At 68.3% G+C, this 56,498-nt stretch carries 56 protein-coding genes and 1 pseudogene (1 of these 57 running past the window's edge); 27 read left to right on the top strand and 30 right to left on the bottom strand.

All coding sequences use genetic code 11. The features are described 5' to 3' along the window. From ON43_RS04200 to ON43_RS04185, 5 genes are all read left to right on the top strand, one after another. Nucleotides 1-887, top strand: partial view of an MFS transporter gene (locus ON43_RS04200; protein WP_040803702.1) — the 3' portion only. It extends 346 nt beyond the left edge of the window; the window shows 887 of its 1,233 coding nt (coding positions 347-1,233); the start codon falls outside the window, past its left edge; the stop codon is at nt 885-887. After that, the gene (locus tag ON43_RS04195) at nt 809-1,615 is read left to right on the top strand and encodes an alpha/beta fold hydrolase (RefSeq protein ID WP_040803700.1); all 807 of its coding nucleotides are present in this window, start codon (nt 809-811) and stop codon (nt 1,613-1,615) included. The genes ON43_RS04200 and ON43_RS04195 overlap by 79 nt, the downstream gene beginning before the upstream one ends. Nucleotides 1,616-1,756: 141 nt before the next feature. Then, nucleotides 1,757-2,413, top strand: coding sequence for a hypothetical protein (locus ON43_RS04190; protein WP_040803699.1), 657 nt, complete (start codon nt 1,757-1,759; stop codon nt 2,411-2,413). 237 nt (nt 2,414-2,650) lie between these two features. Further along, nucleotides 2,651-2,827: a hypothetical protein gene (locus tag ON43_RS45465; RefSeq protein ID WP_167333407.1), complete on the top strand. Its 177-nt coding sequence runs from the start codon at nt 2,651-2,653 to the stop codon at nt 2,825-2,827. A 62-nt stretch (nt 2,828-2,889) separates the two neighbouring features. Beyond that, the gene (locus ON43_RS04185) at nt 2,890-3,903 is read left to right on the top strand and encodes a cation diffusion facilitator family transporter (RefSeq protein ID WP_040803698.1); all 1,014 of its coding nucleotides are present in this window, start codon (nt 2,890-2,892) and stop codon (nt 3,901-3,903) included. A 24-nt stretch (nt 3,904-3,927) separates the two neighbouring features. Here the strand turns inward: ON43_RS04185 and ON43_RS04180 are convergent, their stop codons facing one another. Next, nucleotides 3,928-4,770 carry a helix-turn-helix transcriptional regulator gene (locus tag ON43_RS04180; protein WP_040803696.1) on the bottom strand — a complete coding sequence of 281 codons (843 nt, stop codon included), beginning with the start codon at nt 4,768-4,770 and terminating at the stop codon, nt 3,928-3,930. Nucleotides 4,771-4,890: 120 nt separating this feature from the next. Between ON43_RS04180 and ON43_RS04175 the strand changes: the two genes are divergently transcribed. Then, a complete protein-coding gene (locus ON43_RS04175; protein ID WP_040803695.1) occupies nt 4,891-5,652 on the top strand; it encodes an SDR family oxidoreductase in 762 nt (253 codons plus the stop codon). On the opposite strand, the gene ON43_RS04170 is transcribed toward ON43_RS04175, so the two are convergent. Next, on the bottom strand, nt 5,619-6,077 hold the full coding sequence (locus tag ON43_RS04170) for a hypothetical protein (RefSeq protein ID WP_040803694.1): 459 nt from the start codon (nt 6,075-6,077) through the stop codon (nt 5,619-5,621). The two genes, ON43_RS04175 and ON43_RS04170, sit on opposite strands and share 34 nt — an antisense overlap. A gap of 26 nt (nt 6,078-6,103) precedes the next feature. On the opposite strand from ON43_RS04170, the pseudogene ON43_RS04165 reads away from it, so the two are divergent. After that, a pseudogene (locus ON43_RS04165) lies at nt 6,104-7,954 on the top strand (M28 family peptidase); the annotation flags it as partial. Here ON43_RS04165 and ON43_RS04160 read toward each other — a convergent pair. The 3 genes from ON43_RS04160 to ctaD form a co-directional block, all read right to left on the bottom strand. Further along, nucleotides 7,909-9,450, bottom strand: a complete 1,542-nt coding sequence (locus ON43_RS04160) for an AMP-binding protein (RefSeq protein ID WP_157513893.1) — start codon at nt 9,448-9,450, stop codon at nt 7,909-7,911. The pseudogene ON43_RS04165 and the gene ON43_RS04160 sit on opposite strands and share 46 nt — an antisense overlap. Nucleotides 9,451-9,614: 164 nt before the next feature. Then, nucleotides 9,615-10,514, bottom strand: coding sequence for a quinone oxidoreductase family protein (locus ON43_RS04155; protein WP_040803690.1), 900 nt, complete (start codon nt 10,512-10,514; stop codon nt 9,615-9,617). A gap of 148 nt (nt 10,515-10,662) precedes the next feature. Further along, entirely contained in the window at nt 10,663-12,399 is a 1,737-nt protein-coding gene (gene ctaD / locus ON43_RS04150; protein ID WP_040803771.1) for an aa3-type cytochrome oxidase subunit I, read from the bottom strand. 271 nt (nt 12,400-12,670) lie between these two features. Here ctaD and ON43_RS04145 point away from each other — a divergent pair, with 271 nt between their 5' ends. After that, nucleotides 12,671-13,072 carry a hypothetical protein gene (locus ON43_RS04145; protein WP_157513892.1) on the top strand — a complete coding sequence of 134 codons (402 nt, stop codon included), beginning with the start codon at nt 12,671-12,673 and terminating at the stop codon, nt 13,070-13,072. Here ON43_RS04145 and ON43_RS04140 read toward each other — a convergent pair whose 3' ends face one another. After that, nucleotides 13,073-13,927 (bottom strand): LLM class flavin-dependent oxidoreductase, encoded by an 855-nt coding sequence (locus ON43_RS04140; protein ID WP_040803688.1) that lies wholly within the window; start codon nt 13,925-13,927, stop codon nt 13,073-13,075. Between the two features lie 252 nt (nt 13,928-14,179). On the opposite strand from ON43_RS04140, the gene ON43_RS42110 reads away from it, so the two are divergent. The 4 genes from ON43_RS42110 to ON43_RS04120 all read left to right on the top strand — a co-directional run bounded on the left by ON43_RS42110 (nt 14,180) and on the right by ON43_RS04120 (nt 18,078). After that, on the top strand, nt 14,180-14,863 hold the full coding sequence (locus ON43_RS42110; RefSeq protein WP_051177867.1) for a HalD/BesD family halogenase: 684 nt from the start codon (nt 14,180-14,182) through the stop codon (nt 14,861-14,863). 135 nt (nt 14,864-14,998) lie between these two features. Beyond that, nucleotides 14,999-16,354, top strand: a complete 1,356-nt coding sequence (locus ON43_RS04130; RefSeq protein WP_040803685.1) for a WS/DGAT/MGAT family O-acyltransferase — start codon at nt 14,999-15,001, stop codon at nt 16,352-16,354. A gap of 21 nt (nt 16,355-16,375) precedes the next feature. Continuing rightward, a complete protein-coding gene (locus tag ON43_RS04125; RefSeq protein WP_040803682.1) occupies nt 16,376-17,164 on the top strand; it encodes an RluA family pseudouridine synthase in 789 nt (262 codons plus the stop codon). A gap of 134 nt (nt 17,165-17,298) precedes the next feature. After that, complete coding sequence (locus tag ON43_RS04120; RefSeq protein WP_040803678.1) at nt 17,299-18,078, top strand: phosphodiesterase; 780 nt, start codon at nt 17,299-17,301, stop codon at nt 18,076-18,078. Here the strand turns inward: ON43_RS04120 and ON43_RS04115 are convergent. Beyond that, on the bottom strand, nt 18,059-19,126 hold the full coding sequence (locus ON43_RS04115; protein WP_040803767.1) for an AraC family transcriptional regulator: 1,068 nt from the start codon (nt 19,124-19,126) through the stop codon (nt 18,059-18,061). The genes ON43_RS04120 and ON43_RS04115 overlap by 20 nt on opposite strands. Nucleotides 19,127-19,222: 96 nt before the next feature. Between ON43_RS04115 and ON43_RS04110 the strand changes: the two genes are divergently transcribed. Then, the gene (locus ON43_RS04110) at nt 19,223-20,674 is read left to right on the top strand and encodes a flavin-containing monooxygenase (RefSeq protein ID WP_040803675.1); all 1,452 of its coding nucleotides are present in this window, start codon (nt 19,223-19,225) and stop codon (nt 20,672-20,674) included. Here the strand turns inward: ON43_RS04110 and ON43_RS04105 are convergent. Continuing rightward, a complete protein-coding gene (locus ON43_RS04105; protein WP_157513891.1) occupies nt 20,671-21,141 on the bottom strand; it encodes a hypothetical protein in 471 nt (156 codons plus the stop codon). The two genes, ON43_RS04110 and ON43_RS04105, sit on opposite strands and share 4 nt — an antisense overlap. 449 nt (nt 21,142-21,590) lie before the next feature. Between ON43_RS04105 and ON43_RS04095 the strand changes: the two genes are divergently transcribed. Further along, nucleotides 21,591-21,800 (top strand): hypothetical protein, encoded by a 210-nt coding sequence (locus ON43_RS04095; RefSeq protein WP_040803666.1) that lies wholly within the window; start codon nt 21,591-21,593, stop codon nt 21,798-21,800. A 49-nt stretch (nt 21,801-21,849) separates the two neighbouring features. Here ON43_RS04095 and ON43_RS04090 read toward each other — a convergent pair whose 3' ends face one another. The 5 genes from ON43_RS04090 to yczE form a co-directional block, all read right to left on the bottom strand. Next, nucleotides 21,850-22,128 carry a hypothetical protein gene (locus tag ON43_RS04090; protein WP_040803663.1) on the bottom strand — a complete coding sequence of 93 codons (279 nt, stop codon included), beginning with the start codon at nt 22,126-22,128 and terminating at the stop codon, nt 21,850-21,852. Between the two features lie 9 nt (nt 22,129-22,137). Beyond that, nucleotides 22,138-22,689, bottom strand: a complete 552-nt coding sequence (locus tag ON43_RS04085) for a carboxymuconolactone decarboxylase family protein (RefSeq protein WP_083913153.1) — start codon at nt 22,687-22,689, stop codon at nt 22,138-22,140. A gap of 88 nt (nt 22,690-22,777) precedes the next feature. After that, a complete protein-coding gene (locus ON43_RS04080; protein WP_040803660.1) occupies nt 22,778-23,299 on the bottom strand; it encodes a TetR/AcrR family transcriptional regulator in 522 nt (173 codons plus the stop codon). Then, nucleotides 23,292-23,717 (bottom strand): DUF4260 family protein, encoded by a 426-nt coding sequence (locus ON43_RS04075; RefSeq protein WP_051177865.1) that lies wholly within the window; start codon nt 23,715-23,717, stop codon nt 23,292-23,294. The genes ON43_RS04080 and ON43_RS04075 overlap by 8 nt, the downstream gene beginning before the upstream one ends. A gap of 87 nt (nt 23,718-23,804) precedes the next feature. Then, complete coding sequence (gene yczE / locus ON43_RS04070; protein ID WP_040803657.1) at nt 23,805-24,446, bottom strand: membrane protein YczE; 642 nt, start codon at nt 24,444-24,446, stop codon at nt 23,805-23,807. A gap of 241 nt (nt 24,447-24,687) precedes the next feature. Between yczE and ON43_RS04065 the strand changes: the two genes are divergently transcribed. Continuing rightward, complete coding sequence (locus ON43_RS04065) at nt 24,688-25,965, top strand: lipase family protein (RefSeq protein WP_083913152.1); 1,278 nt, start codon at nt 24,688-24,690, stop codon at nt 25,963-25,965. Between the two features lie 30 nt (nt 25,966-25,995). On the opposite strand, the gene ON43_RS04060 is transcribed toward ON43_RS04065, so the two are convergent. The 4 genes from ON43_RS04060 to ON43_RS04045 form a co-directional block, all read right to left on the bottom strand. Further along, nucleotides 25,996-26,628 (bottom strand): DUF8020 domain-containing protein, encoded by a 633-nt coding sequence (locus tag ON43_RS04060; protein WP_040803654.1) that lies wholly within the window; start codon nt 26,626-26,628, stop codon nt 25,996-25,998. 164 nt (nt 26,629-26,792) lie between these two features. Beyond that, a complete protein-coding gene (locus ON43_RS04055; RefSeq protein WP_040803652.1) occupies nt 26,793-27,557 on the bottom strand; it encodes an energy-coupling factor transporter transmembrane component T family protein in 765 nt (254 codons plus the stop codon). Continuing rightward, complete coding sequence (locus ON43_RS04050; RefSeq protein WP_040803759.1) at nt 27,554-29,593, bottom strand: ABC transporter ATP-binding protein; 2,040 nt, start codon at nt 29,591-29,593, stop codon at nt 27,554-27,556. The genes ON43_RS04055 and ON43_RS04050 overlap by 4 nt, the downstream gene beginning before the upstream one ends. A 180-nt stretch (nt 29,594-29,773) precedes the next feature. Next, entirely contained in the window at nt 29,774-30,400 is a 627-nt protein-coding gene (locus tag ON43_RS04045; RefSeq protein WP_040803649.1) for a TetR/AcrR family transcriptional regulator, read from the bottom strand. Between the two features lie 88 nt (nt 30,401-30,488). On the opposite strand from ON43_RS04045, the gene ON43_RS04040 reads away from it, so the two are divergent. Further along, entirely contained in the window at nt 30,489-31,490 is a 1,002-nt protein-coding gene (locus tag ON43_RS04040; RefSeq protein WP_040803647.1) for an SDR family oxidoreductase, read from the top strand. A 62-nt stretch (nt 31,491-31,552) separates the two neighbouring features. Further along, nucleotides 31,553-32,200, top strand: coding sequence for a cysteine hydrolase family protein (locus tag ON43_RS04035; protein WP_040803645.1), 648 nt, complete (start codon nt 31,553-31,555; stop codon nt 32,198-32,200). A 1-nt stretch (nt 32,201) separates the two neighbouring features. Here ON43_RS04035 and ON43_RS04030 read toward each other — a convergent pair whose 3' ends face one another. From ON43_RS04030 to ON43_RS04010, 4 genes are all read right to left on the bottom strand, one after another. Continuing rightward, nucleotides 32,202-34,517 carry an ATP-dependent DNA ligase gene (locus ON43_RS04030; protein WP_040803644.1) on the bottom strand — a complete coding sequence of 772 codons (2,316 nt, stop codon included), beginning with the start codon at nt 34,515-34,517 and terminating at the stop codon, nt 32,202-32,204. 138 nt (nt 34,518-34,655) lie between these two features. Then, the gene (locus ON43_RS47010; protein ID WP_063712480.1) at nt 34,656-34,964 is read right to left on the bottom strand and encodes an antitoxin; all 309 of its coding nucleotides are present in this window, start codon (nt 34,962-34,964) and stop codon (nt 34,656-34,658) included. A 36-nt stretch (nt 34,965-35,000) separates the two neighbouring features. After that, a complete protein-coding gene (locus ON43_RS04015; protein WP_040803753.1) occupies nt 35,001-36,122 on the bottom strand; it encodes an MBL fold metallo-hydrolase in 1,122 nt (373 codons plus the stop codon). Between the two features lie 41 nt (nt 36,123-36,163). Beyond that, nucleotides 36,164-36,889 (bottom strand): enoyl-CoA hydratase, encoded by a 726-nt coding sequence (locus ON43_RS04010; RefSeq protein ID WP_040803642.1) that lies wholly within the window; start codon nt 36,887-36,889, stop codon nt 36,164-36,166. An 83-nt stretch (nt 36,890-36,972) separates the two neighbouring features. Between ON43_RS04010 and ON43_RS04005 the strand changes: the two genes are divergently transcribed. Then, nucleotides 36,973-38,103, top strand: a complete 1,131-nt coding sequence (locus ON43_RS04005; RefSeq protein WP_373283389.1) for an NAD(P)-binding domain-containing protein — start codon at nt 36,973-36,975, stop codon at nt 38,101-38,103. A gap of 13 nt (nt 38,104-38,116) precedes the next feature. Here the strand turns inward: ON43_RS04005 and ON43_RS04000 are convergent, their stop codons facing one another. From ON43_RS04000 to ON43_RS03975, 6 genes are all read right to left on the bottom strand, one after another. Continuing rightward, nucleotides 38,117-38,974 (bottom strand): aldo/keto reductase, encoded by an 858-nt coding sequence (locus ON43_RS04000; RefSeq protein WP_218003201.1) that lies wholly within the window; start codon nt 38,972-38,974, stop codon nt 38,117-38,119. 90 nt (nt 38,975-39,064) lie between these two features. Beyond that, nucleotides 39,065-40,648: an acetyl-coenzyme A carboxylase carboxyl transferase subunits beta/alpha gene (locus ON43_RS03995; protein ID WP_040803639.1), complete on the bottom strand. Its 1,584-nt coding sequence runs from the start codon at nt 40,646-40,648 to the stop codon at nt 39,065-39,067. 106 nt (nt 40,649-40,754) lie between these two features. After that, nucleotides 40,755-41,357, bottom strand: a complete 603-nt coding sequence (locus ON43_RS03990) for a GTP-binding protein (protein WP_174391578.1) — start codon at nt 41,355-41,357, stop codon at nt 40,755-40,757. Continuing rightward, on the bottom strand, nt 41,338-41,712 hold the full coding sequence (locus ON43_RS03985; protein ID WP_033085504.1) for a DUF742 domain-containing protein: 375 nt from the start codon (nt 41,710-41,712) through the stop codon (nt 41,338-41,340). Before ON43_RS03985 ends, ON43_RS03990 begins: the two co-directional genes overlap by 20 nt. A 7-nt stretch (nt 41,713-41,719) precedes the next feature. Continuing rightward, complete coding sequence (locus ON43_RS03980) at nt 41,720-42,133, bottom strand: roadblock/LC7 domain-containing protein (RefSeq protein WP_029930951.1); 414 nt, start codon at nt 42,131-42,133, stop codon at nt 41,720-41,722. After that, on the bottom strand, nt 42,130-46,110 hold the full coding sequence (locus tag ON43_RS03975) for a HAMP domain-containing sensor histidine kinase (RefSeq protein WP_083913150.1): 3,981 nt from the start codon (nt 46,108-46,110) through the stop codon (nt 42,130-42,132). Before ON43_RS03975 ends, ON43_RS03980 begins: the two co-directional genes overlap by 4 nt. 339 nt (nt 46,111-46,449) lie before the next feature. Between ON43_RS03975 and ON43_RS03970 the strand changes: the two genes are divergently transcribed. From ON43_RS03970 to ON43_RS03940, 7 genes are all read left to right on the top strand, one after another. Continuing rightward, entirely contained in the window at nt 46,450-48,585 is a 2,136-nt protein-coding gene (locus ON43_RS03970) for an AMP-binding protein (RefSeq protein ID WP_083913149.1), read from the top strand. A 113-nt stretch (nt 48,586-48,698) separates the two neighbouring features. Continuing rightward, nucleotides 48,699-49,085, top strand: a complete 387-nt coding sequence (locus tag ON43_RS03965; protein ID WP_040803739.1) for a hemophore-related protein — start codon at nt 48,699-48,701, stop codon at nt 49,083-49,085. Between the two features lie 25 nt (nt 49,086-49,110). Further along, on the top strand, nt 49,111-49,818 hold the full coding sequence (locus tag ON43_RS03960; RefSeq protein ID WP_245568461.1) for a response regulator transcription factor: 708 nt from the start codon (nt 49,111-49,113) through the stop codon (nt 49,816-49,818). A gap of 11 nt (nt 49,819-49,829) precedes the next feature. Next, complete coding sequence (locus ON43_RS03955) at nt 49,830-51,236, top strand: sensor histidine kinase (RefSeq protein ID WP_083913148.1); 1,407 nt, start codon at nt 49,830-49,832, stop codon at nt 51,234-51,236. Between the two features lie 29 nt (nt 51,237-51,265). After that, nucleotides 51,266-52,423: a YhgE/Pip domain-containing protein gene (locus ON43_RS03950; protein ID WP_040803637.1), complete on the top strand. Its 1,158-nt coding sequence runs from the start codon at nt 51,266-51,268 to the stop codon at nt 52,421-52,423. A gap of 149 nt (nt 52,424-52,572) precedes the next feature. Further along, the gene (locus tag ON43_RS03945; protein WP_174416445.1) at nt 52,573-52,857 is read left to right on the top strand and encodes a hypothetical protein; all 285 of its coding nucleotides are present in this window, start codon (nt 52,573-52,575) and stop codon (nt 52,855-52,857) included. A gap of 73 nt (nt 52,858-52,930) precedes the next feature. Continuing rightward, entirely contained in the window at nt 52,931-53,608 is a 678-nt protein-coding gene (locus ON43_RS03940; RefSeq protein WP_040803634.1) for an RDD family protein, read from the top strand. A gap of 76 nt (nt 53,609-53,684) precedes the next feature. Here the strand turns inward: ON43_RS03940 and ON43_RS03935 are convergent, their stop codons facing one another. Beyond that, entirely contained in the window at nt 53,685-54,047 is a 363-nt protein-coding gene (locus ON43_RS03935; RefSeq protein ID WP_040803633.1) for an FKBP-type peptidyl-prolyl cis-trans isomerase, read from the bottom strand. Between the two features lie 90 nt (nt 54,048-54,137). Here ON43_RS03935 and ON43_RS03930 point away from each other — a divergent pair, with 90 nt between their 5' ends. Beyond that, on the top strand, nt 54,138-54,941 hold the full coding sequence (locus ON43_RS03930; protein WP_040803631.1) for a TrmH family RNA methyltransferase: 804 nt from the start codon (nt 54,138-54,140) through the stop codon (nt 54,939-54,941). Continuing rightward, nucleotides 54,938-55,231 carry a DUF2537 domain-containing protein gene (locus ON43_RS03925; RefSeq protein WP_051177863.1) on the top strand — a complete coding sequence of 98 codons (294 nt, stop codon included), beginning with the start codon at nt 54,938-54,940 and terminating at the stop codon, nt 55,229-55,231. Before ON43_RS03930 ends, ON43_RS03925 begins: the two co-directional genes overlap by 4 nt. 61 nt (nt 55,232-55,292) lie before the next feature. Here the strand turns inward: ON43_RS03925 and ON43_RS03920 are convergent, their stop codons facing one another. Together ON43_RS03920 and sepH are read right to left on the bottom strand one after the other, a co-directional pair. Further along, nucleotides 55,293-56,027 carry a DUF6928 family protein gene (locus ON43_RS03920; RefSeq protein WP_040803733.1) on the bottom strand — a complete coding sequence of 245 codons (735 nt, stop codon included), beginning with the start codon at nt 56,025-56,027 and terminating at the stop codon, nt 55,293-55,295. A gap of 255 nt (nt 56,028-56,282) precedes the next feature. Next, a partial coding sequence (sepH, locus tag ON43_RS03915) for a septation protein SepH (protein WP_040803630.1) occupies nt 56,283-56,498 on the bottom strand: 216 nt, incomplete at its 5' end.

The following is a 56,498-nucleotide window of genomic DNA, read 5'->3' as shown; positions in this document are numbered from 1 at the left end:
CCGCGGAGATGGTGGCGGAGTCCAGACGGGGGCGGGCGGTATCCCTGGTGATCAGCGGCGCGACCCTGGCCACTGTGCTCGGCGTGCCGATGGGCACGCTGGTCGGCCAGCACCTCGGCTGGCGCGCCACCTTCTGGGCGGTCACCGTGTGCGCGGCGATCGGCCTGGCCGGAGTGGCCACCCTGGTGCCCCGCGCCGACCGCAGCGCCGCGGGGGATCTGCGCACCGAGATGACCACGCTGCGGCAGCGACCGGTGGCGCTCGCCCTGCTGACCACCGTGCTCGGATTCGGCGGCGTCATGACCTCCTACACCTACATCGCCGAAATGGCCACGCGGGTAGGCAGTTTCGCGAGCGGCTCGGTCATCTGGATCACCATGTTGTTCGGTCTGGGCACCTTCGTCGGCAACCTGCTCAGCGGCCGATTCACCGACCGCTACCCGCGCGCCGCCGCCCCGGGCTCCCTGGCGCTGCTGGCCCTGGTGCTGGCCGCCTTCACCCTCACCATTCACGACAAGACGGCCGCCTGCGTCACCGTATTCCTGTTCGGCGCCGCCGCTTTCGGCACGCTCGCACCGCTTCAGACGCAGATCATGGCCAAGGCCGGGGCCGCCCCGACCCTCGCGTCGGCCACCAATGTCGCGGCCTTCAATCTGGCCAACACCCTCGGACCGTTGCTGGGCGGCGGGCTGCTCAGCGCCGGATTCGGCTACGCCACATTGAATCTCGCCGGCGCCCTGTTCACCCTCCTCGGCCTGGGCGTCTCCTTGCGCGGCCTCGCCACCGATTCTTCGAGAAAGGAAATCCCATGCCCTTCGCACCCGCAACCCTCTCCCACGGTGCCAGCTCCGTCGAATATCTCGTCGCCGGAACCGGTCCGGGCGTAGTCCTGGTGCACGGCACCTTCGCGCACGCCGAGGCCAACTGGGCCGAATCGATTGCGCTGCTGAGCGACCGCTTCACCGTCGTCGCCCCCAATCTCGCGGGATCGGGCGCCACCACCGGACCCGACGAGGTCAGCGTCGAGGATCTCGCCGACCAGGTCCTGGCCGCCGCCGACCATGCCGGTCTGACCACCTTCCACCTGGCCGGGCACTCCCTGGGCGCGGTGGCCGCGGCCGCGCTGGCGGCCCGGCATCCGGATCGTGTGAACGCGCTTGTCCTGCACGCCCCCTGGGCGGCCACCGGGACCCGCGCCGCCGCGCAGTTCGATCTGTGGCAGCACCTGCTGCGCACCGATCCGGACGCGCTGGCCCGGCTGCTGCCGTTGACGGTATTGAAGCCGGAGACCCTCGCGCTGTGGGGCGCGGACGAATTCGAGCAGACCGTCGCCGCGTTCGCCGGTCTGATCAGGCCGGCACATGCCGCTCAGATCGCCGCCGATCGCTCGGCCGATATCCGAGACCTGCTGCCGCGCATCGGCTCTGCCACACTGGTGCTCGCCAGCGCCCAGGATCAGATCGTGCCGATCGCCGAGCAACGCGAGGTCGCCCATGCCATTCCCGCCGCCGAATGCCTCGAATTCGACGCCGGACACGCCCTGCCGCTCGAGGACGGGCCGGGTTTCACCAAGGCGATCGCCGAGTTCTTCGATCGCCACACTCGCGCCGCCTGACCATCCCCGCGAATATCGCGCGACCGACACCTCCGGCCCCGGACCGACCATCCGGTACCGCGAGGTGTCAAGGTCGTCCCAACTACATATCGACTACACATCTCCGCAGGTAGGCCGCATATTCAGTGATAAACCGGCATCATGAGTGAGCAAGTCGGCACCGCCGTCGGCCCGACAACGGCCGGACGCTCGGTGGAATTCTGGGGCTATTGCATGTGGGGCCTCGCGGGTCTGGCAATCGCCGTGTCCGAACTGGCATCGGTGTTCTCGCTGGCGAGCTGGCCGACCATTTCGAACACGATCGGGCATCTCGAGACCCAGCACGCCTGGGTCCGGCTGGTCGTGGTCGCGGTGATCGTGCTGCTGGCGTATTACGCCGTCCCGCAACTGGCCACGCCGCCCGAACCGGTGGTACAGGAGGTCGGCGGGCGCACCCTCACCGCGAACGGCCGTGTCACCAAATCGGATTCGCCGATCACCCTGCTGGGCGCGGGCTACCTGCTGACGGCCGTCGGCACCTACGTGTTCGGCGTCCTGTTCGCCGCCGCCGACCGCGGCATGCACGGGAACTCCTACCTGGGTGCGTACGTGCTGTACGGCCTCATCGCCCTGATGTGGGTCATCGTCCCCAGCATCCTGGCCATGTTCTTCAGCCGAGATGTCCCGTTCCCCACGCTGTTTCGCACCGTCGGGTATCTGGAGCGCCGCGCCCACCCGGTCGCCGCCATCCTGCTCGCCGGACTCGTGGTGCTGCTGATCCACCTGGCCTTCTACCCGTGGCCCGTGGTCGCGAACTGAGCGGTCGACCGAAAACCGTTGCCTGTCAGCTCATTTGCGCCCGCGTAGCACCAGGAAGGCCGCGTAGGCCGCCCCCGCCACGCCGACCGCCACGACCACACCGATGGTTGTCAGGATTGCGTCCACGCCCCGATTCTAGGCGCGGACGTGCGGCGACGGGGCGGGCTCGGCCACTCCTCGCGCTTTCGCGGGCGTGCCGCGCATGACCGATCACGCGAACAGGCGTATGCAGGAGATATGGGTCGCCATCCGCAGCGAACGCCGTTCTACGGAGTGCTGATGCTGGGCGGGGCCATGCTCACCGGGCTGTGGGTCCGGGACTGGCCCTGGATATGGCTGCGGGCGCTCGGATTCATCGCGCTCTTCCTGATCGCAGCGGCCGGGTTCCTCATGACGTTCCGCGATTACTCATAGCAAATATTGCATACATAGCGATTCGTGCATATGGTATCTCGGGGCACCACCGAAGGAGGGTTATGAGCGAGCACGGGCATTCACACGGCCATGGCAGTGACGTCAAAGGGCACGGGCACGACGGGCATTCCCACGGCGCGACCGCCGACAGCGACAAGCGCTGGCTGGCCGGCGCGCTCGCGGTGATCGTCGCGTTCCTGCTCGGCGAGGTCGTGGTCGGCCTGCTCGCGCAATCGCTGGCCCTGCTCTCCGACGCCGCGCACATGCTCACCGACGCGGCCTCGATCGTGCTGGCACTGTGGGCGATCCGCCTGGCCGCCAAGCCCGCCGCGGGCCGCATGACCTACGGCTGGAAGCGCGCCGAGATCCTATCCGCCCAGGCCAACGGCCTGACCCTGCTCGGCCTGGCGGCCTGGCTGACCTACGAGGCCATCCGCCGGCTCATCGATCCGCCCGACGTCACCGGCGGCCTGGTGCTGGTCACCGCCCTGGTCGGCATCGTGGTGAACGTGCTGGCCAGCTGGATGATCAGCCGCGCCAACCGGACCAGCCTCAATGTCGAGGGCGCCTACCAGCACATCCTCAACGACCTGTTCGCGTTCATCGCCACGGCCGTCGCCGGTCTGATCATCATGCTCACCGGCTTCACCCGCGCCGACGGCATCGCCACCCTGATCGTGGTGGTGCTCATGGTCAAGGCCGGTGTCGGGCTGGTCCGCGCGTCGGGCCGCATCTTCCTCGAGGCCGCGCCGAGCTATCTGGACCCGGTCGAGATCGGCCGCGAGATGGCCGCGGTGGATTCCGTGGTCGAGGTGCACGACCTGCACATCTGGGAGATCACCTCCGGCGTCCCCTCACTGTCGGCGCACATCCTGGTCGCACCGGGGGCGGACAGTCAGTCGGTGCGCGCGGCGGTTGCCCACATGCTGGCCGAGAAGCATCACATCGATCACGCCGTGCTGCAGGTCGACTTCACCGATCACGACGAGTGCCCGGACGATATCGACCACGATCACGAGCCGCACTGCGCCGAGCCGCACGGGCCGGTGCATCGGAAGACCATCTCCACCAACTGATCCGCTGCCACGGACCAATCGCCGTCAGGCCGTGACGGGGTGCCGTTCGGCCAGCCGGGCCAGCGCCGCCGCGGCCGGGGTGCCCGGCGCCGCGGTGTAGACGACCAGTAGCTGATCGGGATCGCCCGGCAGCGCGAAGGTTTCGTAGCCGAGCTCCAGCGGCCCCACCTCGGGATGCTGGATCAGCTTGGCGCCGCGAGTCTTCTCCTTGATCGGATGCGCTGCCCACAGGCGCGCGAAGTCCGGGCTGCGGTCCGACAGCTCCTCGACCAGTGTGGCCAAACGCGGATCGTCGGGATGCAGGCCCGCATCCCGGCGCAGGAACGCGACGGTCTCGGCGGCGACCCGCTCCCAGTCGGGGTAGTAGACCGGCGCGGCGGGATCGAGGAACAGGTAGCGGGCCTGATTACGCTCTTCGTCCGGGACGCGCGAGAATCCGGATACCAAGTCCCCCAGGGTATTCCAGGCCAGCACATCCATGCGCCGCCCCAGCACGAACGCGGGTGCCGCGAGGGCGTCGAGTACCAGCCGGACACCCGGTGCGACGGTGTCCTGGTAGACGCCGGAGGCCGTGGTGGGCCGGGCGTCGACCGTGCCGCCCGGGCGCGCCAGCGCGTACAGGTGCAGGCGCTCGGATTCGCTGAGGCGCAGCGCGCGGGCCACCGAATCGAGCACGGCGTCCGAAACATGTTTGCCGCGACCCTGTTCCAGCCGGATGTAGTAGTCGACGCTGACCCCGGCCAGCTGCGCCACCTCCTCGCGGCGCAGCCCGGCCACCCGGCGGCGGCCGTATTCGCGCAGGCCCGCGTCGGCGGGCTGAATGCGGGAGCGGCGGGAGCGCAGGAAATCGCCCAGGTCGTTCTGCATGGGATCCAGCGTACGAACTCATCCTGGTACCGGCAGACCCAGGAAAGGTTGAACCCTCGCTGGCCTGGTTGCGCGCTCGCAGGATGAGTGCACAACGCAGAACGCGAAGGAGCACGGAAAATGAGCTACGAGAACCTGTCCGGCCGCACCGCCGTCATCGCCGGAGCCGCCAGCGGCATGGGCGAGGCCACCGCACTGCTGCTGGCCCGCAACGGGGCCCGGGTGGCGCTGCTGGCACGGCGCGCGGACCGGCTGGAGACCCTGGCCGCCAAGATCGAGGCCGAGGGCGGGACCGCGCTGGCGGTGGCGGTGGACGTCACCGATTCGGCCAGCGTCACCGCGGCGGCCGAGGCGGTGCGCGCGGCCTTCGGACCGGTCGATCTGGTGGTGAACTCGGCGGGCGTGATGCTGCCCAACCCGATCGCCGACGGCCGCGAGGACGAGTGGACCCGCATGCTGGAGACCAATGTGGCCGGGCGGCTGCGCATGATCCGGGCCTTCCTGCCCGACCTGCTGGCCGCCGGGGACGCGGGCCGGTCCGCCGACCTGGTGAACATCTCCTCCATCGGCGCGCACGTGGCCTTCCCCAGCTACGCGGTGTACGGGGCCACCCAGGCCGCCATCACCCAGCTGTCGGCGGGGCTGCGCACGGAGTTGGGGGCGCGCAAGGTGCGCGTCACCAATATCGAGCCCGGCCTCACCGATACCGAACTGGGCAACCACATCGACAATGCCGAACTCAGCGGCCAACTGGACGGGATGTTCCAGTTCATGGAGTCGCTGCGCGCCGACGACATCGCCGACCTGATCGCCTACACCACCAGCCGCCCGGCGCACGTCAACCTGCGTCAGGTCATCGTCCTGCCGACCCAGCAGGCCTGAGAAAGACCGGCTCTCGGACTCTCCTGCCTACTATCGAGATCATGCGGGTGGGTCGAGGAGTTCAGGGATTTCTGGCATTCGCTCTGCTCCTCGCGGTGGTGGTGGCCACCGCGTGGGCGCAGCAGCCGCACGGGTATCGGGCCGCGGACGGGCCGGTCGATGTGTTCAGCGCCCCACGGGCATTGCGCACCATCGACGAGATCGCCCGGCAGGCCCATCCGGTCGGGACCGCCGAACACGCGAGGGTCCGTGACGTGCTCGTGGAGAAGTTGCGGAAGCTGGGAGCGCAGACCGAGGTTCGCACCGGTATCGGGCGCTTCCCCGGCAGCCTGCGCCAGGACGATCCCAATATCGGACTGGTCCACAACATCGTCGGCCGGATCCCGGGCAGCGATTCCACCGGCACCGTTTACCTTGTCGCCCATTACGATTCCGTCCCCTCGGCCCCGGCGCGAACGATGACGGCGCGGGTGTCGCCGCCATTCTGGAGGCCGTCCGGGCGGTGCGCGAGAGCCGCACCAACGTGCTGCGCAACGACCTGGTCGTATTGTTCACCGACGGTGAGGAACCCGGCCTGCTCGGCGCGGAAGCCTTTGTCGCGGAGGGCGGTTACGACCGGGAGCACGGTGTCGTCATCAATCACGATGCCCGCGGGGCGGGCGGCCCGGCGCTGCTGTGGCGGCTGACCCGGCCCGAGGGCGCGCTCATCGAGGCGGTCGCGAAGTCGGTTCCGCATCCGAACAGTGATTCGGCGACCACGTCCGTGGCGGGCGACGCCACCTCGAGCAATACCGATTTCACCTCGTTCAAACCCGGCGGGCTGCGGGTCCTCGACTGGGCCTTCGTGGGCAAGAGCGCCTACTACCACTCGCGGCTGGACGATCCGGCGCACGTGAATCTGGCGACGCTGCAGCAGCTGGGCGACAACACCCTCGCTCAGACAAGGGAATTCGGCGGCAAGGACCTCCGCGATATCGGCGACTCGTCGAATCCCGCGTTCTTCCCACTGCCCTTCGGGCTGCTGGTGGTCGTGCCGGTCTGGGTGATCATCGCACTGGCCGTGATGATGGTGCTCGCGGTGGCGTGGACGATCCGGCAGGTGCGCCGCACCGGTGAGGCGTCGATCAAACGCGTTGCCCTGGCGGCGATTACCTCGGTGCTGACCGTCCCGCTCGCCTGCGCCGCCGTCGTCGGCCTGTTGCTGTTGCTGCGCGAGATCCAGCCGCGGTTCGCGAGCGCCCCGGTCGATCCCTTCCGGCCCGAGTTCTACCACCTCGCGGTGCTGGCGCTGTCGATCACGGTCCTGCTGGCCTGGTATGCCTTCGCGCACAAGGTTTTCGGACCCACCGCCGCTCCCGTCGGCCTGCTGACCGGGACGGCGCTGATCGGCGCGGTGTTCACCGCGTTCGCGCCCGCCGCGGCCCAGATGATCGTCGTGCCCGCGTCGGCGGCCGCGCTCGGCGTCGCCCTCACCTTCCTGGTTCCCGACCGGTGGCGGCTGCCGCTGCTCACCGTATTCCTGCTTCCCACAGCCATTTTCACCGGTCTCACCGTCTGGTCCGGCATTCAAGCCGGGCTCGGCACCGCACCGTTCCTGGTCGCGCCGGTGACGGTGCTGTTCGGTGGACTGCTCCTGCTGGTGCTGGTCCCGTCGTGGCCGAAGCGGCGCGGCTGGCCGGTGCCGCTCACCGCCGTGCTGATCGTCGCCGCCCTGACCGCGGCCGGGCTGGCCGTCGACCGGGTGGACGATCAACATCCGCGCCGCACCCAGCTCGGCTACGCGCTGGACGCGGATCACGGTGAGGCCCGGTGGATCTCGACGCTCGCGCCCGACGACTGGACTCGCGCCTTCGTCACCCATACCGCGCCCGGACCCCGCTACGACGGACTGTGGGAAAAGATGGTGTCGAGCGGACCGGCACCGGTGCAACAGCTTCCGGCCCCGGTCGCCGAGGTCCTCGCCGACACCACCGACGCCGGAGCCCGCACGGTGCGGCTGCGGCTGACCTCACCGCGCGCCGCGACCCGCATCGACCTGAAGTGGGACAGCGCCTTCCGCTCGCTGCGCGTCGCCGGTCGCGAGATCACGCCGGCGCCCGCCGACGGATTCCACTTCTACGCCATCCCGGCCGAGGGCATCGAGGTGGAGCTGGTGGCCCCGGCCGGACCGCTCACGCTGCGGCTGGCCGACTACTCCTGGCTCCCGGACTCACACCTCGATGCCCTGCCGAAACCGCCGGGCGACATCGACTTCCGTCAGGACTGCGCCGCCACCGTGTTCAGGACGGTGGCACTGCCGTAACCGACGAGCTGCCCGATGGGCAGTGCCCCGAGCCGCCCGTGATGGTCGAGTTCGCCGTCACCGCGCCAGCAGCCCAGCTCGCCGGTGCGGTACATGCGCTCGCCCGGGGCTCCGAACGGATCGGCCACGAATCGGGAGCCGGAGACCCCGGACCGGCGGTGGTAGCCGCGCGCCAATCCCTGTCCGGCGACATAGATCTCGCCGACGACTCCGGGCGGCATCTCGTTCAGCTTCTCGTCCAGGACATAGCAGCGGGTGCCGACCACCGGGCCGCCGATCGACACCGCCGCATGCGGGGCGACCGGCTCGTGCGGGCGGCTCATGGTGGCGCACATGCCCGCCTCGGCCCAGCCGTAACCGCTCACGAACGACCGCCCGTGCGACCAGATCCCGGTCAGCTTGGCCGGGCAGGCCGCGCCCGCGGTGGCCAGCAGCCGCAGCTGCGGCAGCGGCTCCGCGCCCGGCAGGGTGGCCAGGATGTGCGGGGTGAGCACGGCGTGGGTGACGCCGGCCTCGGCCATCAGCTCGTAGAGGTCCGCGCCCGCGTACGGTCCGGCCGGGGCCACCACCAGCGTCGCGCCGGAGGCCAAGGCCAGCAACAGTTCCCACACCGCGGTGTCACGCCCCGGCGCGGCGGCGGCCAGCACCCGGGCGTCCGGGTCGGAGTCGCAACGCTGGGCCTGGGTGACCACGAGATTCGCGAGCCCGGCGTGGGTGACGGTGGCGCCCCGCACGATGCCGCTCGACTCGTGCGGGTAGACCACGTAGGCCGGATGCGTCAGCCGCAGCGGCCGCACCCGTTCCGCATCGGTGATCGATGCCGCGAGCGGAGCCGACCACACCCCCGCCGCACCGGGCGCGCTCTCACCGCTGGTCCGGCGCAGCGGCGCCTGCGCGCCCTCCGCCACCAGCTCTCGGGCGCGCGCGTCGAGCACCTGCGGGTCGTCACCGTCGCCCCCGAACCGCTCGATGGGTCCGACGACGGGCACCGGCAGCCACTCCCCGGCGGCCAGGGCGGGCAGCTGATCGCGGCGATAGTCGCTCGTAATCCCGGCGACCGCACCGGAATCCAGCAGGATCGGCGCTATCCGGGCGGGCGGGGCGTCCGGGTCGACGGCCAGGAAGGCGGCCCCGGCCTGCGCGACCGCGCACACCGCCACCACCCACTCCGGCGAGCGCGGCAGCGCCACGGCCACCACGTCCTCCGGGCCGACGCCCGCGCCGATCAACCTGCGCGCCAGACCGTTCGAATGCTCGGTCAACTCGCGATAGGTGAGGGTGCTCCCCCCGCACACCACGGCCGCGGCGTCCGGATCATAGGACGCGGCGCGGGTGAGCAGCTGGGGTAGCGTCAGGGCGACGGCGGTGCTGGTGTCGTTCCATTTCCGTAGCTGCCGTTGCCATTCGAAGACGGAGTCGCCGGAACGGGCGGACTCGGCGGTGTGGCCGGTGCCTGCCGAGGCGGTATCGCAAACATCCGGAGAATCGGCGAGCATTGTCCCTCCCGGAGTCGAGACCTGCGGATTGCGCGCGAGCGCGGCGGTTTCGCGCTCCGACTGCGGACAGTACAGCACCGGGGCAGCAATCCACTGCTATTCCAATCGTGCCGCAGCGGACGATGATCAGGCGTTATGTGGACATGCGATCAAAACCGACGGCGTCACGACGTGTGGACCACGACGCGCCCCAGATTGCGCCGGGTCTCGATGAGTTCGAGCGCGGCATCCATCTCCGCCAGCGGCAGCAGGGTGTGGCGCGGGCGAATCCGGCCGTCGGCCAGCAGCTTCCACAATTCCGCGCGCCAGGCGTCGAGCAGGTCGGTACGGGTGCGGCTGAGCAAACCCATGGAGAAGCCGGTGACCGTCTTGAGCTCGCCGAGCAGAGTGTTGGCGTCGAGGCTGCCGCCGAAGGCGCTGAAGGCGATCAGACGGCCGTGCGGGGCAAGGGTTTCCACGCCGCGCTGCACCATGTCGGCGCCGACGCCGTCGAGGACGATATCCACCTTCTCGGTCCAGACCTGGTCGTAGGTAAGGACCTCGTCCGCGCCGCACGCACGGAGGAACTCCGCCTTGTCGGCGCTGCTGACCGCCGCGATCACCCGCGACGCGCCCAGCGCCTCGGCCAGCTGCACCGCGAGGTGGCCGACACCGCTGGCCGCACCGGTGACGAGTACCGATTCGCCCGGCGCGAAGCGCGCGGTCTTCAGCAGACCGAGTGCGATGACGCCGCCGCGCACCAGGGCCAGCGCGTCGGCCGCCTCGACCCCGGCCGGGATCTCGGTCATCAATTGCGGCATGGCCAGGGCGAATTCGGCGTACGCGCCCTCGAAGACCACTCCCCCGACCCGCCTGCCGACCCACTCGGCGAGCTCCGGCCCGGCCGCGACTACCGTGCCCACGATCTCACCGCCGTCGGGGCCGTTGTCGCGCCCCAGCATTCGCACCAGGCCGAGGTGCACACCCGCCAGCTCCGTGCGCACCAGCAGCTGACCCGGGCCGGGCACCGGCTCGGCGGCGGTGACGACGGCGGGACGGCGACCGGAGAACTGAATCTTGCGCATCGGTAAGGCCTTTCGATCGAACCCGACGGTGCCGTCGAGCTTTATTAGGTTCGACCTAAATTTAGGCCAGTGGGGATTCGTATGTCAAACCTAAAAAAGCGCGACGGCCGTCCGAAGACGACCGCCGCGCTCGACGTGCGGGGACCTGCTAGTTGGAGACCTTCTCGCGCTCCTCGACCGCGTGATGCTTCGAACCCCACCCCACATGCGCCTCGGCGCGCATGCGCTCGACCATGTGCGGGTAGTGCAGCTCGAACGCCGGACGCTCCGAACGAATCCGCGGCAGCTCGTAGAAGTTGTGCCGCGGCGGCGGGCACGAGGTGGCCCACTCCAGCGAGTTGCCGTAGCCCCACGGATCGTCCACGGTCACGACCTCGCCGTAGCGGAAGGACTTGAAGACGTTCCACACGAACGGCAGCATCGACGCGCCCAGGATGAACGACCCGATGGTGGAAACGGTGTTCAGCGTGGTGAATCCGTCGGAGTCCAGGTAGTCGGCATAGCGACGCGGCATGCCCATCGCGCCCAGCCAGTGCTGTACCAGGAACGTGGTGTGGAAGCCGATGAACGTGGTCCAGAAGTGCCACTTGCCCAGCCGCTCGTCGAGCATGCGGCCGGTCATCTTCGGGAACCAGAAGTAGATGCCCGCGAAGGTGGCGAAGGCGATGGTGCCGAAGAGCACGTAGTGGAAGTGCGCGATCACGAAGTAGGTGTCGGAGACGTGGAAGTCCAGCGGCGGGCTCGCCAGGATGACGCCGGACAGACCACCGAATAGGAACGTCACGATGAAGCCGATCGCCCAGAGCATCGGCGTCTCGAAGGTCAACTGCCCCTTCCACATGGTGCCGATCCAGTTGAAGAACTTCACACCGGTCGGAACCGCGATGAGGAAGGTCATGAACGAGAAGTACGGCAGCAGAACGGCTCCCGTGGCGTACATGTGGTGCGCCCACACCGCGATGGACAGCGCCGCGATCGCGAAGGTCGCGTACACCAGGGTGGTGTAACCGAAGATCGGCTTGCGGGAGAACACCGGGATGACTTCGGAGATGATGCCGAAGAACGGCAGCGCGATGATGTACACCTCGGGATGCCCGAAGTACCAGAACAGGTGCTGATACAGGATGCTGCCGCCATTGGCGGGGTCGTAGATGTGGCCGCCCAGGTGCCGGTCGTAGGCCAGTGCGAAGAGCGCGGCGGTCAGGATCGGGAAGGCCACCAGGATGAGGAAACTCGTCACGAAGATGGTCCAGACGAAGACCGGCATGCGGAACAGCGTCATGCCCGGGCAGCGCAGGCAGACCACCGTGGTGATCATGTTGACGCCACCGAGGATGGTGCCCAGACCGGAGACGGCCAGACCCAGGATCCACAGGTCCCCGCCCACGCCCGGCGAGTGCACGATGTCCGACAGGGGTGTGTACGCGGTCCAGCCGAAGTCGGCCGCGCCGCCGGGGGTGATGAAGCCGGCGGTGGCCATGAGCGCGCCGAAGAAGTACAGCCAGTAGCTGAAAGAGTTCAGACGCGGGAAGGCCACGTCGGGCGCGCCGATCTGGATCGGCAGGATCACGTTCGCGAAGCCGAACACGATCGCCGTGGCGTAGAACAGCAGCATGATCGTGCCGTGCATGGTGAACAGTTGGTTGAACTGCTCGGGCGAGAGGAACTGCATACCCGGGCGGGCCAGCTCGGCGCGCATGAGCAGCGCCATGATGCCACCGATCAGGAAATAGGTGATGGCCGTGGTCAGGTACATCATCCCGAGCATCTTGGGGTCGGTCGTGGTGATCGCCTTGTAGATGAACGAGCCCTTCAGGCCGCCGCGCGCCGGGAACGGGCGGGCCCACTCGACGTTCTGTTCGGGCTTTGGAGCAACTGCTGTCACCACGTCCTCCTCGGGAGGGGTTCCGTCCAGCTCTACCAATCGGGGCACATAGAACGGCGCACAGCGTACCTACAGCAAATCGATCTTCGCCGAAAACACTCCGGTTAGGGTGAATCGGGATCGAAATGGAAGATACTGCAGGGCAATCTTCGAGCCTGCATCGGCATCCGCCATCTCACACGCCGGCGGACCGAGTGTTGCGCCGTCGTTCACGCACGATTCATTGGCGCTGTCACGAAATCCTCATAGGCCGCGATTCAATATCTGAATCATGTCTCGATCCACGCGCACCCGCCTCGCCACCGCAGCCGTGGTCGCCACCCTGGGCACCCTGCTCGCCGCGGGGGCGGCCACCGCCACCGACGAACCCAAAGCCGTCATTCACGATCGCGCCACGGTGACCGCGCGGGTCACCGGCGAGAAGCCGGGCAACAAGTGTCAGATCGCGGCCGCCGATGTGAGCGGGCCGTGGGGCACCGTCGGCGCCGACGGGACGGTCACGCTGACGCTCGGCTCGGTGCGCAGCGACGCCAAGAACCTGCGGGTCATCTGCGAGGATCCCAAGCGCGGCGATGCCAGCCTGCACACGGTCCGGGCGGACCGGGTCAACTTCGACGGCATCCTCTCCCCGATCCGCCAGATCATGCACAACCGCTTCTTCCGAGCGCACTGATCAGTGCCCGGCGCGTGAGGCAGCCACCGCCGCGCGAACGGCGGGGACCGTCTCGGTGGCGAAATGGTGTGTGGCGGCTTCGCCTTCGGGGTCGACGGGGAGCAGGAATTCGCTGATGCCGTGGGTGAGGGCGACCTCGGTGAGTTGGGCGGGGGTCATGGTGGGGTCGATGACGTAGGCGCGGCGGATGAGGGCGGGGACGCGGCCGGCGGCGCGGGCGCCGGTGTCGATGGCGGTCATCAAGGCAGGCAGGTTGGCGGGCGGGGCGTAGCTGAAGCTGCCGAGCCAGCCGTCGGCGAGTTCGCCGGTCATGCGTAGTGCGCGGGGGCCGTAGACGCCGAGCCAGATGCCGATCGAATGTGCCGGTGGCGGACCGGGTTTCGCGCCACGCAGGGGGTAGTAGTCGCCGGGGAGGTTGGTGCGTTCACCCTCGCCCCACAGGGCGCGTAGCACGCCGATCGCCTCGCGCAGGGCGGTCAGTGCCTGACCGGGAGTGCGGCGGGTGCCGCCCATGGCCTCGATGGCGTCCCAGAACGCGCCCGCGCCCAGCCCGAGTTCCACGCGGCCGCCGCTGAGCAGGTCGAGGCTGGCGGCGCTGCGGGCCAGCACCGAGGGCGGGCGCAGCGGCAGGTTCGCCACGGCGGGCATGAGGGTCAGCTTGCGGGTGACGCCGGCCAGGTAGGACAGCAGCGTCCAGGTGTCCAGGAAGGCGGGCTGATACGGATGATCCTGGACGGCCAGCACTTCCAGCCCGGATTCGTCGGCCTGGCGGACCAGGCGCAGCAGCGGACGCCCGCGCGCCGCCTCGGGCGGAACGAAGATCCCGAACCTCAGCTCATGTCCGTAATCCGCCATAGCGAATATCAAGTTACTCCCGGACCGGAGGCGGCGGGGCAATATCGCGTCGGCTCGGCGAGTCCGGTTGACCGCCCGCGTTTCAGATCGTGATCAACCGGCAACCCGATTCCATAATCGTTGCCGGGCAACGCATTACAATCGGAGACGGGCCGACCGCGGCCGCGGCACGGTCCTTTCGGCAGTCGGGCCGCACGCCGGGCCGGCCGGGGTGAAGGGACGGGCGGGGTGCGGGTTCACAGCACGGTCGACGTGGCACACAAGCACCTGACGAAGGTCGATCCCGCGGCGCTGACGCACGCGCGGAACCGCTTGGCGGAGACCGGAATCGCGCGATTGGGCTTCTTGCTCCCACACCGGGTCAAACGCATGCTGGCAGCCGAGGCGCTGGGCCTGCTCGACCATCACCGGCAGTGGGGCGAACTGCTGCCCGAGGGCGAGGGCGGCGCCCGCCAGCGGGTGGACCTGACCGAGCAGCAGGTGGCGGCGCACGCGTCCTGCATTCCGGCGCTCTACGACTGTGAACCCTTGCGGCGCAATCTTTCCGTCATCGCCGCGGAGCCGGTGCTGGCCCGCCCGGACGAGCACCGTTACACCGTCAGCCGCCTGCACCACGACGACGCACCGGGCCAATGGCATTGGGACGACTACGCTTTCGCCCTGATCCTGCTGGTCGAATGCCCGCCGCTGGCGGACGGCGGCTTCGTGCAGACGGTGGCCCACACCCGCCGCGACTGGGATCACTCCGATGTGTACCGGACCTTGACGCGCAATCCGATTCACTCCTGGGAACTGCATCCGGGCGATCTGTACCTGCTGCGCGCCGACACCACCCTGCACCGGGTGCACCCGTTCGTGAACGGACGCCGCACCACCGTCGCCATGAGCTTCACGACCGTCAAGGCTGCTGAAGGTTTGCTCACTCGGCGAGAGTGAGCTGAATCATATAGAGTGGTAACCTGATTCACCGTTAACGCAAGCGGGGGGCAGCGTCGCCGCACCGTGCTTCCGCTCCGGGTTGTCCTGCCCGTTTTCCCGGCAGTTCCGCCCTCACGTTCTCAGGCGACTCCCATGGATCTTCTCAATCCGCTCGACGCGATCTTTCTCGCGATCGAATCTCGTGAACACCCCATGCACGTGGGCGGTCTGCAGCTGTTCGAGCCACCCGCCGACGCGGGTCCCGAATACACCCACGAGCTCTTCGAGGCCATGGCCGCCCAGACCGACGTGCGCACCCGTTTCCGCCGCAAGCCCTCACGCCTGCTCGGCGGCTTCTCCAGCCTCGCCTGGTCGCATGCCGAGACCGTGGATCTGGGCTACCACCTGCGGCGATCCGCGCTGCCCGCACCCGGCATGGACGATCTGCTCGACCTCACCGAGCGCCTGCACGGCATCCTGCTCGACCGGCACCGCCCGCTGTGGGAGGGCCGGCTCATCGAGGGCCTGGCCGACGGCCGCTTCGCGGTCTACATGAAGATGCACCACGCCCTCATCGACGGCGTCTCGGCCATGCGGTTGCTGCAGCGCACCCTCACCGACGACCCGTTCGACACCCGGATGAACGTCCCGTGGGTCACCCCGCCGGTGCCGCGCGACGACACCGTCGAAACCGAAAGCCCTTGGGCGCAGCTGCGCCGGGCGGTGCCGCGCATGCTGCGCGCCACCGGCTCGATCGCCGCACCGTTGCGGGGCGTCATCGACGGCCGGCTCACGCTGCCGATGACCGCGCCGCGCACCCTGTTCAACACCTCCATCGGCGGGGCCCGGCGCATCGCGGTGCAATCCTGGCCGCTGGAGCGGATCAATGCCGTGCGCGCGACCACCGGGGCCACCGTCAATGACGTGGTGCTGGCCATGAGCGCCGCGGCCCTGCGCGCCTACCTGCTCGAACACGACGCACTGCCGGACGAGCCGCTGATCGCCATGGTGCCGGTCAATGTGCGCAGCGCCGCGGAAGCCGATGTCTCCGAGGGCAATATGGTCGCGGCCTGCCTGGCGAATCTCGGCACGCACATCGCCGATCCGGCGCAGCGGCTGGCGCTCATCAGCGATTCCATGCGCGAGGCCAAGAAGGTGTTCACGCAATTGCCGAAGCTGGAGGCCATGGCATTGTCGGCGGCGCTGATGACGCCGCTCGGGGTGTCGCTGCTGCCGGGCTTCGAGGCGTTGCCGCGCATGCCGTTCAATCTGGTGATCTCGAATGTGCCGGGGCCGCGGAAACCGGTCTACATGCAGGGTGCGCGGCTGGACGCCAATTACCCGCTCTCGATTCCGTTCGAATCGCAGGCCGTGAACATCACGGTGACCACCAATGGCGACAATCTCGACTTCGGACTCGTGGGCTGCCGCCGCACGGTGCCGGATCTGGATCGCATGATCGGCCATCTGGAGAACGGTCTGGCCGAACTGGAGAAGGCCACCGCCTGACGCTTAACTACGCTGTTTCGCGTGGAGACATCGTGGGCCGAACTGCGCGAAGACTGCCTGATCCTCGAGGATGAGGCGGTTCTGGCGTTGAACAAGCCCGCGGGGATATCGGTGACGGGCGAACGCCACGACACCGACATCGTGGAAATGGCGGCGGCACAGGGCGAGACGCTCTACCCGGTGCATCGCATCGACAAGGTCACCTCCGGCCTGGTCCTGCTGGCCAAGGAGTTGCCCGCGCACGGCGTGCTGACCCGTCAGTTCAACAAGCGCACCGCGCAGAAGGCGTATCTGGCCGTCACCGCCTCCACCGGCCTGCCCGACCGCGGCGTCGTCGACCTGCCGCTGAGCGTGGGCCGCAAGAACCGGGTTCGGATCGCCGCGCCCCGCGAGAGCATTCGGCGCGACGGCGACACCTGGCTGGTCGACGAGCAGGATGTGCTCGCGGGCAAGAACTATCCGTCGGTCACCGAATTCGCCACCGTCGCCCGCACCGACGCGCATACCGTGCTGGCGCTGCGCCCGATCACCGGGCGGCGGCATCAGATTCGCGTGCACCTGGCCTGGATCGGCCACCCCATCGTCGGCGATCCGCTCTTCGACAAGTCCGGCGCGTTCGCGCGCACCCATCTGCATTCGTGGCGTTTGACCCTGGACGCACCCTGGCGTCCGAATGGTCTACTGGAACTCGAGGCGGAGCCGGGAGCGGATTTCTGGCAACCCGGCGCGGAGCCGATCACCGACGCCCCGCGGCAACTGCTGAGCAGCGCAAGCGAACTCATGACCGGCGTCACGCGCGGCTCCCATTGATATTGGTTGGCTATATTGGGTGGCGGGTCTCACCGGCTCACATCGGGGCAGGTCAATTAGCCTGTTTCAGGTGACCGCGGTGCGGCGGCACGGCCGGGCGCGACGACGCGGCCCATGACAGAAAGCGAACGCCGATGGTTCTGCTGGCTCAGCTCAGTGACACCCATTTCAATATGGGCGCACGCAATGTCGAACGCGTCGAAAGGGTCATGGCGTTTCTCGCCGAGCTGCCGCAGCGACCGGATCTGATCCTCGTCACCGGCGATATCGCCGACGAGGGCGAGGTCGAGGAGTATCAGCAGGCGCGCGCGGCGCTGGTCGCCGACGTTCCCGTGCTGGTGCTGCCCGGCAATCACGACGATCGCGGCAATATGCGGCAGGTGCTGTTCGGCCGGGACCCGGGCTACGAGCCCATCAACAATGTGCACCGCGGCGACGGCGTGACCGTGGTGCTGCTGGACTCCAGCATTCCCGGCAAGCCCGAAGGCCGCTTGGAAGACCAGACCTACGCGTTCCTCGAGGACGCGCTCGCGCAGACCGCCGCCGACGACACCGTGCTCATCGCCATGCACCATCCGCCGATGCCGGTGCAGTCCACGGTGGTGGATCCGATCCGCCTCACCAATCCCGAACGGCTGGCCGAGATCGTGGCGGACGACGCGCGCATCGCCGCCGTCCTCACCGGGCACGTGCACGCCGGGCTCATGACGCAGTTCGCGGGCAAGCCGCTGATCGTCGCGCCCAGCGTGTCCTCCACCATCGGATGCGAATGGGAAACGGCCGCACCGGGACACGTGCCGATCGACTTCGCGCCGGACCCGTCGCTGGTGTTCCACTCGATCACCGACACCGGGCTGCTGTCCATGTTCCGGCCCGTCGGGATGGGCGGCTGGCTCAGCGAACCGACGGAGTGACCACACCCCGCCGGTAGACCGACGGGGTTGTGCCGGTCCAGCGCTTGAAGGCGTGGATGAATGTGGACGCCTCGGCGTAGCCCAATCGGATCGCCACATCGCTGACCGATAGCGGTGTGGCGGTGAGCATTTCCTCCGCGAGCGCGCGGCGCACCTCGTCCAGCAGCTGCCGGTAGCTGGTGCCCGCGGCGTCCAGGTGGCGCCGCAGCGTGCGGGTGCTCATATTGAGATCCCTTGCCACGGAATCGATTCCGGGCGGCACCGCGAAACCGTCCAGCCCGCCGCGCGGGACCAGGCGGCCGCGCACCTCGGCCGCGATGCCGGTGCGGGCGCGGCGGCGCGAGACCAGGTCCCGGCATTGCGCCAGGCACATGGCCCAGGTGTGCTCGTTGGCCTGGGGCAGCGGCTGGTCCAGCATCGCCGGGTCCAGGGTGAAGGTGGTGTGCGGTTGATCGAAATGCGGTCGGAGGCCGTAGATTTCGGTGTAAAGGTCGAGATTCTGCGGGGCCGGGAAGTCGAAGTCGGCGCGCAGCAGGTCGACCGGGTGGCCGAGCAGGTCCGCCAGCACCTGGTGCATGGCCGTCACATCGCGTTCCACCAGGAAGCGGCGGACATCGGCGGGCACCCGCTCGTCGTGGATGCGGGCCACGAACTCACCCGGCTGAAAGCGGGCCGCCGGGATGCAGAAGGTGAAGCTCAGTTCCAGATAGCGCAGCGCGAAGGAGATGGCCTCGCCCAGGGTGGGGCTGCTGACGCAGGCGAATCCGAAGATGCCGAAGGTGGAGATCCGGTATCGCCGCCCCACCTCGAGGCCCAGGCTGGGCCGCGTATTCAACTCCCGCACCAGATTCCGGATCACCGCCAGCTCGGTGTGCGCGTCGATCTGCGCGTCCGGGTCCGCCAGCTGCTTCTCGGTGAGACCGCTGCCCTGCAGCATGCGCGCCGTCGGCACCCCCTGCTCGCGCGCGAATCGCACCATGAGCGCGACGCTCGCCACGCCGCGTGGGAAGTCCCAATCCCTGATTCCCGGCTCCTGCACCGTGCTCATCATCCGATTATGGCCGAAATTCTCGATCAGGTCGCCCACTAAATCGGACGCCCGCTCCTACAGTGAGAAGGGACGTCCAATGTGAGGAGCACCACAATGCCGTCGGTCATCATCATCGGTGCGGGATTCGGCGGGCTCGCCATGGCGATCGAATTGCAGCGCAATGGCTTCCACGAGTTCACCATCCTCGAGAAGGCCGCCGACCTGGGCGGAGTGTGGCGGGAGAACACCTATCCCGGGGCAGCCTGCGATGTGCCGTCACCGCTGTACTCCTTCGCGCACGAGCCCAAACCGAAATGGCGGCAGCGATATTCGCTGCGCGAGGACATCTGGGAGTACATGCGCGAGGTCGCGCGGCGGCACGACCTGTTCGACGCCATCGTGTTCGGGGCGGAGGTGACCGAGGCGGAATTCGACGAGTCGACCGGTCAATGGACGGTGCTGACCGCCGACGGTGTGGCGCGCACCGCCGACATTCTGGTGTCGGCGGTCGGGCAGCTGTCGCGACCGGCCCTGCCGGCGATTCCCGGCATCGAGCGCTTCGCCGGGGAATCGTTCCATTCCGCGCTGTGGGATCACGATGTGAAGCTGGACGGAAAACGGGTGGCCTGCATCGGCACCGGGGCCAGCGCCATCCAGTACGTGCCCGAGATCCAGCCGAAGGTGGCCGCGCTGACCGTCTTCCAGCGCACCGCGCCGTGGGTGCTGCCCAAATTCGACACCGATTACAAGCCGGTGCATCAGCGGATTCTCATCGAGATTCCGGGAATGCCGGTGGCGGAACGGTTCTCGTGGTGGCTCATCGCCGAATTCGTGGCGCTTGGGCTGGTGGAATTTCCGGGCATCGTGCGCATGGTCTCGCGGATCGCCGAGAACCATCTCGAGGAGCAGGTCACCGATCCGGTGCTGCGCGCCAAACTCACCCCCGACTACCCCATCGGCTGCAAGCGCGGGCTGTTCTCCAACGACTTCTATCCGGCTCTGTGCGAACCCAATGTCGAGGTCGAGACCACCGCCATCGCCGAGATCGTCCCCGAGGGCGTCCGCACCGCCGACGGCGTGCTGCATCCCGCGGACGTCATCATCTACGGCACCGGATTCAAGGGCACGGAATTCCTGTGGCCCATGAAGATTCGCGGCCGCGGCGGCCGCAACCTCGCCGACGTCTGGGACGGCGGCGCCCACGCCTACCTCGGCATCACGGTCCCCGAATTCCCCAATATGTTCATGCTCTACGGCCCCAACACCAACCTGGGCGTCGGCTCCATCATCTACATGCTCGAATCCCAGGCCCGCTACATCCGCCACGCCACCCAACTCCTCGCCGAACGCCCCGGCACCTACCTCGAAGTCCGCCCCGACGCCGAACAAGCCTTCAACGACTCCCTCCAATCCCGACTCGCCCGAACCCCCTGGAACTTCTGCACCAGCTGGTACCGCACCCCCTCCGGCCGCATCACCAACAACTGGCCCGGCACCACCCGCAGCTACCGCCGCCGCACCCGCAAACTCCACCTCCCCGACTACACCTTCACCCGGATCGGCTAACCCCCCGACTCCGCCTTCCCACCCTCGAACTCACCGGTCTCGGGGTTGAAATGCAGCATCACCCGGGATTGATAACTGGTCAGCGCCGAAAACGCCCCCGTCCCGCTCGCCAGAATCACCACTCCCGCAATCCATGACACATGCCAGAACGCCGCCACCACCCCCACACAAGCCCCACCCAACCCCAATGATTTCGCCACCGACGTCAAAATCCCCAACCGCGGATAGCCCGCCGGCACCGGCCAATCCTCCACCAGCACCATCACCCCCAAATGCGGCAACGCCACCGCCCAGGCGATAACCGCGATCATCGCCGCCACCCCCATCGACGACGCGGTCAAAAACGCCTGAACAATAACCGTCCCAATAGCAATCAACCCCCCATACATAAGCCTGTCCTGCCGCACCCAAGCAGCCCGCTCCTCCGGCCCCGTATGCGCCGCCAACCACTCCTCATCCTCGCTCATATCCCCATCGTCAGCGATCACCAGGAAATAGCCACACCACCCGGACCGCGTGTCGACGAGCCGCCTCAGACCGCAGATGCCCGCTGCACAAGATCCAGCAGAGCAGGAGAAATCTTCGGGGCGGCCTCCCCCATTTCGACGGCGCGCTGCCCTATGCACTGATCGAGGTAGCCGACCTGATCACCATCGAGCCACACCAAACCTTCGCGCGCTGGATCATTCCACCGGATGCGCCATACGAGATGAGGACTCGATGACCGGGGTATCGGAAGCGGCGCCCGTCCCCCGAATCCGCTACGACGTCGGAGTCCGGTGCTATCTCGGGTTGCAGCAATTCGCCCGCGAGGTGGATCAGCCATACGAACGCCTTCAGCTGGCGGCTGCATGGTCCGATCTGGGTTCCCGCGCCCGTCATATCTATCGGCCGCTGGCCGGGTTGGCCGCTCCCGATGATCCAACGATGGCGACCCGACGTATCCGCCGGTTGCGGTCCCGTCCCCTTCCACTGGCCCGAGCCGACCATCCTCTACGCCGACACCACCACCATGTGCCGACTCCACCGAGTCAGCCCCGCCGGCCTGTGGCAGCGAATCGAACGCCACGAACTCGCCGCCCCCGAAGTCTGGGTCGACGGAAAGCCCGGCTGGCCGATTCGATAGCGGCCCAGCTTCAAGATCAGGGAGCTCTCAGTGCGAATTTTTGTGCGGATTACCGCGCTGAGAGCTCCTTGATCTTGTTGCTCACGCGGTGACGGAACCAGCGGCGAGGGGCTGGGCGGCGGCGGTAGGCCACTGCGGTGATGGATCGGCCCAGCGAGTTGGTGACGTAGAAGTGGTCGGCGCCGAGGGTCGCTGCGGCGTGGGCGATCTCGTCGATCGAGGCGTGGATGTCGCTGGCACCGATGAGGCTCAATTGCAGCTCGACCGTACCCACCGGGTCGAAACCGCTGGACGGAGCCTTGTCGAGTTCCTCCGCTCTGGAACGCATCAACCCAGCCTAGAGGCGATATCGATCGAGGGTGGGGCGCGTGAGTGCCACCTGCATAGCCACGGTGGTGTACCAGCCGATCAGCTGGGTCATCTCGATCAGGGTCGGCTCGTCGAAGTGCTCTCGGAGCCGCTCGAACAGTGTCTCCTCCACTGCGATCCGCCGGACCAGTGCGTCAGCCAGCTCCATCGCGAGAAGCTCGGCCGGTGACCAGGTTTCGACGGCGGGCTTTTCTTCACGCGTATCCGCGATCTCCTCGACGCTCAGACCCATGAGTGCCGACAGTCCGATCCCCACATGGAGATTCCACTCGTAGTCGTTCGTCGCCGCATGACAAGTTCGCAGTATCAGCAACTCTCGCAAGCGCTGACCCAGCGTCCCACGATCGAACAGTCCAGTGGCGCCCAGCGTCCCGTTGTCCACCAGATTCAAGAACAACGACTCATTTCGGGCCACAATCCGATACAACACCGGCGGCTCCACATTCGGCGGTAACACCTGCCCGAACCGCTCTTGCAATGCTTCTGAATACGGTGCCTCGACCGGCGCGACTCTCGACATGCGTCCGTCCTACCACCCTGCGCCACCTAATGCGTTGCGCTTCAGCGGTTTTGCACGAGGGACTGCATCCGATTCCGGGGATGGATGTCTACTCGGCGAAGGATTCGAGGCCGGCTTGCCAGGCGGCGGAGAGGTCGGCGTCGGGTGGAAATCGGCCGTCGATCTCCAGGCTGACCATGCCGTGGGCGAAGGCCCAGAGGGCTCGAGCCTGGGCAGGGTCGCCGCCTACCGCTGCGAGAAGGGGTTGGGCCGTGCGCTCTTCCAATCCCGGGGGAAGGAGGTCTCGGCGGAGGGGGCGGTAGTTCATGAGGCGGTAGATGTGGGGGTGTGCGAGGGCGTAGTCGCGGTAGGCCTTTGCGATGGCGGTAAGGCCTTGTGCGGAAGCTGTTTCCAAGGCTTCGGCCATCTCCGCGAAAGCGTCTGCTACCACCAGGGTTTCGAGGGCGGTCTTGTCCGGGACGTGTTTGTAGAGGGACGGTGCCTTGATTCCCAAGGCCTCGGCCACATTTCGCATGGTGAGGGCTTCGGGGCCCTGGTCGTCCAACAGCGCGCGAGCGGCGGCGGCGATCTGCCGCTGCCGCTCGGTGAGCGTTTCGGTGGGGTCAGGCACGGAGGAAGCCGTCCGGGGTACGCAGGCCGTAGCCGGCGATGCGGTCGATGGCGATGTGCAGCATCCAGGCCAGCAGGAAGGTGAAGAGGGCCGGGAGTTCCAGGGCACCAAAGGAGTACGCGATGGCGAGGGCCAGGGGGATCCAGGTGCGGTGGGCGGTGTTGTAGAAGGGGACCGCCTGGCGGGGCAGTTGGCCCTGCTGCACAGGGTCTTTCGCGCCGATCGCCGCGAAGAAGGTGAGGTCGGGGGCGATGAGGCCGGCGACCAGGGCCAGCCAGGAGCCGGTGCCGTGGTTGACGCCCTCGAGGATGGCGAAGGCCGCGAGGAACAGTGCCCAGGTGATCCACGCGGCCTTGCGGAGGGTGGCGGGGAGACGGTGATCGGTGGCGGTCGGCAGGTTGGCGGCGATGGCGGTCATCGGACCCTCCGGGGCTTCTAGCAGCGGCTAACGTTGTTAGCCACTACGTTAAGGCTAATGCCGTTAGCCTGTCAACCCCGGGTCGATTCAGGCCGCCATCGACTCGGCCGCGGGCTCGCTCACCGCGGCGGGCTCGTCCTCGCGAAAGCCGGGCAGGTAGCGATCGACGTACGGGATCATGAGCTGGATCAGCGGCCCGATGCCGAACGCGTACAGCACCGTGCCCACACCCACGCTGCCGCCGAGGATCCAGCCGATCGACAGCACCGTCGCCTCGATCCCGGTGCGAATGACCCAGACCGGTTTGCCGGTTCGCCGAACCAGGCCAGTCATCAGGCCATCGCGCGGCCCCGGCCCCATGCCCGCGCCGATGTAGAGCACCGTCGCCACCGCGTTCAGCACCACGGCCGCGCCCATCGCCCCGATCCGCACCGGCAGCGCGTGCAGCTCCGGCAGCAGCCAGAGCCCTGCATCCACCGAGACGCCGATGACCACCACATTGCTGACCGTGCCCAGACCGGGCCACTGCCGCAAGGGAATCCAGGCCAGCAGCACCACGGCACCGGTGATCGCCACGATCGTGCCGAAACTCAACGGCAGCTGATCGGCCACGCCCTGATGGAACGCATCCCACGGGTCGAGGCCGAGGGCGGCGCGAATCATGACGGCCATGGAGAAGCCGTACAACCAGAGTCCGGCATACAGAGCGATGAGGCGGCGCAACAGCATTGCCCGAGCATGGCAGTGACTGGCATGCAATAGATAGATCCAGTTGCCAATTACTGGCCTTTCAGCTGGATATATTGTTTTGTACTAGAAACCGCGAAACGCCGGGTCGCGACGCGCGGAACGTCGTTGACCGCGGAACGACCCGGCAGTACTTTTGGTTCTCCGATGCGCCGGCGTTCTTATCGGCGCGAAGTGCGAGTCCGTGGTCTGGAGCGTCGGGTGATTGACGCTGGAGGGCGTTATGCGGCGGGATGACGCATATATCGGGGCACGCGCGCGGCGAATGTCGGGGCATTCACACGGATTTCGACGATGGTGGCGGATCGGACTCATCGGGGCCGTCGCGGTTTTGGCGGCGGCGATAGCGATCCCCGGCACCCGCGCCGACATCCCCTATCCGGATGACGATCCGTTCTATGCGACACCGATCTCCTTGGGGGAGTTCGCAAATGGGGCAATCCTCAACTCGCGACCCATCGCGGTGTTCGGACTCCCGCTCCCGGTGGCGGGCTGGCAGGTGCAGTACCGGACCACCGACTCCGCAGGCGAAGCCGTCGCCGACATGGCGACCGTGATGGAACCCCTGACTCCCTGGACCGGCCCGGGCGACCGACCGCTGCTGTCGTATCAGATCGCCGAGGACAGCCTCGGAACCCGATGCGCGCCCTCGTTCGCGCTGCGCGGCGGCCGCGACTTCTCGATCGCCACCACTCTGCTCGACATCCCCTTCCTGGCCGAGGCGCTACGCCGAGGCTGGGCCGTGGTGGTGTCCGACTACGAGGGCCCGCAATCCCGGTTCTTCGACGGCGTGAACTCCGGACGGGCCGTACTGGACGGCGTCCGCGCCGCCAAATCCTTTGCACCCCTGGGCATCACCGACAACAGCCCGCTCGGTGCGTGGGGTTACTCGGGCGGCGCGTTCGCGACCCTGTGGGCCATGCAGATACGGGAGAGCTACGCACCCGAACTCTGGTTCGCGGGGGTGACCTCCGGCGGCGTGCCCACCGATATCCCCGCCATCGCGCGCGGCGTCGACGGCACCTATCAGGCCGGGCTCGCGGTGCTCATCCTGATCGCCTTGGCGCGCAATGATTCCGGGTCCGGCCTCGCCGATGCGCTCAATGACACCGGGCACGCGGTCATGGCCCAGGAGGCCACCTCCTGCGGCGGCGACCTGGTGGTGCACCAGTTCTTCCGGCACGTGGACGACTTCGCCACCGACCCGGGCATTCTCGACAGCCAGCCGTTCCGGACCGCCACCAACCACCAGGAGCTGGGCGGTTGGGCCCCGGACGTGCCGCTGTACCTGTACCACAGCAATGCCGACGACGTGATCCCGTCGGCGGGCTTCAGCGCCCTCGTCGACCGCTACTGCGCGCTCGGCGCCACCCTCACCGCCGTGCACTCCACGATTCCCGGCCACAACCCCGCGGCCCTCGGAGAAGCATTGGGGGCCATGAACTTTCTGTCGGACCGCTTCGCGGGCGCGCCCGTGGTTGCCGGGTGCACCGTGCGCTGAACCCAGCACGGCGCACCCGACGTCTCGGGATCAGTTGGGGTTGGCCCACTTGGTGGTGCCCGGCGTGGCCGTCAGGGTGCTGATCAGGTCGACACCGGCGATGAGCAGAGCCGGACCGCCGACCACCAGGGTGCCGATGATCGCGCCGATGCCCGCCGCGACCGGAACCGTCGCCAGACCGAAGGCGCCGCCGAGGAATCCGATGGCGCCGACCGCGGCGCCGATGGCCAGGCCGACGAAACTGCCGATGGCCGTGGCGATGCCGAACTGGCTGGTGAAGTTCTGCATGGCCAGCTGGTTCTCGGACAGCGAGGCCACCGGGTGCAGCACCGGCGTGGCCGCGGCGACATCCTTGACCGCGGTCAGGCTCAGGGTGCCGCCGTCCGCGCTGACATTGCCGGGCAGCGGGTAGCTCAGGCCGTCCTGTTCGAAGGCCAGCGGCAGGCTGAGCACGACGTCGCCCGCGGCGTCCTTGACGTTCACCGATCCGCCGGCCAGCTCGAAGCTGCCGTTGGTGAGGGTGGTGACGACGGAATTGCCGACCAGCTGGGTCTGGTAGCCGATATCCGGCACCGCCGAATCCGCGTGCGCCACACCGGCTCCGGCGATGGCGACAGCGGTGACGACCGGCGCGGCGACCGCGGTGATCTTACGCAGCAACATGGGTTGTCCAATCTTCATCAGGTGTTCGTGGCAACACGCGGCTCAGTACTGAGAATTCCCCCTTGTCGAATCCGCGAGCCGTGTTGCGTTCAGCAACGCGTTCTACAGCGCCTTACGGTAACGCGCGACACCGACACCCCGAATAATTTTCGGCTCGAGTGTCGTTAAAAGACCAGTTCGACCGCGATGCCGACCCCGCACACCAAAGCCATCACCAATAGCGCAACCGCATCACCGCGTCCGGGTTTGCCAGGGCGGGCGGTCAATTCGCCGGTGCCGCCGCGCGTCGTGATGGCCTCGCCGAGTTCGCCCGCGCGCCGGCTCGACACCGCCATGCTCGCGGTCAGAATGTCGACCAGCGGATTGTCCGAGGCCCGGTGCAGCAGCGAATCCTTGGGCCGCAGTTTGCGCGCGGCACGCAGCACCCGCATTTCCTCGAGCAGCAGCGGCAGGCCGCGCAGGGTCAGCGCCACCACCACGGCCCACTCGTCGACCGGGACGGTGTGCCGGACACCGCCGCGGGTCCAGCCGATCTTCTTCAATGGCGCGCCGAGTTTGGCCAGCGCGGGCGCGATCTCGCCCATCGGCGTGGTCCAGGCGACCAGGAACGATGCGCCGAGCAACAGGAATCCGAAGAGCACGACCCGCGCGTATTGCAGCAGCGCCGACGTACCGACCGGCACGTTGATGGCCGCGCCGATCGCGATGCCGACCCACACCAGCCACGGGAAGCGCGGCAGGGTGCCCAGCGGCAGCTTCGCCAGCACGAACACCGCCGCCAGGAAGACGAACGCCACCCCGAGCAGCGCCCAGGACGGAATGAACATGAGCAGCACGCTGACGACGAAGACGCCGATCATCTTGGTACCGGCCCAGAGTCGATGCACCGGGCTGTCGACCGGGACCTCGCGGAGAACGACACTGCTCATCGGACGCCTCCGCTGACATCGTGGGACTCGAACGCGGCTGCGGCGGAATCGTTTTCGACCAGACGCCCGTCGCGCAGATGGACGGTGCGGTCGCAGACGGCTTCCATATCGGCCACGTCGTGCGAGATGACGATCAGGGTCAGGCCCGAATTCCGTAGTCGGGCAAGCAGATCCACGACACCGGCGCGGCCCTCCGGATCCAGTCCGGCCAACGGCTCGTCCAGCACCACCACCTGCGGATGGCTCGCGACGATCGCCGCCAGCACCACGCGTTTGGCCTGACCGCCGCTGAGTTCCTCGATGGAACGCGAGGCCAGCGCCCGATCCAGGCCGACGGCGTCGAGGGCCTTGGCGACCGCGTAGGTGCCGCGGCCGCCCCAATCCTCGATCTCCTCACCGACGGTCTGCCGCTGCAACTGCAGCCGGGAATGCTGAAAAGCCAGCTGTACGGCCCCGATTCGCTTGTGCACCGGACGGGTCCGGGTGAATTCGTGCAGATCGCAACTGCCCGTGGAGGGTTGGGTGAGCCCCGCCATGATCCAGGCCAGCGTCGACTTGCCGGAGCCGTTGCCACCCACGATGAGCAGGGCCTCGCCGCGGCGCACGTCGAGGTCGATGTCGTGCAGGGCGGGCGCCTCCCACGGGGTGCCTCGGTTGTAAGTGTGTCCGACGCCGCGCAATTCAAGGATGGTCTCGCCCATGGGGCGCTGCCGCGGATCGCTCATCGGGCGTGGCCAGGCGGGCAGATGCTCGACGGCACGACCGCCAGCCAGATGGACCACGCGGTCGGCGGCGGCCGCGTCGGCCTCGTGGTGGGTGACCAGTACAACCGCCATCGGATGGCGTCGGGGCAGGGCAGCGAGCAGCGCTACCAGTTCGCGGCGGCCTTCCGGATCGATCATCGAGGTCGCCTCGTCGGCGATGAGCAGCGTGGGCTGCCGGGCCAGGGCGGCGGCCACGGCCAGTCGCTGCTGCTGGCCGCCGGACAGGGTCGCGGTCTCGCGTCCGCCCATTCCGGCCAGCCCGACCTCGGCCAACAGGCCCTCGATATCGACCTCGGCCGCGTAGTCGGTGGGCAGACCCCACACCACGTCATCGGCCACGAGCACGCCGAGGGTCTGACTCTCCGGGCGCTGCAGCACCATGGCGGTGCCGCCGCGCACACCGAGTCCCGCCGCGCCCGGGCGGGTGACGGTGCCGCCGGTGGGCGGGCGGCCCGCGAGAATCCTGGTGAGCGTGGACTTTCCGGATCCGTTGTGGCCGACGATCGCGACGAATTCGCCGATGTCGACGGTCAGATCGATGCCGGACAGCGCGTCGGCGCGCGCACCCTGATAGCGGAAAGCCACGTCCCGCAAGGTGACCGGCAGTGGCGATACGGGACGGTCGTCCTCGGGCGCGTCGAGCAGGTCATTGCGGCCCGGCAGCCAGGTCAGGCGGTCCAGTACCGACCCGAGCACGAACCACGACACGATGCCGCTGACCACCATCGCCGCGATGATGCCGCCGCCCACGAACGCCCACCACCAGTGCAGCACCGTATCGGTGAAATCGGCAACCGCCCGCCCCAGCGGTTCCAGCGAAGACTGCCGCGCCGCAATGTTTTCCAGGCCTTTCGCACTGTTGCGGATAGCGTCGAACAGCAGGTGCCGCGACCGCGCGAACACCAGCAGCAACCCGACCGTCAACGCCGCCATGATGGTCCCGGCCAGTGCCGACAACACCACCACCGCGGGCAATCCACCCCGCCGCCGCTTCACCGTCCCGACGATTCCGCCGATGATCGCCACCCCGACCAGGTTCTCCGCCGCCAGCAGGCCCGCCGCCACGAACGTCACCAGCGTCGCCGCGATGGCGGTCGCCAGCTGCGTCCGGAACCGATACCTGTGCGCCAGCAACCCCATCGGCACCGCCGCCACCAACTGCAACGCCGCGGCGAACGGCACCAGCGACCCCACGGTCACCAGCCCCACGGTCGCCCCGCCCAGCACGGCCCCCGTCGCCAGCTCGATGGGCCGCAACGCCCCCTTGGGCAGCGCTACCTCGGAACTCCCGGCGCTGGGCCCGCCAAGTCCCGCAGCCAGGCCACCGCGAATCCGGTACGAATCGGTCACGCCTTCCAGTCTGCCGTGTCCGACCCCTTACCCACCGCCACCTCTCAACATCTCCACAGAGTCGGAGCACGATGATCACAACCCTGCCCGGCCGTGCGCGGGTCAGCCGGACGCGCCCCGAGTGTCGATGAGGTCGGCGAAGATTTGGGTTATCCGGGCGGTGAGGGCTTCGGGGGTGGTGCCGGATTGGGTGGCTCGGAGGGCGAATTTGCCGTCGACGGTCAGGGAGGCCATGCCGTGGGCGAGGGACCACCAGGCCAGGGCGAGGGTTTCGGCGTCGGTGGCGGGGAGGAAGCCGGAGGTCACGGCCTCGGTGACGGTGGATTCGAGGACGGCGAAGGCGGCGTCGCCCGCGGCTTCGGTGGCGGGGTGTTTTTCGGGCTGGGAGAGCTCGGGGCGGAACATGATTCGGAAGTAGGCGGGGTGGTCGCGGGCGAAGTCTACGTAGCCGGTGGCCATGGCGATCAGGGCGGCGCGGGGGGTGGGGGCGGATTCGCGGGCGGAAGTCATTGCGGCGCCGAGGATTTCGAAGCCGCGGGCGGCGAGGGCCGACATCAGGGCGGCGCGGTCGGCGAAGTGGTGGTAGGGGGCGCCGGGGCTGACGCCCGCCTCGCGGGCGACCTTGCGGAGGCTGACGGCGGCCAGGCCCTCGGACTCGATCAGCTGCAGGGAGGCGCGCAGTAGTTCCTCGCGGAGGTCTCCGTGGTGATAGCGGTCCTTGGGCGGCATGGGATGAGCGTAAAGGGTTGACGACCCACGACCTCGCAATCTATACATTGTTTAGATTCTAAACACTGCTCAGATTGGGGTACGGCCCATGTCCGATCTCGTTCTCGTCACCGGCGCCTCCGGATTCGTCGCGGGGCATGTCATCCAGGAATTGCTCGAACGCGGCTACCGGGTGCGCGGCACCGTGCGGTCGGTGCGGCGGGCCGCCGCGGTGGCGGACGTCCTGCCCGGCGTCGAGCTGGTCGAAGCCGACCTGAGCTCGGACGCGGGCTGGGCGGACGCGGTCCGCGATTGCCGCTACGTGGTGCACACCGCGTCCCCGTTCCCGTCCGATACGCCCGAGCACGAGGACGAACTGGTCCGCCCGGCCGTCGACGGCACCCTGCGCGTCCTGCGGGCGGCCGCCGCGAGCGGGGTCGAGCGGGTCGTGATCACCTCGTCCGTCGCCGCGGTCCAGGTCGGCAATCGCGGCCGCCTGCTCACCGAGGCCGACTGGTCCGACCCGGCTCTGTGCGAGCCGTACGAGAAGTCCAAGACCCTCGCCGAGCGCGCGGCCTGGGATTTCGCGGCGCGGCACCCGGAACTCGAAGTGGCCGTGATCAATCCGGGCATGATCATCGGCCCGATCCTGCGCGCCGAGGCCGGCACCTCCGTGGACGGCATCCGCGCCCTGCTCTCCGGTGACATGCCCGGCGTCCCGCGCCTCAACTTCGCGACGGTCGACGTCCGCGATCTGGCCGTCGCCCACCGCCTCGCCATGGAAACCCCCGAGGCCGCGGGCAATCGCTACATCTGCGCCGGGGACGAGATCTCCTTCCCCGAGATGGCCCAGATCCTCGCCCGCCGCTACAAGGTCTCGACCCGCGTCCTGCCCGACTGGCTGGTCCGGCTCAGCGCCCGCTTCAATGCCGACGCCCGCACCGCCGTCCGCTACCTCGGCCGCGAGGAGCGCCTGACCGCCGCGAAGGCGGAGCAGGAACTGGGCTGGCAGCTGCGGCCCGTCGCGAACTCGCTGCTCGACACCGCCGCCGCACTCATCGAGTTCGGCCTGGTCACCGATCCGGGCCCCGCCAAATCCCGTGCCGCCTGATCCGTGCCCGAGGGTAGGGTGGTTCGAAAGAAGGTGGGGCACAGGGAAATTGCGGAGGGTATATGCGGCACGGGAACGGGCTGGCGATTCCGGAGACGCTCGAGGATGTGTGCGCGCCGGAGAAGATGGCGCTGATCGTGTACGACATGCAGGTCGGGGTGCTGGGTCAGCTGGATGACGGGCCGCAGATCACCGAGCGGGTCGCGAAGGTGGTCGACGCGGCCCGGCGCGGCGGCTATCCGGTGATCTTCCTGCGCCACTTCTTCCTTCCCAAGCGGCTCATGGGCACGTTCGCGCTGCGCATGGCGATGAACTGGCAGGGCGCGGATTCCGTGGAGCAGGTGGTTCCGATCCTGCAGCGCGACACCCCGGGCTTCGAGCTGGTTCCGCAACTGCGGCCGCAGGACGGCGAGGTGGTGTTCGACAAGACCTCGATGTCCGCCTTCGAGGGCACCCCGCTGGCCTCCACGCTGCGCGACCTCGGCATCGGGGCGTACGCCATCGTCGGCGTGGCGCTCGAGATCGGAATCGCGCCGACCGTCACCCACTCCACCGATCTGGGCTTCCTGCCGGTCGTGGTGAGCGACGCGGTCGGCGGCAAGGACGAGCCCGGCAAGCAGCGCGCCTGGGAGGAATTCGAATTCCAGGGGCACGCCCTGGTCACCGACATCGACACCATCGTGCCCCTGCTGGAGAAGACGGCCGAATAGGTCAGTCGGAGCTGGGAATCCAGGCCGGATGCCAGAGGCGTCCGGTCTCGGTCCAGTTCATGAAGCGGACCGTGCCGGTGAGCTTGGGCGTCACCCAGACCGCGTCCTTGCGCTCGTCGGCGGTGAGTTCGTTGTCGAAGGGCTGGGTCTTGCGTTCCAGGCGGCGCAGGCGATCGAAGAGGTCGCTCATCTCCTGTTCGGTGAAGCCGGTGCCGACCCGGCCGAGGTAGTACAGCTCCCCCTCGTGCGGCACCCCGACCAGCAGCGAGGCGAATTGCCGCACCTCCGAACGCCGATAGCCGCCGACCACCACCGACAGCGTCCGCCAGTTCCGGGTCTTGATCCAGGACTGGCCGCGCCGCCCGGGTAGGTAGATGGAATCGCGCCGCTTGGCGACCACACCTTCCATGCCGTGATCCTGGCTGTAGCGCAACGCTTCCGCGCCCGATCCCTTCAGCTGTTGCGGCACGATCAGCGAACGTGCCTTCCCGGCAAGGGCTTCCAGCACCCGCCGCCGATCGTCGTAGCGCTTGCGGACCAGCGAGGTGCCGTCCAGGTACAACACGTCGAAGGCGAGGAACACCGCCCGCTTCGAATCCTCGCGCAGCAGACCGAGATTGGCTCCGCCGTGATCGTCGAAGACCACCGCCTCCCCGTCGAGAACCGCACTGTGCCCGGATAGTTCGGAACCCAGCACGGCCAGACCCGGATATTTCCCGGTGACCACATGCCCGGCGCGGCTGTGCAAAGTCACCGCGCCGTCCTCGATCTCGGCGATCAGCCGGAATCCGTCCCACTTGGTCTCGAACGCCCAGTGCTCGGCATCGAGGGTGGTGACATCACCGGGCGTGGCCAGCATGGGCGACAGCCCGTGCGGCATGGGCACGGGTGTGCGCGGCTTCGAAACAGCGGGCGCCCCATTGCCTTCCGCCCCGGGCGGCGTCTGATCCTTCATCAAGTGCATGAGCCACTGATTGCCATTGGTTTGGATCAGCGCGTACCGCCCGTCGAGCCGCTCCCCGCGCAGCCAGACGATGACCTCGTCGTCGCGCCACTTCTCGGTCTCGTAGGTGCCGGTATCCCAGATGGTCATCTCCCCGCCGCCGTACTCACCCTTGGGGATGGTCCCGTGGAAGGTGAGGTACTCCATCGGGTGATCCTCGGTGTGCACGGCCAGCCGGTTCTCGCCGGTATCGGTCGGCGGCCCCTTGGGCACCGCCCAGGACACCAGCACACCGTCCCGCTCCAGCCGCACATCCCAGTGCAGCCGCCGCGCGTGATGCTCCTGCACCACGAACCGGTCCCCCGACCCGGCGACGGGCGGGCTCGACGGCACCGGCTCCGGCGTGCGCCCGGCATCGCGCATCGAACGGTATTTGTCGAGCCGGTCCGGAACCTCTTCGGATTCTTCCTCATCCGCATCGGCGGACTCGGCCTCGTCCGCCTCGGGCAGCGGCTCGTCCAGCCCCTCGAGCAGATCCCCCTGCTCCTCCCACCGCCGCAGCACCTCCTCGAACCGCAAGTGCCGCAACCGCTTCGGCTTCTCGATCTCCTCCCACGCCCGCGGTGCGGCCACCCACGGCTCGGCGCGCCCGCGCAGCGAGTACGGCGCGATGGTGGTCTTGGCCGGATTGTTCTGGCTCCAGTCCAGGAACACCTTTCGATCCCGCGCCGCCTTGGACATGTTGGCCGTCACCAGTTCCGGCCGCAGCTGCTGCAGATTCGTGGCCACCTGCTTGGCCACCGCCGACGCACCGTTCGGCCCGAGCCGGCGATCCAATGGCACGTAGATGTGAATTCCCTTGGAGCCGCTGGTGACCGGATACGCCTCCAGTCCCACGTCACGCACCACATCGCGCAGGATCAGCGCCACCTCCGCGCACTGCGCCAGCCCGGCGCCCGGCCCGGGATCCAGATCGAAGACCAGCCGGGTGATGTCCCCGACCTCGGCCCCGTCGAAACGCCATTGCGGCACATGCAGTTCCAGCGCCGCCTGCTGCCCCAGCCACGCCATTCCGGCCACATTGTCGATGAGTGGATAGACCACCGGCCGGTCGGAATGTTGAACGGTTCTCCGCTCCAACCACTTCGGCGCGTGCTCGGCCAGATTCTTCTCGAAGAAGGACTGCTCCTCGACCCCGTTCGGCCACCGCTTGCGCGTCACCGGCCGCTGCGCGATATGCGGCAGCAGGGCCGGGGCAATGGCCGTGAAATAGTCGATGACCTCGCCTTTGGTGGTCCCGACGGCCGGGTACAGCACCTTGTCGAGGTTGGTCAGCCCAACCTCGATACCCCCGAAATCCCTGCGGGACCCCATAACAGCAGTCTAGGTGCCGCCACCGACAAATCACCGCAACCGGTAATACCCACACTGTGACTATGAACCGAAAAACCAACGGGCCGTTCAGGTCAGCAGCGGTGACCCGAACGGCCCGTCGAACGACCGGTACTACGACTACTCCGCGGGCTTGTCGCCCTCGGGAGCGGGTGCCGGGGCCGCCTCCGGCTCCGGGGCGGGTTCGGCCGCCGCCTCGGCGGGTGCGGGTTCGGCGGGCGCCTCCGCCGGGGCCGCGGCCTCGCCCGGTCCGTCGGTCGGAATGGCGTTCTTGACCGCCTCCGCGCCCTTGTCGATCTGGGAGTCGAATTTCCCGCCGGTCTTGCCCTTGACTACCTCTCCGGCCTTGTCGACGGCTTGTTCGATCTTCTCGGCGTTCTGGGCCGCCACTTCTTTGCCCTTGCCGACCAAGCCTTTGAGCGTGTCCATGAGACCCACAGCCGTGCTCCTTCAATCTCGGTCCAGTTATTGGCGAACATCTTCCCACCACGTCTCCCGTGGTGGCAGGCCAATGGGGTCGATCCGCTCTCCGGGCTTCGGCACGGCGATGCGTGTCCCCGCCGCACCGGCCGCCTCGACCAGCCGGCGTACCGGCTCCGACCAGCCGTGGAAGGCCAGATTGAAGGTGGCCCAGTGGATCGGCACCAGCAGCCCGTAGCCCGGATCGCCGACACACAGATCGGCGTGGGCGCGCACCGCCTCCTCTGGATTCATGTGCACGTCCGGCCAGTGCCGGTCGTAGGCCCCGATGGGCAGCAGCGTCAGATCGAACGGGCCCAGCCGCGCGCCCGCCTCCGCGAACGCCTTGGTGTAGCCGGTATCGCCGCCGAAGTAGACCCGCCGGGTCGGACCGGCGATGGACCAGGACGCCCACAGCGTGGTGTTGCGCACCAGGCCGCGGCCCGAGAAGTGCCGCGCCTCCGCGCAGGTGATCACCAGATCGGTGCCGTCACCGCGGTCGCGCTCCAGCTCCGAGAGCGAAACCGAAGCGGCCCAATCCAATTCGACGATGCGCGCCTCGGGCACGTCCCAGTGCCGCAGATGCGCGCCGATGCCGATCGGCACGATGAACACGCAGTCCTGGCTGTCCACCAGGCCCATCACGGTGTCGCGATCGAGGTGGTCGTAGTGGTCGTGCGAGATGAGCACCGCGTCCAGCGGCGGCAGCGCCGACAGCGGCGACGGCACCGGATGCAGCCGGGCCGGGCCGACCAGCGGCGACGGCGAGACCCGTTCGCTCCACACCGGATCGGCCAGCACCCGGTAGCCGTCCACCTCCACCAGGCAGGTGGCGTGCCCGTACCAGGTGACCGCGAGATCGGCGGCCTGCTTGGGCAACTCGGGCGTCACCAGCGGGATCTCGCCCGGCGGGCGGCCGTTGTTGCGCTGGGTGACCAGCTGATACATGAGCTCGACCGGCGATCCGGTGAGCTGTGAGCTCGGCTCGGTGTTGTGGAACTGCTTGTTGCGATAGGACGCCGACCCGTGCGCGGTCGGCGCGATGGCGGAAATGGACGCGCCCATGGCGGAGGGAATGCCCCACGCCGCCCGGACCAACCAGGAAATACCGAATGCACCCGCAGCCATACCTACCAGTTTCCGCGAATTCACGGTCACGCGCCGCCCGTTCATCGGCCCTCGAACTTCGCGGGCCGTTTCTGCTGGCGCGCCGCGCGCGCCTCCTGCGCGTCGTCGCTCTGCCACGCCGCGTCCAGGGCCGCGGTCTGCTCGGCGGTATCGGGGCCGCGGGTGTCGTCGTCGTTGAAGACCAGCTTCATGTGCCGCAGCGACAGCGGCGCGAGTTCGGCGATCTGCTTGGCCCAGGCCTGCGCGTCGGCCAGGGTGCCGATCTTGTTGGCGAAGCCGAAGTTATAGGCGTCGGCGGCCGAGACCCGTTCCGCGCCCAGCAGAATGGTGCGGGCCGGTCCGGGGCCGATCAGGTTCGACAGTCGCCGCACGGTCCAACGGTCAACGGAGATACCGAGTTTCGCGGCGGGGATGGCGATGAACGCGTCGTCGGTCATCACGCGTAGGTCCGAGGCCAGGGCTAGCTGGACGCCCGCGCCGAGCGCGCCGCCGTTGATCGCGGCGATCACCGGGACCGGGATCGTCTCGATGGTGCGCAACATACCGAGCAGTCCGTCGAGGAAGCTGTCGGAATAGACCCCGTCCAGATCCGCGCCCGCGCTGAACAGCGGGCCCTGACCGGTCAGCACGATCACCCGGGCCGACTGGGCGGCCTCCTCGAGCGCGGCGCGCAACTGGCCGATGATCTCGCTGTTCAGGGCGTTCCGGCGCTCCGGACGCTGCAGTTCGATGGTGACGACCTCACCATCGCGGCTGATTCCCAGCATGTGTCCCTTCCCCATGTGCACCTCACCTGCGCTTCATAACCCATGATCCGGGGTCCACTCTAAGTGGGCGTACCGTCGGGTCCGTGATCGCAACACCCGATGTCGACATCCTCGTAATCGGCGCCGGGCAGGCCGGATTGTCCGTCGGCTACCACCTGCAGCGCCTCGGATTGCGTCCCGAACACGACTTCCTCATTGTCGACCACTCCCCCGCGGCGGGCGGCGCATGGCAATTCCGCTGGCCCTCACTGACTTTGGGCACCGTCAACCGGGTCCACGACCTGCCCGGAATGTCGTTCGAGGAGACGCTGCCCGAGGGTTCGGAGAACGTGCAGGCCGCCACGGCCGTACCGCACTACTTCGAGCTGTACGAGAAGCGCTTCGACCTGCGGGTGCACCGGCCGGTGTCGGTGACCGTGGTCTGCGATCGCGCCACCGCCGCCACCTGCCCGAACCAGGCCGTCGACGGACTGCTGCACGCGGAGTTGAAGCCCACCGAGACCCTCAAGGTGCGCGGACTGGTCAATGCCACCGGCACCTGGGACAAGCCGTTCATTCCTTATTACCGGGGTGCGGAGTCCTTCGCGGGACGGCAGCTGCACGCCCACGACTACCGCACCGCAACGGAATTCGCGGGCAAGCACGTGGTCGTCGTGGGCGGCGGCATCACGGCCATCCAACTGCTGGACGAGATTTCGCAGGTGACCACCACCACCTGGGTGACCCGGCGCGAACCCGTCTTCCGCGACGGGGTTTTCGCGCCCGAGCAGGGGCGCGCGGCCGTGGCGATGGTGGAAGACCGTGTGCGGCGCGGACTTCCGCCCGGTTCGGTGGTTTCGGTGACCGGCCTGCGCGAGGACGCGCGGGTCACCGCCATGCGCGAGCGCGGGGTGCTGGACCGCAAGACGATGTTCGAGCGCATCGAACCCGAGGGAATCCGCTGGGCCGACGGCACTTTCCAGCGCGCCGACGTCATCCTGTGGGCCACCGGATTCCGCAGCGCCCTCGACCATCTCGCCCCGCTGCGCCTGCGCGGCCCGGGCGGCGGCATCAAGATGGGTGGGCGGCTGGCCACACAGGTCGAGGCCGATCCGCGCATTCACCTGATCGGCTACGGCCCGTCCGCGAGCACCATCGGCGCCAACCGCGCGGGCCGTGCCGCCGCCGTCGAATTGACCTCGTTCCTGGGCATTCCCACCCACTACGAGGGCTGAGACCGGACCGGGTTCAGACGGGCGCGCCCATATCCATGACATCGGGATCCGCGCCCTGCCGGGCGCCCTTGTCGATGCCCGCGATCTGCGTCATCTCGCGCCCGGTCAGCTCGAAATCGAAGACCGCCAGATTCTCCGCCATGCGCGCGGGCGTCATGGACTTCGGGATGGCCACGTTCCCGAGCTGCATGTGCCAGCGCAGGATGATCTGGGCGGGCGTCCGGCCCAGCTTGTCGGCCAGCGCGATGATGACCGAATCGTTGAACTCGGCCCCGCGCCCCAGCGGGCTCCACGCCTCGGTCACGATGCCGTGCGCGGCATGGAAGGCCCGCAGCTCCGACTGCGCGTAATACGGGTGCAGCTCAACCTGATTGATGGCCGGGACTTCTCCGGTCTCCCCGATCACCCGCTCCAGATGCCGCTGGGTGAAGTTCGAGACCCCGATCGAGACCACCCGGCCCTGCCGTTTCAGCGCCTGCAGCGCCCGGAAGGTGTCGACGTACAGGTCGGCCGACGGCAGCGGCCAGTGGATCAGGTACAGATCGATGGTGTCCAGGCCCAGTCGCTCCAGGCTGGCGTCGAAGGCGCGCATGGCCGCGTCGTACCCGTGGTCGGCGTTCCACAGCTTGGTGGTGACGAAGACCTCATCGCGCGGCAGACCCGATTCCCGGATGGCCCGGCCCACTTCCGCCTCGTTGCCGTAGAACGAGGCGGTGTCGATGCTCCGGTAGCCGAGCTCCAGGGCCGTGGAAATGGTGCCGACCGCCTCGTCGCCGACGACTTTGTACACCCCGAACCCCAGTTTGGGCATGACCTGGCCGTCACTGAGAACGATCGCTGGAATGTCGCTGGTCTCGCACCGATAAGTCACCATTCCGAAGTTAGAAGCGCAGGTCCGTGCCGTCAACCGACCGATTGGTCCGCAAGTCACCCGCCGCGACAATCCGGCAGCAGCTAATACTCAGCTTCGCGACTTGTCCGATTCCGGCTGCACCGCCGAGACCAACCCCAAGCGGCGATAGCGCCGATGGCGGGCGGCCAGCAACTCCGGCCGGGACCGCGCCGTCAGCGCCGCCAGCTCCTCGGCGATCGCCTCCACCATGCGCAGCGCGAAATCCACCGGCTCCTCGGCGGCGTCCGGATACTCGTGCACGATGCGGTCCACGATGCCGTCGGCCTCCAGATCCACCGCGCGAATGCGCTGGGCGGCGGCCATTCTCGGCGCGTGCCCGGTATCGCGGTACACGATCGCGCTGGCGCCCTCCGGCGGCAGCGGGGCCAGCCAGCCGTTGGCGGCCGCCAGCACCCGGTCGGCGGGCAGCAGGGCCAGCGCGCCGCCGCCGCTGCCCTGCCCGAGCAGCACCGAGATGGTCGGCGTGTCCAGCGTGACCAGATCGGCTATGCAGCGCGCGATCTCGGGGGCCAGCCCGCGTTCCTCCGCCTCGCGCGAGAGCGCCGCGCCCGCGGTGTCGATCACCAGTACCAGCGGAACCTGCAGCTCCGCGGCCAGATGCATGCTGCGGCGCGCCTCCCGCAGGGCCGCCGGACCCATGGTGTGCTCGGGCGACTGACCGGCCCGATCGTGACCGAAGACCACGCACGGCTGGCCGCGGAAGCGCGCCAGCGCGTGCGCGACCGTGCGATCCAGCTCGCCTTGTCCGGTGCCGGACAAGGGAACCCGGTCGGTGACATGGCGCAGCAGTTCCCGAATGCCGGGGCGGTCGCCGCGCCGGGAGATCAACACCGTCTGCCAGGCGTGCACCTCGGCGGTGTCGCGCACCGCCGGTCCGCCGCGCTCCTGCGGACCCGCCAGGAACGAGCCGCGCCCGGACGCGGGTGGCGTTGGGTCGCTTTCCCTTTCGGGCAAGGGCAGGGGGCCGTCACACAGCACCGTGAGCGTGCGGTGCACGATCCGGCGGTACACCGACACCGGCACCACACCGTCGATAACGCCGTTGCGGTAAAGGTTTTCGGCGGTCTGCACGCCGTCGGGAAACCGTTTTCCGTAGAGCGCCTTGTACACCCGCGGCCCGAGGAAACCGACCAGTGCGCCCGGTTCGGCGAAAGTCATGTGCCCCAACGATCCCCACGAGGCGAACACCCCGCCCATGGTCGGATCGCGCAGATACACCAGATACGGGTGCCCCGCCGCCTTGTGCGTGGCAATGGCCCCGGCGACCTTCACCATCTGCACGAAAGCGACTGTGCCCTCCTGCATTCGGGTACCGCCGGAGGTCGGCGAGGCGAGCAGCGGCAGACCCAGCTCGGTCGCGCGCTCCACCGCCGTCACGATGCGCTCGGCCGCGGCGACGCCGATCGACCCTGCCAGAAACGCGAATTCGCACGCGATCACGGCGACCCGCCGTCCGCGCAGCAACCCCTCCCCGGTGAGCACCGCTTCATCGGTGCCCGCCGTTGCCGCGGCAGCCAGCAACTCGTGTCGGTACTCGGGCGATGCCGCCACCTTTACGGGCGGACGATCCCAGCTCACAAAGGAACCGGGATCCAGCAATTCCCCGAGCAACTCCCGCGCCGAGATCTTCACAGCGCGAGCGTAATGGACCACGTCCCGTCATTCCGGCAGGCTTTTGGCCGGAATCCACCCGACGGCGGAGATCCCGGCCAAAAACACGCCGGGATGACGAGGGTGATCAGTAACCCTGTACGACCTTGCGCAGCGCGTACTCGGTCACAGCGACCAGGGCCTGCTTCACCGGTTCCCGGCGCCGGGCGTCGATCGAGAGGATCGGCACGTCCGCGGGCACCGCCAGGGCCTGGCGGATGTCCTCGACGGGATACCGTGGCGCATCATCGAATTCGTTGATGGCCACCAGGAAGGGTAGGTTGCGCGCCTCGAAGTAGTCGACGGCGGCGAAACTGTCCTCCAACCGGCGGGTGTCGACCAGCACCACCGCGCCGATGGCGCCCTTGATCAGGTCGTCCCACATGAACCAGAAGCGGTACTGGCCGGGCGTGCCGAACAGGTACAGCACCAGGTCGTCGGCCAGGCTGATGCGGCCGAAGTCCATGGCCACCGTGGTGGTGGCCTTCGACGGGACCCCGGTCAGGGAGTCCACGCCGACACTCGCATTGGTCACCAAAGCTTCGGTGCGCAGCGGAACGATCTCCGACACGGCACCGACCAGGGTGGTCTTGCCGACACCGAAACCACCGGCCACGACGATCTTGGCCGACGTGGGCTTGCTGGTGCGCGTGTCGACCTGTGTCGTCGAATCAAATACGCCGGAGTCCACTGAGAACCCTTTCGATCAGCTCGCGACGTTCATCGTCGCTGGAATCGTCTTTCAAAGTCGCCGATACCCGCACATGGCCGGCATCGATGAGGTCGGCGACCAGCACCCGCGCGACACCGAGCGGGATGCCCAGACGCGCGGCCACCTCGGCAACCGACGGCGATTCTCTGCACAACTCCACGATTGACGTCTCGATATTGGTGAGTTCGAACTGCCGCTCGAGGGCGACCGGATGCGATGCGACGAGCGCCTCCAAGGCGAGCTCCACCTTCGGCCGGGTGCGACCGGCCGTCAGTGAATACGGGCGAACCAGGCTCGGTTCGGCGCTCCCAACGCGTTCGTTGTCTATGTCCATCCCGCCATCAGGAACCCATCGTGACGCGAGGTGTGGCCTGAACCGTCTGGCCCACTCGCTCGACCAACAACGCCATTTCGTAGCCCACCTGGCCGATGTCGCAGGACGTATTCGTCAGCACCGCCAGGTAAGAGCCGTCGCCGACCGCCATGAGCAGCAGGTAGCCGTGTTCCATCTCGACCACCGACTGCAACACGGTGCCGCCCTCGAACAAGTTCGACACACCCACCGAGAGGCTCGCGAGCCCCGCGGTCACCGCGGACAGCTGTTCGGCACGGTCCACGGGCAGCTGCGCACTCGCGGCCATCAGCAGGCCGTCAGCGGATACCAGGACCGCGTGCGCAACGCCGGGAACCTCATTGGCGAAATTCGAAACCAGCCAATCCAGCTGACGCTTCGTACCACCTAGATCGGGGTTCATCGGTCTCCTTTATCTCCGGTTAGGTTCATTGCTCTCATGGCGCGGCCATCCCGGACGCCTTGCTGATGACGACTCAAGCTTGACCTGATGGATTCTGGGTCTCGGTGGGCGGCCTTGTCAGCGTTTCCGTTGACACCGCCGGGCACAAGTCGGTTACCCGGATCGCGTTGGGGCAGACCGGCGGCGGTGCGCTTGTCCGGCGTGGACTCGATGGCGCGCCTCGCGGCCACCCAGCCCTCGTCGCCCGGTGATTCGAAGGAAGCGGCCACTTGGGACCGGTCGGCATTCGGATCCGACAGCCACGCCGACATCATCTCGGCGAAAATCGGCGTGCCGCCCATGACGGAGTCGCCCGGGGCGTCCGCCGGCTGCAGCCGCGTCTGGAAGAACGACGCCGCCTTGGTCGGGTTCGACTTGAAGCTGTGGCGTCCTGGCTCCTTGACACCGTCCGAGCCGTTCTGCGGCAGGCCGACACCCGGGATCGGGGCCGGACGCTGCGGCAGCACCGCACCCGGATCGCGCTGGGGCAGACCGTTAGCACCGCGCTGCGGCAGCACCGAATCGGCCGCGCCGCCCCGCGATTGCGGGAGCGGGCCGCTCAGCGGATCCGAGAGCGGATCCGGCTTCGAGGCGCCACGCTGCGTCGCTCCACCTCCCAGCGCTTGGCCACCGAGCGATTCCCGCTGCGGCGGAACACCGCCCGCGTCACGCTGGGGCAGACCGCCCGAGGCGGCACCCCGCTGGGGCAGACCACCGGCCAGCGGATCCGCTCCGCCTCCCCGCGCTTGCTGAGTCAGGCCGCCGGACAAGGGATCCGCACCCGTGGCGCCACGCTGCGGCAGACCACCGGACGAATCACGCTGCGGCAGACCACCGTCACGCTGGGGCAGACCACTGTCACGCTGGGGCAGGCCACCCGAAGCGGCACCCCGCTGCGGGAGACCACCGTCACGCGGTGGAATGGCATCGCGCTGCGGCAGACCCGGTCGCTCCGAATCCTGCTGGGCGGCGGCGCCACGCTGCGGGATACCGGGCGCACCCGGGCCACGCTGCGCGGGAGCGCCATTGGCGCCCGGCTGACGAGTCGGCAGACCGCCGTCACGCTGGGGCAGGCCACCCGCGGCGGAATCACGCTGCGGAAGACCACCGGCGGCAGGCTCACGACGGGTCGGACCCGAATCCGCTCCGCCTCCCCGCGCTTGCTGCGGCGCAGCGGGTGCGCCCTGGTCACGCGACGGCGCGCCATTGCTACCCGCCTCACGAGTCGGCAGACCACCCGAAGCGGCACCCCGCTGCGGCTGACCCAGACCCGGCTCCCGGCCCGGCGCGCCATTGGCACCCGGCTGACGCGTCGGCAGACCACCGTCACGCTGAGGCAGGCCACCCGAAGCGGAATCACGCTGCGGCAGACCGCCATCACGCGGCGGCGTTCCGCCATCACGCGGCGGCAGACCGACGGAAGGATTGCGCTGCGGCATCGCACCGGACTGACCCGGCTGCGGCACACCCCCCTGGCCCGGGCCGCGCGGCGCGGCCCCCGGCTCCCCCGGTGCGCCCGGTCGCGGCGGCATGCCGCCCGGGGCGCCTTGGCGCTTGAGCATATTGGCGGCGAGACCGCCCCGCGGCTGTGCCGGGGCCTCGCCCTGGCCACGCTGCGGCAGATTCGCACCCGGCTGGGCCGAGGGCGCGGCCGGACCGTGCGCGCCCGGATCCCGCTGGGGTAGTCCGCCGGGTCTCGCGCCACCCGGCGCGGACACGGTGTGCTTGACGGTCGGGCCGTTCACGCCCGGCTGGCGCACCGGCAGACCGCCGGGCACCTGGGCGCCCGGCTGCCGGGTGGGCAGACCGGTGGACGCGCTGGCCGCGGCCGGGGTCGGGGCGGCGGCACCGGCCGCCGTGCCCGCCGGAATCGGCCCGCTGCCACCGGGATCCACCGTGACCATGACATTGCCGGTCGCCGTACGGGTGACCGCGCGCATCTGCATGGAGGACGGCGCACCGGCCTGGTTGCCCGCGCCCTGCGGCGCACCGGCCGGAGCCGGCTGCGGGCGCTGCGGCGCGTCCTGCGGCTGCGGCGGCACCGAGATGGCCCCGCCCGCCGACACGATCAGCGGCTTGGGCACGTGCACGGTGACGGTGACGCCCGGATCCCGGGCGGTGTCGAAGGTGGGGCGCAGGCGCACGGTCAGGCCGTGGCGCTCGGCCAGGCGGCCGACCACGAACAGACCCATGTGGCGCGCGGTGTCCGGGCCGACCTCGGCCACGGCCTCCAGTCGCCGGTTGATCTCGGCCATTTCGGCCGGGGGCATACCGATACCGCGGTCGGCGACCTCGATCAGCAGACCCTGATCGTGGGCCTGGGCGAAGGTGAACTTGACGTCGGTCTCCGGCGGAGAGGCGCGCAGCGCGTTGTCCAGGAGCTCGGCGAACAGGTGCGCGAGGTCGGAGGCGGCGGGCTCGACGAGCGAACCACGCGGGGTCGCACCCAGTTTGACGCGTTCGTAGTCCTCCACCTCGGAGATGGCGGCGCGCAGCACGTCGGCGATCTCGACCGGCGCGGACTTGGTCCGGCGCTGTTTGGTACCGGCCAGAATCAGCAGGTTGTCGCCGTTTCGCCGCATACGGGCGGCGAGGTGGTCGAGGCGGAAGAGGTTCTCGAGCAGGCGCGGGTCCTTCTCGTCGTACTCCATGGCCTCGATGAGCGAGAGCTGGTGGTCGACAAGGGACTTGGAGCGCCGGGCCAGGGTCTCGAACATGTCGTTGACCTGGGTACGCATGGCGGCCTGGTCGGCGGCCAGGCGCAGCGCCTGACCGTGGATGTCGTCGACGGCGCGGGCCAGCTGGCCGATCTCCTCGTCGGTGTGCACCGGCATCGGTTCCAGCGGAACGTCTTCGGGGTCGGCGCCGTCACGCAGCGAGGAGACTTCCTGGCCGAGGTCGTATTCGGCGACGCGCAGGGCGGCCAGGCGCAGACGGCGCAGCGGGACGATCATCGCGCGCGCGATCAGCACGGCCAGCGCCATGGCGCCGAGGATGGTGGCGATAACGATGATCGAGTACCGGATGGCGCCGGAGCGGGCGCTCGAGGCCAGCTCGTCGACTCGGGACACGATGTCCTTGGTCGCGTTGGTGGCGATGGTCTGATAGCTGTTGATGCTCGCGACCAGCGAATCCTTCAGCTCCGCCACCGGCAGCTGACCGGCCTGCGCCTGCGGGCCGTTGACCAGCCCCACACGGGTGTCGGCGCCGCGTTGTAGGTCGGCGATCGTCGCGTCGCCGTCCGGGAAGCGGTGCGCCAGCACGGCCAGCATCTGCCGCTCGGTGTTGACGCCGATCTGGATGTCCTTGAGGCCATCCTTGGGGTTGTTGCGTAGCGCCTCGGCCATGCCGGCGACCTCGTTGAACAGCATCCAGCGCGAGTTCAGCGAGTCGACCAGGCGCAGCTTGGAGGTGTCCACGCTCTTGTCCGCGACCGTGGACACGATGTTCTCCACGGTCTTGACGCTGTTGCCACGGATCCGCTCGACCTGGGCCACGGTGTCGGGAATCGACTTGGACGGGGCCAGGCCCTGCGACCGGATGGCCTTGGCGCCCACGATCATCTCGTCCAGCGCCTGCCGGGCGCTGGGAATATCGCTCAGCCGCGAGGCGGCCTTCTCGGCGAAGGAGATCGCCGTATCCAGCTGCGCGAGTTCGGGGTCCGAGGTCAGCGACTGGGTCGGGCCCAGCATGACCATCTGACCGCCGGCGACCTGCGCCGCATCAGCACTGAGACCGGTGATCGCCGGGATCACCCCGACATGGTCGGTCGCCGTCGAGAGCCGGGATGAATCGGCGAACTCGGCCGAGATCCTGGACGCTCCCAGCACAACCGCGACCAACAGCGGCACGGCGAGGACCGCCGTAACCTTCCATCGCAGGTCCCAGTTGCTCAGCGCCCAGCGCTTATTGCTGCCGGACCTAGCGGCGTCACGCATCTCCCACTCACTTTCCAAACTGGCCCCAGCCACGCGCCATCAGCGAGCCTCCGCGATCGCACGCTTGGCTCGACAGACGGAGCTGACCGAGAACGGCGGCTGGCCGAGAAATTGCGTCCATGACGGCCGAAATATGTGACATGCGATTCTAACGGATCAATAACTTCTTGTGTGACCTCTTGGCAACCACCGGTCCCTGACCTGCCGTTTGCAGGCAAAATCAAAGGTCGCGGCGTCCGCCCGGACGTCGCGTGAAGTCTGCCACAATCAGGTCGATCTATCGAGGCGGGCATCTCAGCGCATCTCAACGACACATGGCGGAGCTAGGGAGTCACCGGGTTGAACGCGAAGCAGGAGTACCGACCGGCGTATCAGCTGAGCCTGGTCGATCCCTCGGAGTTCTGGCGCGACGCGGCCGAAGCCATCAGCTGGGATGTGCCTCCCACCCAGATTCTCGATACCGCGGCCCGCCCGACGGCGCGATGGTTTCCCGACGCTCGCCTCAACACCTCCTACAATGCGCTGGATCGGCATGTGCGCGAGATCACAACTCCGGACGGCTCGACCAACGGTCAGGAGGGGGGTCGCGGCGCTCAGCCCGCCCTAATATATGACTCCGCTATGACCGGGTCCAGGCGGATCTACACATATCGGGAGTTGCTGGACGAAGTCGCCCGATTTGCCGGATCCATGCTGCGATTGGGCGTCAAGACCGGTGATCGGGTCGTCATTTATATGCCGATGATTCCGGAAGCGGTTGTGGCCATGCTCGCCTGCGCCCGCATCGGCGCTGTGCACTCGGTGGTCTTCGGCGGGTTCGCCGCCCATGAACTCGCGGCCCGCATCGACGATGCCGAACCTGTGCTGATTATCACGGCCTCCGGCGGGCTGGAGCCGGGCCGCCGCATCGAATACCCGCCGATCGTGCTGGCCGCCCTCGATCTGGCCGCGACCACCGCACCCCGAACGGTGCTGGTCAAGCAGCGAGAAGGCTTCCCCACCATTCGTTTTCCGGCCGTGCAGGAGGCCACCGAGCACCTGCCCGCCTCCTCGGAGACCGTCGCCGCCCGCTGGGTGGACTGGGACGAGGTGACGGTCGACGCCGAACCGGCCGACCCGGTCTCGCTGGCCGCGACCGATCCGCTCTACATCCTCTACACCTCGGGAACCACCGGGAAACCCAAGGGCGTGGTGCGCGACAACGGCGGGCACGCGGTCTCGCTGGCCTGGTCCATGCGCAATATCTACGAGGTCGGCCCCGGGCAGACCATGCTCACCACCTCCGATATCGGCTGGGTGGTCGGGCACTCCTACATCGTCTACGCGCCGCTGCTGGTCGGGGCGACCACCATCCTCTACGAGGGCAAGCCGATCGGGACCCCGGACGCCGGGACCTTCTGGCGATTGGTGGACGAGTACAAGGTGGACGTGATGTTCACCGCGCCGACCGCGCTGCGGGCCATCCGCCGCGCCGATCCGGAGGCGGCGGCCGCGCACCGGCACGACCTGTCCACGCTGCGGGCCCTGTTCTGCGCGGGCGAGCGGCTGGACCCGGCCACCTACGAATGGGCGGTCGAGACCCTGCTGGCCGGACGGCCGGACTGCCCGGTCGTGGATCACTGGTGGCAGACCGAGACCGGCTGGCCCATCTGCGCCAATCCGCTCGGGCTGCAGCAGCTTCCGATCAAGCCCGGTTCGGCCTCGGTGCCGGTGCCCGGCTACCGGTTGCGGGTGCTGGACTCCGAAGGCAATGCCGTCGCCCCTAATACAGAAGGAAACATCGTGATCGGGCTGCCGCTGCCGCCCGGCACGCTGACCACGCTGTGGCGTGACGACGAGCGGTACGAGCGTTCCTATCTGTCCGCCTATCCCGGCCACTATCTGACCGGCGACTCCGGCTTCTTCGACGAGGACGGCTACCTGTTCGTCCTGGGCCGCAGCGACGACGTCATCAATATGGCGGGTCACCGGCTGTCCGCGGGCGGCATCGAGGCGGCCATCGCCGGGCATCCGCTGGTCGCCGAGACCGCGGTGGTCGGCATCCCCGACGAGCTGAAGGGCCAGCGGCCCATCGGCTACGTGGTGCTCAAGGCCGGGGTCGACGTCGAGCCGGAACGACTGCGCGCGGAGATCATCGAGCGGGTGCGCGAGCGGGTCGGGGCCATCGCCACCCTCTACGACGTGGTCGCGGTGACCGCGCTGCCCAAGACCCGCTCCGGAAAGATCCTGCGCCGCACCATGCGTCAGATCGCCGCGGGCGACGCCTACGAGGTGCCGCCCACCATCGACGACGCGGCCATGCTGCCGACGCTGGAGAAGCAGATCCGCGACGCGGTCACGCTCATGGAGGACAAGGAGCGCATTGCCGCCGCCGACGCGGCAACGGCCGCCACCATGCCGATCACCCGCATCGATCCGGCGACTCTCGATCCGGGCCTGCCCGCCTCTGCGACCGATCCGACCGCGCAGGGCTGAGCGCAACCTCAGAGTCTTTTCAGAAACTGCACATCGGCGTCCCAACCGGGTGGTTTAGCGTCGGGCGGGCGCGGGCCGTACGGCCCGCAGCCTGAAACCCGGAAAGGCTGATGATGAGCTTCATCCGTAACCGCCGCGCTGGCGTGCTCTTCGGCGCGGGCGCGGTCGCCGCCGTGGCCCTCGCCTTCGCACCCGCCACCGCCTCCGCGTCCCCGGCGGATCTGGTTGCCCCGCTGCTGAACTCGACCTGCTCGTTCGCCCAGGTGGATGCCGCCCTGCACGACAAGGCCCCCGCCCTGGCCTCGTTCCTGGACTCCAACCCCGGCTACAAGGCCGAACTGAAGGCCAAGTTCGACCTCTCCCCCGCCGAGCGACAGGCCGAGCTCGACCAGTATCTGAAGGACAACCCGGACGCGGCGAACCAGGCCGCCAACGACCCGCGCGCCGGAGGAATCGCCGCCTCCATCCAGCAGGTCGCCGACTCCTGCCACAACTACTGAGGCAGCGGCTGCCAAAATGGAGTCCGTGGTCGAACGCGGTGAGCTACCCACTGTCCTGGTTGTCGATGACGACGAGGATGTTCTCGCATCGGTCGAGCGCGGGCTCCGGCTGTCCGGTTTCCGGGTGGTGATCGCCCGGGACGGCGCGGCGGCGTTGCGCAGTGTCAACGAATCCGCCCCCGATGCGGTCGTACTCGATATGAACATGCCCGTGCTCGACGGCGCGGGCGTGGTGACCGCGCTGCGCGCCATGGGCAACGAGGTCCCGATCTGCGTGCTGTCGGCGCGCAGTTCGGTGGACGATCGGATCGCGGGGCTGGAGTCGGGGGCCGACGACTATCTGGTGAAGCCGTTCGTACTCGCCGAACTCGTGGCCCGGATCAAGGCGCTGCTGCGGCGGCGCAGCGATGTCCCGGCCTCCAATATTCCGGGCGCTATCACGGTGGGGCCCTTGGAAGTTGACGTCGCCGGGTATCGCGCCCTGTTGAACGGCACCGAAATCGAGCTCACCAAAAGGGAATTCGAGCTGCTGTCCACCCTGGCCCGCAGCGCGGGCGTGGTGCTGAGCCGGGAACGGCTGCTGGAACTGGTGTGGGGCTACGACTTCGCCGCCGACACCAATGTGGTCGACGTCTTCGTCGGCTATCTGCGCCGCAAGCTCGAGGTCGAGGGCACCCCGCGCCTGCTGCACACCATTCGCGGCGTGGGCTTCGTCTTACGCGCGCCGAAATAGATCGAGCCCGAATGATCAAGCGCCCCAGCCTGACCGATCCCGGCCTGCGTCCCCGGCGCTGGTCCTACACGCTGCGCGTGCGCGTCGCCGCGGCGGCGGCGCTGGGCGCGACCATCATCGTGGCGATCCTGAGCTGGATCACCATCTACGCCATCGGCCGCAGCAATATGGCCCAGGCCGATCAGCAGCTGTCGATGGTGTCGCGGCTGGTGCTCATCCAGCCGGTCTTCGCGGTCAATGTGGTCGACATCCTCGCGCCCAACAAGGAAATGGCGCTGACCGTGCGCAATGCCGACGGCTCGCTGGCCAGCACGCCGGTGCGGCTGCCGGAGCTGCCGGTCGGCAATGCCACCGTGACCGTGGACGGCAATGCCTATCGAGTGCTCACCACCACCGAGGCGCAACCGGCGGGACGCGTTGTGTCCCTGGGCATTCCGACCAATCAGACCGAGGAGACCATTCACGAGCAGCGGCGCTGGGTGTACCTGGCCGCCGCGCTGGCGGTGACGGCCTCGGCAGGGCTGGGCTGGCTGCTCGGCGGGCGCGCGGTGCGGCCCATCGTGAAGCTGACCCGGGCGCTGGACGACCGCGGCCCCAATGGCGAATCGAGAATCCCGCTGTCCGTGGCCGGTTCGGGCGTGAAGGAGGCGGACAAGCTCGCCGAGGCGGTCAATACCCTGCTCGAACGGGTGGACCGGGCGCAGGGCGAGACCGCCGCCGCGCTCGAGACCGCCCGCGACTTCGCCGCCGTCTCCGCCCACGAACTGCGCACTCCCCTGACCGCCATGCGCACCGACATCGAGGTGCTGAGCACACTCGACCTGGACGAGGAGCAGCGCCGCGAGATCCTGACCGACCTGCAGCGCGGGCAGAATCGGGTCGAGACCACCCTGGCCGCGCTCGAACGTCTCGCCGCGGGCGACCTCACCAATGCCCGCGACCACGTGGTCACCGATGTCGCCGAACTCTGCGATGCCGCCGCCCACGACGCCATGCGGCACTTCCCGCAGTTGAAGGTGCGCATCGACACCGACGCCGAACTCGTCACCCGCGGCCTGCCGACCGGGCTGCGGCTGGCGGTCGACAACGCGCTGAAGAATTCGGCCAAGCACGGCGGGGCCACCTTCGCGGTGGTGTCCGCGCACCGGCTGCCCGACGGACGCATCGTGATCGCGATCGACGACAACGGCCGCGGTCTCCCCCCGCAGGAGCGGACGGCGGTGTTCGAGCGGTTCGTGCGCGGGAGCAATGCCGCCAAGGGCGGTTCCGGGCTGGGTCTGGCGCTGGTCGCGCAGCAGGCGCAATTACACGGCGGCCGGGCGTTTTTCGAGGACAGCGCGCTGGGCGGCGTGCGGCTGGTGCTGGAACTTCCGGATCGACCGGTCTTTACCGAACTCTCAGACAAACAACAGAGGTAGCGCCATTCGAGGCCTCTACGGTCTTCTAGGTGTTCGGAAAACGCACCCGCTGGGTCCTGATCGTCCTGCTGCTCGCCGCCGCGGTCACCGCGGGCACGATCAGCGTCCTGCGACTGCGCTCCGCGCCCTCGGCCGTCGCGCTCATCAACGGCGATACCGGGCCGCTGGGCGCGCGCATCGCGAAGGAGTTGCAGGACAGCGGAACCCGGGACTGGACCGTGGTCGACGAGGCGAGCACCAAGGATTACGCCGCGGTCATCACCCTGCCCACCGACCTGACCGCGGACATCAAGTCGCTGGCCACCGCCAAGCCGACGAAGGCGCAGGTCACCGTGGCCACCCACAATCGCGCCGACCCGAATCTGGTCAATGACGCGGTCAACGAGGTGACCAAGAAGATCAGCGCCGCCGGGCTGGACACCATGTTCTCGACCATGAACACCGCGCGCCTGCAGGTCTCGCAGATCGCCGGGACCTCGCAGCTGCTCAGCGCGGGCGTGCAGGCGGCCGCCGACGGGGCCGCGCAGTTCGGCGGCGGTGCGGATCAGATGATGGACTTCCTGAATCAGGCGAAAGCCGGTGCGGGACAGCTGACCTCGGGCATCGACGCCCTGAACTCGACGCTGTCGGCCGCCACCACGCAGGCGAATCAGCTTGCCACGGCGCTGGATTCGACCGGCGTCACCATGGGGCAGGTGACCCAGTCGGCGGAGACGCTGTCCAACGGGCTCAACCTGGTGGTGCCGATTCTGCAGGCGCTGCCGTTCGCGAACGATCCGCAGTTGGCGAATGTCATCACCCAGCTGACGGGCCTGCAGAATGTCGCCAATCAGGCCAACTCCCAGCTCAGCGGCTTCGCCAATCTGACCGGCACGCAAGTCACTCCGGACACGCCGGTCGGTCAGCTGCTGCGCGATGCCGCCGCCAAGCTCAACGACGCCAGCACGCAGTTGAATCAGGGTGCGTCGCTGGCGCAGCAGATTCCGGCCATCGCCGATCAGGCCGGCACCCAGCTGATCGCGGCCATGCAGGCGCTCACGGGTGGCGTCACCCAGTTGCAGGCGGTCACCAAAACCCTGGGCAACCAGACAAATCAGGCGCTCGGCTCGCTGCCGCAGCTGGGAGTTCCACAGCAAGTGACCATTTCGGCCGCCCTCACCGACCCCGTTGACATCGTTCGCAAATAACATTCGCAAACAGTCAGCAACAATCGGCGGTTCATCGGGTTACACTGTGCCCGAATTGCTCTAATCGACCCGTTTCGGAATCTCGTCCGCTCTATCCGTTCTCTGGCTTCACCCAGCGCCCCGGTATCGGAGAGGAAACGATCGTGAGCATGTTGATGGCCGCGCACGACATGTACGGCACGGTTCTGGCCCAGATCGGCAATCCCACCGCGGAGACCCCGCCCATGGCCGACAAGATGATGAAGATGTTCCGCTACTTCACCTGGTTCACCCAGATGTCGGGCATCGCGGCCATCACCTACGGCGGCGGGCGCTTCGCCTGGGAGAAGTGGGGCGGCGGGTCGGCCTCGCCGAAGATGGTCGCCAACGCCATGCTCGGCGGCGCGACTGCCACCAGCGCCGGAACCATCATGAATGCCGTCGTGGGTTCGTAATCGCGAGAAAACCGCTCAGTTCGCGAGACAATGCGGGGGCCCAAGGCCCCCGCATCCCTCTGGGGAGGAACCGATGACGTACGGCAATGATCCCTATTCACAGCAGCCCGGATACGGGCAGCAGCCACCCGGTTACGGGCAACAGCCACCCGGCTATGGGCAGCAGCAACCCGGATACGGCCAGCAGCCGCCGCCCGGCTACGGCCAGCCCGCGGGCGGATATCCCGGTCAGCCCGGGGGCTACCCGCCCGGTTACGCCGCGTATCCCCAACCGCCGTATGCCAGTTGGATCCTGCGGGTCGGCGGGTACTTCATCGACGCGCTGATCGTCGGCGTGCCCGCGGCCATCTTCTACGGCATCGGCATAGCGGTCGGTTCGAAGGATATGGACTGCGTCACCGACTCCACCGATACCTCCTACAGCACCTCGTGCTCGGGCGGACTGTCGGCGGGCGGGGTCGTGCTGATCCTGATCGGCGCGGCCATCGCCCTGTTCGGCGGCCTCTACCTGCTGTACATGCAAGGCAAGACCGGTCAGACGCCGGGCAAGAAGGTCGTGGGCATCAAGGTGGTGCGCGAGGCCGACGGCCAGCCGCTGGGCTTCGGCATGACGATCGTCCGGCAGATCTGCCACATCGTCGACTCTCTGCCCTGCGATATCGGCTGGTTGTGGCCACTCTGGGACGCCAAGCGCCAGACCTTCGCCGACAAGATCATGAACAGCATCGTGGTCACGGTCGACAAGACCTGACGGCACTCCGTCTGCGAAACTGCCCGCCCGCGCTGAATCGCGCGGGCGGGCAGTGTTTTTCAGCGACCGAACGGCGTCAGTTCAGGACGTCCAGCAGGTCGATGACGAAGACCAGGGTCTTGCCGGAGAGCGGGTGGCCGCCGGCCTCGCCGTAGGCCAGCTTCGCCGGAATGGTCAGCTGGCGGCGGCCGCCGACCTTCATGCCCGGAATGCCGTCCTGCCAGCCCTGAATCAGGCCGCGCAGCGGGAAGGTGATGGACTCACCGCGATCCCACGAGGCGTCGAACTGGTCGCCGGTGTCGTACTCGACGCCCACGTAGTGGACATCGACGGTGTCGCCGGGCTTGGCTTCCGCGCCGTCACCCACGACGAGGTCCTTGATCACGAGCTCGGCGGGGGCGGGGCCGTCCTGGAACTCGATTTCCGGCTTGTTGCTCATCGGCTGTCCTCTTCGATTAGGGGAAACGGATCGAAGATCACCCTATGCCCTGCGCATAACCCCGCCCGCAGGGGAGGCGAAAATGGCACGGTGGCCGAAGTAATCGATATCGACGACCCCGAAGATCCGAGAGTCGCGGATTTCCGTGACCTGAACAATGCCGATCGGCGGCCCGACCTGCCGGGAGGCAAGGGTTTGGTGATCGCGGAAGGCGTGGTTGTCGTACAGCGCATGCTGGCCTCTCGATTCACGCCGTTCGCATTGTTCGGCGTCGCGAACCGATATGAGCAGCTGGCCGCGGACCTGGCCGGGATCGATATTCCGTATTACCGGACCAGCGCCGATGTGATGGCGCAGGTGGTCGGATTCCATTTGAACCGGGGCGTGCTCGCCGGTGCGTATCGGCCGCGGGAACTCGGGGTGGACGAGGTGCTCGCGGACGCGCGGACGGTGGCGGTGCTGGAGGGCGTGAACGATCACGAGAACATCGGGTCGATCTTCCGCAATGCAGCCGGATTGGGCGCGGACGCGGTGCTGTTCGGCGACCGCTGCTCGGATCCGCTGTACCGGCGGGCCGTGCGCGTCTCCATGGGGCACGTGCTGCGGGTGCCGTTCGCTCAGCTGCCACCGTTCCCGAACGGACTGGATGTTCTGCGGGACAAGGGTTTTCAGATCATTGCCCTGACTCCGAACCCCAAGGCCGACACCCTCGCCACCGCCATGACCGGCGAGAAGGTGGCCCTGCTGCTCGGCGCGGAGGGCCCCGGACTCACCGAGGAGACCATGCGGGCCAGCGACATCCGGGCCCGCATCCCCATGACGCCGGGCACCGATTCGCTTAATGTGGCCACCGCAGCCGCCATGGCCTTCTACGAGAGAGTGCGAGCCGAGTGAGTCATCCGCCCGACGGACCGTACGGATACGGGTATTCCGAGCCGACCCCCTGGGCGGCCGGTATCGCCGCGACGGCGCTGGTGGCGGCGCTGACCACGGTGGGCGTCTACGCCTTCGGGGCGGCGCTGGCCCAGATCCATTGGACGCTGGCGGTGATCGTGAATCTGATCGCGGTGGGCGGGGCCGCGCCGACCGCCTGGCGGTGGCGGTACGCGCCGGTGACGCGCTGGGTGATCGCGGGGCTGGGCATCGGCGTCCTGCTGGGCTGGCTGGGGCTACTGCTCTTCTGAGCCATCCGGATGCTCTTCTGAGCCAACCGGGCCGAAATGGGCCACGCTCGGTCGGTCCGAATCAAGACACTCGATCGCGGCCGCGCAGCCAACGCAGCAGACCGCGCTTACCGTTCTCCTCGAGCCGCGGTTCGGGTTCGGGCACGGCCTTGGGCGCCTCACCCTTCGGAAACAGCGAGAAACCGCACACCTCGATCTGGTCGGCGGTCAGATCGTCCGCGGAAGCCTTGGCGCGATAACGGAATCCGAGCCACTCCAGATTCGCGAAATCGGCGAAATCAGGCGGATCGAAGGGCAGTAATTGCGGGTCCGGCATTTCGCCGGGCGCGAGTTCGATGGGATGCTCGCCCGCCCAGTACTCGCGCTCCCAGACCCGCGGCATGCCCTCGTCCTCGAGAATATTGACGCGGGTGGCGCTGAAGGAGCGCCGGAATTCGCCGCGCTCCCATTCCGCGAACGCGCCCCAGCCCAGCGACAGGTCGTAGGAGACCAGGAAGGTGTGCTCGGAGGCGAGCGGACGCACCAGCAGCTCCGGCAGTTTGGTGGGGCGGGGCAGGGCGGCCTGGGTGGAGCAGACGACGGTGACCCCGGGATAGCAACCGATATAGACGGATTCGGGATCGGGCCCGGCCCAGACCTTCATGGTGCCCGAGGCGGCCGGGACCACATCGCGGTCCGGATTGAGTTGTTTGGCCAGGGCGAAGGCGGCATCCGGATCGGGTCCGGGATGTTCGCGCAGCACCGCCACCGGATCGGGGGCGTCGACGTACCACAGGGATGAGACCGTTGACGGCACCGACGTCACCTCCCTCGAGTCATTGCGCACAAGCTGGCTATCTTTGAGCAATACTCGGCGGCCGAACGTCGGCGTCGACGCGGATCGGCCCGGCAATGACCGCCACCAGGAATGAATCTACCCTCGAGGCGGCCGAAATGTCGCTGTTGCCAACCCCGTTTCCCGGCGCGCCGGAGACCGGACTGCTAGAGGGTGCAGCAACCCTCTAGCATCCTCTAAATTCGAACCGGGCCCAATGGCCGATATCGAAGCGGCTCAGTGGCCGGAGCTGCGAACCCCTAGGAGCACGTCCTCCCAGGACGGCATCGGAGCCTTGCCGCCGCGCTTGGCGCGATTCGGCTTCTGCGCGTTCGACTTCGCGGCGGGCTGCGCCGGGGCGGGCGCGGGCGCCGGTTCCGCGGTGGCGGCGGCGGGCTCGGCGGCCGGGGCCTGCGGGGCCGCGGGTGCCGGAACCGCCGGGGCGGGCTGCTC

The sequence above is a fragment of the Nocardia concava NBRC 100430 genome (genome assembly GCF_000308815.1).
Lineage (GTDB): Bacteria > Actinomycetota > Actinomycetes > Mycobacteriales > Mycobacteriaceae > Nocardia > Nocardia concava.
This window is presented reverse-complemented; position numbering and strand designations above follow the sequence as displayed.

Bases quoted from the DNA above. Each gene is read 5' to 3' on its own strand.
- ON43_RS03980 (WP_029930951.1), bottom strand. From the start codon at position 42,133: ATGAACCCCGATCTAGGTGGTACGAAGCGTCAGCTGGATTGGCTGGTT.
- ON43_RS04145 (WP_157513892.1), top strand. From the start codon at position 12,671: ATGTCTCGATCCACGCGCACCCGCCTCGCCACCGCAGCCGTGGTCGCC.
- ON43_RS04130 (WP_040803685.1), top strand. From the start codon at position 14,999: ATGGATCTTCTCAATCCGCTCGACGCGATCTTTCTCGCGATCGAATCT.
- ON43_RS04090 (WP_040803663.1), bottom strand. From the start codon at position 22,128: ATGCGTTCCAGAGCGGAGGAACTCGACAAGGCTCCGTCCAGCGGTTTC.
- ON43_RS04040 (WP_040803647.1), top strand. From the start codon at position 30,489: ATGTCCGATCTCGTTCTCGTCACCGGCGCCTCCGGATTCGTCGCGGGG.
- ON43_RS04075 (WP_051177865.1), bottom strand. From the start codon at position 23,717: ATGACCGCCATCGCCGCCAACCTGCCGACCGCCACCGATCACCGTCTC.
- ON43_RS04060 (WP_040803654.1), bottom strand. From the start codon at position 26,628: ATGTTGCTGCGTAAGATCACCGCGGTCGCCGCGCCGGTCGTCACCGCT.
- ON43_RS03965 (WP_040803739.1), top strand. From the start codon at position 48,699: ATGAGCTTCATCCGTAACCGCCGCGCTGGCGTGCTCTTCGGCGCGGGC.
- ON43_RS04010 (WP_040803642.1), bottom strand. From the start codon at position 36,889: ATGCTGGGAATCAGCCGCGATGGTGAGGTCGTCACCATCGAACTGCAG.
- ON43_RS03975 (WP_083913150.1), bottom strand. From the start codon at position 46,110: ATGCGTGACGCCGCTAGGTCCGGCAGCAATAAGCGCTGGGCGCTGAGC.
- ON43_RS03935 (WP_040803633.1), bottom strand. From the start codon at position 54,047: ATGAGCAACAAGCCGGAAATCGAGTTCCAGGACGGCCCCGCCCCCGCC.
- ON43_RS04065 (WP_083913152.1), top strand. From the start codon at position 24,688: ATGCGGCGGGATGACGCATATATCGGGGCACGCGCGCGGCGAATGTCG.
- ON43_RS45465 (WP_167333407.1), top strand. From the start codon at position 2,651: ATGGGTCGCCATCCGCAGCGAACGCCGTTCTACGGAGTGCTGATGCTG.
- ON43_RS04170 (WP_040803694.1), bottom strand. From the start codon at position 6,077: ATGGGCGACAAGGTAAACGGTGCCGGTGGAATCGCTGCCCGGGATCCG.
- ON43_RS03945 (WP_174416445.1), top strand. From the start codon at position 52,573: ATGTTGATGGCCGCGCACGACATGTACGGCACGGTTCTGGCCCAGATC.
- ON43_RS04085 (WP_083913153.1), bottom strand. From the start codon at position 22,689: ATGTCGAGAGTCGCGCCGGTCGAGGCACCGTATTCAGAAGCATTGCAA.
- ON43_RS04185 (WP_040803698.1), top strand. From the start codon at position 2,890: ATGAGCGAGCACGGGCATTCACACGGCCATGGCAGTGACGTCAAAGGG.
- ON43_RS04055 (WP_040803652.1), bottom strand. From the start codon at position 27,557: ATGAGCAGTGTCGTTCTCCGCGAGGTCCCGGTCGACAGCCCGGTGCAT.
- ON43_RS04105 (WP_157513891.1), bottom strand. From the start codon at position 21,141: ATGAGCGAGGATGAGGAGTGGTTGGCGGCGCATACGGGGCCGGAGGAG.
- ON43_RS04180 (WP_040803696.1), bottom strand. From the start codon at position 4,770: ATGCAGAACGACCTGGGCGATTTCCTGCGCTCCCGCCGCTCCCGCATT.
- ON43_RS04155 (WP_040803690.1), bottom strand. From the start codon at position 10,514: ATGCGCAAGATTCAGTTCTCCGGTCGCCGTCCCGCCGTCGTCACCGCC.
- ON43_RS04190 (WP_040803699.1), top strand. From the start codon at position 1,757: ATGAGTGAGCAAGTCGGCACCGCCGTCGGCCCGACAACGGCCGGACGC.
- ON43_RS04015 (WP_040803753.1), bottom strand. From the start codon at position 36,122: ATGGCTGCGGGTGCATTCGGTATTTCCTGGTTGGTCCGGGCGGCGTGG.
- ON43_RS04140 (WP_040803688.1), bottom strand. From the start codon at position 13,927: ATGGCGGATTACGGACATGAGCTGAGGTTCGGGATCTTCGTTCCGCCC.
- ON43_RS04035 (WP_040803645.1), top strand. From the start codon at position 31,553: ATGCGGCACGGGAACGGGCTGGCGATTCCGGAGACGCTCGAGGATGTG.
- ON43_RS47010 (WP_063712480.1), bottom strand. From the start codon at position 34,964: ATGGACACGCTCAAAGGCTTGGTCGGCAAGGGCAAAGAAGTGGCGGCC.
- ON43_RS04115 (WP_040803767.1), bottom strand. From the start codon at position 19,126: ATGAGCACGGTGCAGGAGCCGGGAATCAGGGATTGGGACTTCCCACGC.
- ON43_RS03940 (WP_040803634.1), top strand. From the start codon at position 52,931: ATGACGTACGGCAATGATCCCTATTCACAGCAGCCCGGATACGGGCAG.
- ON43_RS04195 (WP_040803700.1), top strand. From the start codon at position 809: ATGCCCTTCGCACCCGCAACCCTCTCCCACGGTGCCAGCTCCGTCGAA.
- ON43_RS04160 (WP_157513893.1), bottom strand. From the start codon at position 9,450: ATGCTCGCCGATTCTCCGGATGTTTGCGATACCGCCTCGGCAGGCACC.
- ON43_RS03985 (WP_033085504.1), bottom strand. From the start codon at position 41,712: ATGGACATAGACAACGAACGCGTTGGGAGCGCCGAACCGAGCCTGGTT.
- ON43_RS03955 (WP_083913148.1), top strand. From the start codon at position 49,830: ATGATCAAGCGCCCCAGCCTGACCGATCCCGGCCTGCGTCCCCGGCGC.
- ON43_RS04175 (WP_040803695.1), top strand. From the start codon at position 4,891: ATGAGCTACGAGAACCTGTCCGGCCGCACCGCCGTCATCGCCGGAGCC.
- ON43_RS04110 (WP_040803675.1), top strand. From the start codon at position 19,223: ATGCCGTCGGTCATCATCATCGGTGCGGGATTCGGCGGGCTCGCCATG.
- ON43_RS04095 (WP_040803666.1), top strand. From the start codon at position 21,591: ATGATCCAACGATGGCGACCCGACGTATCCGCCGGTTGCGGTCCCGTC.
- ON43_RS04045 (WP_040803649.1), bottom strand. From the start codon at position 30,400: ATGCCGCCCAAGGACCGCTATCACCACGGAGACCTCCGCGAGGAACTA.
- yczE (WP_040803657.1), bottom strand. From the start codon at position 24,446: ATGCTGTTGCGCCGCCTCATCGCTCTGTATGCCGGACTCTGGTTGTAC.
- ON43_RS04030 (WP_040803644.1), bottom strand. From the start codon at position 34,517: ATGGGGTCCCGCAGGGATTTCGGGGGTATCGAGGTTGGGCTGACCAAC.
- ON43_RS04120 (WP_040803678.1), top strand. From the start codon at position 17,299: ATGGTTCTGCTGGCTCAGCTCAGTGACACCCATTTCAATATGGGCGCA.